Below are 57,671 nucleotides of genomic sequence, written 5' to 3'. Positions count from 1 at the left end.
CATGAAGGATGAAAATTCTATCCATTGCGCGTTCAAGTACTGGGTTAACGACATACTCTTCACATGGTGTTGCAAACATCATATGCAAGAAGTTACCTGCATAGGAGAGGTCATTTCTTGGGTAAACGAAAGGTTGACCAATCGAGTATTTGTAACACATCGCTGCCACTGTTGGCATTTTTGATAGTAGGCGATATGCCGTGATATCGCGGTGAACAGGATTACTAACATCCAATGCATCGTGATAGAACGCAGCTAAAGCCCCTGTAACACCACACAGTACTGCCATTGGGTGTGAGTCACGACGGAAGCCATTGAACAGTCGGGTAATTTGTTCATGGATCATGGTGTGACGAGTTACTGTGGTTTTAAAATTGTCGTATTGTTCTTGGGTCGGTGCTTCACCGTACAGCAGGATATAACAGACTTCCAAGTATGTTGATTCAGTCGCTAATTGCCCGATAGGGAAACCACGGTGAAGTAAGATACCGTTATCACCATCAATAAAAGTGATTTTTGACTCACAAGAGGCGGTTGAGGTAAAGCCGGGATCATAGGTGTAATAACCTTTGGAGCCGAGAGTACGAATATCAATAACTTTGGAACCGAGTGTAGGGGATAGAACGTCCAAGTCTACAGATGTTTCAGCAATCGTTAGCTTAGCTTTGTTATCAGCCATTTATAATCTCCTTAGCGCTTATATGTCTCCTAACAAAGTCGAGGGTATCTTCATAAAGATGCACTTCGATAGTGAAACTATAGTTGATGTAAGGTACCCAGCCGAGTTTTATTTAATGCCCGTAATGTCTAGGTCTATAGTGTGTCACTTATGTTAAGGAGCTTTTGATGTTATGTTTTTTTAGGTGCTTTTTTATGCAATGCACTTAGAATTAGTACTGCTATCACTTTTACATAAGTTTGAGGTTTCTGGAAGCGTGTTTGCGCACAAAAAAAACATAAACATTAAAATAATGCAGTAAATGTAATAAAAATGTTGTGTATGTGTCAAAAATGATAATCATTTTTGCATCAGATGTATTAAATAGTGATCCCTCTCACTGTTCGAGGCAAATGTCGGGCACACAAGTTGTGTGGTAATTGTAATAAGTTTGTGAAGCACTTATACTGCGCGCAGGTCTCCGGAACCGTTGTTGTATGGAGAACCAGCGTAACGAATCCACACTTTTTGTAAAATAGACGGATTTAACATTTTACTTAAAATGTGCCTTTGTACCCCATTCGCTGTTTGATTTCCATCCAGGTCCGGAGGAAGGAAAAATTATAAAAGCTGTGTGGGCATAAATTGTGAAAAAACAAAGACCTGTCAATCTGGATTTACAGACGATACAGTTTCCACTCCCTGCTATCGCATCGATCTTGCATCGTGTCTCTGGGGTTATCATGTTAGTCGCAGTTGGCATCTTACTGTGGTTACTTGGCACCTCTCTCTCCTCTCCTGAAGGATTTCAGCAAGCTGCTGAAATTATGACTGGCTTCTTCGCAAAATTTATTTTGTGGGGCATCCTAACGGCATTGGCGTATCACATTTGTGGTGGTATTCGTCATATGTTAATGGACTTCGGCTTTATTGATGAAACCTTGATTGTAGGTCGCAATTCAGCGGCAGCATCAATGGTTATTACAGTGATTTTATCAATATTGGCGGGGGTATTAGTATGGTAAGTAATTCTTCTACTTTAGGTCGTACTGGCATACAGGATTGGTTATTCCTTCGTGCCTCAGCCATTATTATCGTTTTATATGTTCTTTATCTTGTGGGATTTATTGCTACAACAGAAATAACCTATGAGGTATGGCGCGGATTCTTTAGCTCATCCTTAACCAAAGTGTTCACCATCTTGACCTTGCTTTCGATTCTTATTCACGCGTGGATCGGAATGTGGCAAGTGTTAACGGATTATATTAAACCGCTGGCATTACGCCTGACTTTACAACTGATTATTGTTGTTGCGCTGTTGGTTTATCTTATTTATGGAACAATTGTGGTGTGGGGTGTGTAATGAATCTGCCAGTAAGAGAGTTTGATGCTGTTGTTATTGGTGCGGGTGGTGCAGGTATGCGTGCCGCTTTACAGATTTCTCAAATGGGTCTGTCTTGTGCACTGATTTCTAAAGTTTTTCCTACTCGTTCTCATACTGTTTCCGCTCAAGGTGGTATTACTGTTGCACTAGGTAATACCCATGAGGATAACTGGGAATGGCACATGTACGATACGGTAAAAGGTTCCGACTATATTGGTGACCAAGACGCTATCGAATATATGTGTAAAACCGGCCCTGAAGCAATTTTAGAGCTGGAACATATGGGACTTCCATTTTCTCGTCTAGATGATGGCCGTATTTATCAACGTCCATTTGGTGGTCAGTCAAAAAACTTTGGTGGTGAACAAGCTGCACGTACAGCTGCCGCCGCTGACCGTACTGGGCATGCATTATTACATACCCTCTACCAGCAAAATTTAAAAAATCACACAACCATCTTTTCAGAGTGGTATTCACTGGATCTAGTGAAAAATCAAGATGGCGATATTGTCGGTTGTACTGCAATTTGCATCGAAACGGGTGAAGTCGTTTATTTCAAAGCAAACGCGACAATTTTAGCGACTGGTGGTGCAGGTCGTATTTACCAGTCAACCACAAATGCGCATATCAACACCGGTGATGGTGTAGGTATGGCGGTTCGCGCAGGTGTTCCTCTGCAAGATATGGAAATGTGGCAATTCCACCCAACTGGTATTGCAGGTGCGGGTGTGTTGGTGACAGAAGGTTGTCGTGGTGAAGGCGGATATCTGTTGAATAAAGACGGTGAGCGCTTTATGGAACGTTATGCACCAAACGCCAAAGACCTTGCTGGTCGTGATGTGGTTGCACGTTCAATCATGATTGAAATTCGTGAAGGTCGTGGTTGTGATGGCCCTTGGGGTCCTCATGCGAAATTGAAACTAGACCATCTGGGTAAAGAGGTTCTTGAGTCTCGTTTACCGGGTATTCTTGATCTTTCCCGTACTTTCGCACACGTTGACCCAGTTAAAGAACCAATTCCTGTTATACCTACTTGTCACTATATGATGGGGGGTATTCCAACAAAAGTAACGGGTCAAGCTATTCGTGTGAACGAGAAAGGCGAAGATGTTGTTATTCCTGGATTGTTCGCAGTCGGTGAAATTGCTTGTGTATCTGTTCATGGTGCAAACCGCTTAGGTGGTAACTCATTGTTAGACCTCGTTGTATTTGGTCGTTCAGCAGGGGTTCACTTAAAAGAGTCACTGATGGAACAAGGCACTATGCGTGATGCGAGCGGTTCTGATGTTGAAGCAGCATTGACACGCTTAAATCGCTGGGAAAACAACCGTTCTGGTGAAGATCCAGTTGAAATCCGTAAAGCTCTGCAATCTTGTATGCAACATAACTTCTCGGTATTCCGTGAAGGCGATGCAATGGCAAAAGGCTTAGAAGAACTGAAAGTTATTCGTGAGCGCTTACAAAATGCACGACTAGATGATAATTCAAGTGAGTTTAATACACAGCGTATTGAATGCTTAGAATTAGACAACCTGATGGAAACTGCTTATGCCACTGCGGTGTCTGCTAACTTCCGTACAGAAAGTCGTGGAGCTCATAGCCGTTTCGATTTCCCAGAGCGTGATGATGCGAACTGGTTATGCCATACATTATATCAACCGCAAACCGAAACAATGACACGACGTGAAGTCAATATGCAGCCGAAACTGCGTGAAGCCTTCCCACCAAAAGTGCGTACATATTAATTAGCGGTGTTATTGAAGTTGCGGAGACTTAAATATGAAACTTGAATTTTCGATTTATCGTTACAATCCCGACGTTGATAATGCGCCGCATATGCAAGATTACACCCTCGAAGTTCCTGAAGGGCGTGACATGATGCTATTGGATGCATTAATTCAATTAAAGGAAAAAGATCCTACCTTATCGTTCCGTCGTTCTTGTCGTGAAGGTGTTTGCGGCTCTGATGGCGTGAACATGAATGGTAAAAATGGTTTGGCTTGTATCACACCTATTTCATCTTTACAGAAAGGAAGTAAGAAAATTGTGATCAGACCGTTACCCGGTTTACCAGTAATTCGTGATTTAATAGTGGATATGACTCAGTTCTATACACAGTATGAGAAAATTCGTCCGTATTTAATTAATAATGGCAAAAATCCTCCTGCTCGTGAGAACTTACAGTCACCAGAACAGCGTGAAAAGCTTGATGGACTTTACGATTGTATCCTTTGTGCTTGTTGTTCAACCTCTTGCCCGTCATTCTGGTGGAATCCAGATAAGTTTATCGGGCCAGCTGGATTGTTAGCGGCTTATCGTTTCTTGATTGATAGTCGTGATACAGAGACTGAATCTCGTCTTGATGATCTTAACGATGCGTTCAGTGTGTTCCGTTGTCATGGCATCATGAACTGTGTCAGCGTATGTCCTAAAGGACTCAATCCGACAAAAGCGATTGGTCATATTAAGTCAATGTTGTTAAAACGTAGTGCATAAAATAATAACCGCCCTAAAATAGTTAGGGCGGTTAATGGAAAAACTAAGTTAGACGTTTGCGGTAAAAATAGTAAGGCACCTTTAAACACTGTAAGACAGTGCTTAAAGGTTCCTTGAGAGCTAAAGCTCCATATTTAAAGAACCTGCGAGATAGCGGGTCATAAGAGAACCTTGCAATCGACACCGTTTAATCACGGTATTAGTTATCCACGGCGAACTAAAGCTGTATAGCTTAAGGGATCATAATGCAGAACGGCGCAATGAAGGACTGGCTAGAATCAACTTTTCTAGCAGGAGAGAATCAGTCTTACATAGAAGATATCTATGAAGATTACCTAACTGACCCAAACTCTGTTGACGAAAGTTGGAGAGAGATTTTTCAACAACTGCCCGCAAGTCAAGGCATAGAACAGTCGCATTCTCAAACCCGCGACTACTTCAGACGCCTCGCAAAAGAATCCACTCGATATCATACCTCGGTAAGCGATCCGGCAATGGACTCAAAACAAGTTAAAGTTTTGCAGCTCATCAATGCCTTCCGTTTTCGTGGTCATCAAAATGCTAATCTCGACCCGCTTGGTTTATGGAAACAAGAATCTGTTCCAGATTTAGATCCTGCTTTCCATAATCTAACTAAAGAAGACTTTGAAGAAACCTTCAACGTCGGTTCTTTTGCTATCGGCAAAGAAACGATGAAATTAGGTGAGTTATATGAAGCACTGAAACGCATTTACTGTGGTTCAATCGGTGCTGAATATATGCATATCACTAATACTGAAGAAAAACGCTGGCTACAACAACGTTTAGAATCAGTAAATGTTGCAGATCAATTTACTAAAGAAGAAAAGTTACGCTTCCTGACAGAGCTAACAGCAGCTGAAGGTTTAGAGCGCTATTTAGGTGCGAAATTCCCGGGTGCAAAACGCTTCTCTTTAGAAGGTGGTGATGCATTAGTTCCGATGTTAAAAGATTTAATTCGCCATGCAGGTAAACAAGACACTCGTGAAGTGGTTCTTGGTATGGCGCACCGCGGACGTTTAAACGTTCTAGTTAATATCCTAGGTAAAAAACCGGCTGATTTATTTGATGAATTTGCGGGTATTCACAAAGAACATTTGGGAACCGGTGACGTTAAATATCACCAAGGCTTCTCATCTGATTTTGCGACTGAAGGGGCTCAAGTCCATCTCGCATTAGCCTTTAACCCATCTCACCTAGAGATTGTTAGCCCAGTTGTAATTGGTTCTGTTCGTGCTCGTCGTGATCGCTTAGATGAAGCGCGTAGCAATATGGTTCTTCCTATCACTATTCATGGTGATGCGGCAGTGACAGGTCAAGGTGTAGTACAAGAAACCTTGAACATGTCTCAAGCGCGTGGTTATGAAGTAGGTGGTACAGTTCGTATTGTTATCAATAACCAAGTTGGTTTTACGACTTCAAATCCAAAAGATGCCCGTTCAACACAATATTGTACTGATATTGTGAAAATGGTTCAGGCACCAATTTTCCACGTTAATGCAGATGATCCTGAAGCGGTAGCTTTTGTGACTCGCTTAGCATTGGATTTCCGTAATACCTTTAAACGCGATGTTATGATTGATCTCGTTTGTTACCGTCGTCATGGTCACAACGAAGCGGATGAGCCAAATGCGACTCAGCCTCTGATGTATCAAAAAATCAAAAAACATCCAACACCACGTAAAATTTATGCGGATAAACTGGTTGCTCAATCACTACTTGATGCCAATGATGTGACTGAACTGGTTAATCTTTATCGTGATGCGCTGGATCGTGGTGATTGTGTTGTTGAAGAATACCGCCCTATGGGTCTGAATTCTTACACATGGGAACCGTATTTGAATCATGAATGGAATGAAGAGTACCCACATAAAGTAGAAAAAGCGCGTTTACAAGATTTAGCGCGTCGTGTGAGTACCGTTCCTTCAGAAATCGTGATGCAATCTCGTGTTGAGAAAATTTATGCTGACCGTGCTGTTATGGCTGAAGGTGAGAAACTACTCGATTGGGGGGCGGCAGAAACATTAGCGTATGCGACTTTAGTTGACCAAGGTATCACCATTCGTCTTTCTGGTGAAGATGCGGGACGTGGTACATTCTTCCATCGTCATGCTGTTATTCATAACCAAACAAATGGTTCTGTTTATGTACCATTAGCCAATATTCATAATGCTCAAGGACAATTTAATGTCTGGGATTCTGTATTAACAGAAGAAGCCGTACTTGCATTTGAATATGGTTATGCCACAACGGAACCTCGTGGGTTAACAATTTGGGAAGCACAATTTGGTGACTTCGCAAACGTAGCTCAAGTCGTTATCGACCAATTTATTAGCTCTGGTGAGCAAAAATGGGGTCGTATGTGTGGTTTAGTTATGCTGTTACCACACGGTTATGAAGGTCAAGGCCCAGAGCACTCCTCTGCACGTTTAGAACGTTATCTGCAACTGTGTGCAGAACAAAATATGCAGGTTTGTGTGCCATCAACTCCGGCTCAGGTTTACCATATGTTACGCCGTCAAGCGTTACGTGGTATGCGTCGCCCACTTATCGTAATGTCACCGAAGTCACTGTTACGTCATCCATTAGCGGTTTCTGAATTGGATGAATTAGCAAATGGTAAATTCTTACCTGTCATTGGTGAAATGGATGATTTAAAACCTGCTGATGTGAAACGTGTTGTGATGTGTTCCGGTAAGGTTTACTACGATTTATTAGAACAGCGTCGTGCTAATGAGCAAAACAACGTTGCCATTATTCGTATTGAACAACTGTATCCATTCCCACACGAAGATATTGCGCAAATTCTCGCACCTTATGCTCATGTAAAAGAGTTTATTTGGTGTCAAGAAGAGCCTCTGAATCAAGGTGCTTGGTATTGTAGTCAGCATAACTTCCGTGATGCTATTCCAGCTGGCGCAACATTACGTTATGCAGGACGCCCTGCATCAGCCTCTCCAGCAGTTGGTTATACCTCTGTTCATCAGGAGCAACAAAAAGCTCTGGTTGAAGACGCACTGAAAGTTGAATAAATAAGGATAGAAAATGAGTAGTGTAGATATTCTAGTACCGGATCTCCCTGAATCAGTTGCTGACGCATCGGTCGCAACTTGGCATAAAAAACCTGGTGATAGCATTCAACGCGATGAAGTGCTGGTTGAAATCGAAACAGATAAAGTTGTTTTAGAAGTACCTGCAAGTGAAGCAGGTGTTTTAGAAAGTATTCTTGAAGAAGAAGGCGCTACTGTTGGTTCACGCCAATTACTAGGTCGTATTCGTTTAGGTGATAGCACAGGCATTCCTGCCGATGTGAAACCTGCTCAAGATAGCACTCCAGCACAGCGTCAAAGTGCTGATATTGCTGAAAAAGGCAATAACGATGCATTAAGTCCAACTGCGCGTCGCTTAGTGGCTGAACACGATATTAACCCTGCGGATGTGAAAGGCAGTGGTGTAGGCGGACGTTTAACTCGCCAAGATATCGAAGGCCATGTTGCGAATAAATCAACTACACAACCGGTAGCAGAAGTTCCTCAAGCTCTGTTATCGCACCGTAGCGAAAAACGTGTACCAATGACACGTTTACGTAAACGTGTAGCAGAGCGCTTACTAGAAGCGAAAAACACCACTGCAATGTTGACAACGTTTAACGAAATTAACATGCAGCCAATCAAAGATTTACGTGCTCAGTATGGCGAAGCATTCGAAAAACGCCACGGTGTACGTTTAGGCTTTATGTCTTTCTACATTAAAGCGGTTGTTGAAGCACTGAAACGCTATCCAGAAGTGAATGCTTCTATTGATGGCACTGATGTGGTTTATCACAACTACTTCGATATCAGTATTGCAGTATCAACACCTCGTGGTCTGGTAACGCCAGTATTACGTGATGCAGATGCAATGAGCATGGCGGATATTGAGAAAAACATCAAAGCGTTAGCTGTAAAAGGTCGTGATGGTAAGTTAACTGTTGAAGACTTAACTGGCGGTAACTTCACTATCACAAACGGCGGTGTTTTCGGTTCATTAATGTCAACTCCGATTATCAACCCACCACAAAGTGCCATTTTAGGGATGCATGCAATTAAAGATCGCCCAATGGCAGTAGACGGTCAGGTTGTTATTCTACCAATGATGTATCTGGCTCTGTCTTATGACCACCGTTTAATTGATGGTCGTGAGTCTGTCGGTTTCTTAGTAACCGTTAAAGAGATGCTAGAAGATCCAGCTCGTTTATTACTGGATGTATAGGTAATAAATATCGCTTTTAGGCAGGAGATGCTCCTCCTGCCTACTTAGCAACAGACACAAGCATCAAAGAAGTACAGTGTGTTCGTGAAGCCAGATTTCTCTGGCTTATAGTCAAAAAAATAAGAAAGCCCGACTTTCAACAAGATTATGGATAGAACATCATGAATTTACACGAGTATCAGGCAAAACAGCTTTTCACACGGTATGGATTACCAGCACCTGCTGGTTTCGCCTGCTCCACACCGCGCGAGGCAGAAGAAGCTGCATCAAAAATCGGTCAAGGCCCTTGGGTCGTGAAATGTCAGGTTCACGCGGGTGGACGTGGTAAAGCGGGCGGCGTAAAAGTCGTTAAATCTAAAGAAGAGATCCGCGCATTTGCTGAACAATGGTTAGGCAAACGTTTAGTCACTTATCAAACAGACGCTAACGGTCAGCCTGTTACACAGATTTTGGTTGAAGCAGCAACCGATATCGCTAAAGAGCTTTATCTTGGTGCGGTTGTTGACCGTGGTACCCGTCGTGTTGTCTTTATGGCATCAACAGAAGGCGGCGTTGAAATTGAGAAAGTAGCTGAAGAAACGCCAGAACTTATTCATCGCGCAATTATTGATCCACTGACAGGCCCAATGCCTTATCAGGGAAGAGAATTAGCATTTAAACTGGGTTTAAAAGGCAAGCAAGTTAGTCAATTCGCTAAAATCTTTATGGGATTAGCCACTATTTTCTTAGAGCGTGATCTCGCTTTAATCGAAATTAACCCACTGGTTATTACTAAAGAAGACGATCTAATTTGTCTTGATGGCAAATTAGGCGTAGATAGCAACGCGTTGTATCGTCAGCCAGAAATGCGTGAAATGCACGATCCATCACAAGAAGATCCTCGTGAAGCACAAGCGGCACAATGGGAACTGAACTACGTTGCATTAGATGGCAACATTGGCTGTATGGTTAATGGTGCAGGTTTAGCGATGGGTACAATGGATATCGTTAAACTTCACGGTGGCGAGCCTGCAAACTTCCTCGATGTAGGTGGTGGTGCAACAAAAGAGCGCGTAACTGAAGCATTTAAGATTATTTTGTCAGATGAAAATGTCAGTGCTGTATTAGTCAACATTTTCGGCGGTATTGTTCGTTGTGACTTAATCGCAGACGGTATTATTGGCGCAGTTGAAGAAGTTGGCGTTAATGTTCCTGTGGTTGTTCGTCTTGAAGGAAACAATGCAGAGTTAGGCACCAAAAAATTAGCAGATAGTGGATTAAATATTATTGCTGCTAAAAGCTTAACGGATGCCGCGAAACAAGTTGTTGCAGCAGCGGAGGCAAAATAATGTCTATTTTAATCGATAAAAACACCAAAGTAATTTGCCAAGGCTTTACTGGTAGCCAAGGAACATTCCACTCTGAGCAAGCTATTGCTTACGGTACGCAAATGGTTGGTGGTGTTACGCCGGGTAAAGGCGGTACTACGCACTTAGGTTTACCTGTATTCAATACAGTACGTGAAGCCGTTGAAGCAACAGGTGCAACGGCGACAGTTATCTATGTACCTGCACCATTTTGTAAAGATTCAATCTTAGAAGCGATTGATGCAGGCATTAAACTAATTATTACTATTACAGAAGGTATTCCTACACTGGATATGCTGACTGTTAAAGTTAAATTAGATGAAGCTGGCGTACGTATGATTGGTCCTAACTGTCCAGGTGTTATCACTCCGGGTGAATGTAAGATTGGTATTATGCCTGGTCATATTCACTTACCGGGTAAAGTAGGCATTGTATCTCGTTCAGGTACATTAACTTATGAAGCTGTTAAGCAAACAACAGATGTTGGTTTAGGTCAATCAACCTGTGTTGGTATTGGTGGTGACCCAATTCCGGGTTCTAACTTTATTGATATTCTGAAGTTATTCCAAGAAGATCCACAAACAGAAGCGATTGTGATGATCGGTGAAATTGGTGGCACAGCAGAAGAAGAAGCGGCCGCTTATATCAAAGATCATGTCACTAAGCCTGTAGTCGGCTATATCGCTGGTGTAACAGCGCCTAAAGGCAAACGTATGGGACATGCGGGTGCAATTATTGCTGGTGGTAAAGGTACAGCGGATGAGAAATTCGCTGCCCTTGAAGCTGCAGGTGTTAAAACAGTCCGTAGCTTAGCAGATATCGGTGAAGCGATTAAATCGCTGATCAAGTAAGTAACAATTCTGTTAATAATTTCAGATTGATACTATCTAGAATGCCAGTTTCTAAAAAAGAGCTGGCATTTTTTATTTCTAGTTTCATTTAAAAGGCTATATCAATAGCTATTATTGTCATTAACGCATTAATATCCCACCTGAATTTATTCTAATAAGCTGTTTTATATTGTCTTTTTTGAAAATTGATCTGTATGCGAAACATCATTTCTCTATTTATTAACTTTCTTGTGGCGTCTAAAAGTAATGATATAAGCTATGAATAGATACCCTGAATTGTTAAAAATAATATTTTAAATGCATGTTTTTAGTAAAAAAGAGTGTTAACAAGAAAAAATGAACACTTATTTTGTGCTGTTCTCAATATAGGTACTTCTATAAATATCGTAATAATTAGCTTTAAATTTATACAAGGATCACGCTGTAACACTGATTTTTACTAAGGAGATAGACTTTTAAACATGTTAATGGATGCGTTAAAAAGAGGGGAGGGAAGCGCTTTGATAGTAAAATATATCTTTTTATTATGTTAGAACATCAAAATGACGATTAAAGGGGAATAATGATCTCCTTATCACTGTAAGAATTGATAATAAGAAGTTGGGTAGTATCTTGAAAAACACTTTGTTTAAATGCAAAAATTCAATAAAAAATTTTGTTACTTTTTCTTGCTGTGTTCAATAAATGACTTATTCATTTTTTGCTATCTCATTGAATTTAATGGTAATATATTTTTTATATTAATAATGGGTTTACGTTTTATTTGTTAAATACAGATTTATTGCACTTCATTTATCTAGAATAAAAAAGAAATAAAAAAATAAATAATATTAGAAGTTGATAATCAAGATTAGACTTTTAATGTATCTTTATTGGATAAAATAATTAAGAGTGTTTTTTTATATTTACATTTTTGTAAATTTCAACTTATTAATTAATAGATTATTTTTTTAAAATATTTATTATTTACCTGCAAAAGAATGGAATTAATATTAAAATTAATAAAACACAATTAAAAGTGTTTATTTTTAAGTCTTTTATGAAAATAAAAAGTTAATTTTATTATGGAAAATATAAGGAGGTAAATTACACTTAAAAATAAAAACAACATTGCATTAACACAATGGTAACTATTGGGTAATTTATTCGCAACTAGTTAACATTAAAGTGTTTTTTTGATGTGGGTCAAGTTATTAATTGTGGCAAAAATTTCTGAATATGCTTAAATTGGCACACGATCAAATATGCTGTTACAAACCTAAAAGTCGTATTGTTGACCTAAGCTCAGAATTCAAATCTGGGTCACGCAAAATATATTTATTATATGTAAATATAAGCGTACTATTTGTAAGGTATTGTGTTTTTGGTCTTTAATATTCGTTGTTGTTTTTAGAGGCATTTATTGCTGGTAGTTATGAGGCTTTATAATTTAATAAAGTCGGGTTGCCGCAAGTCGGTGTCTTCCTGCTAGGAGCAAGGAGTCAAGATGTTTGATATTGTCGAACTGTCACGGTTACAGTTTGCCTTAACAGCGATGTATCACTTCCTGTTTGTCCCGTTAACGTTAGGTATGGCGTTTATGCTGGCAATCATGGAAACGATATATGTTCTGTCGGGTAAACAAGTTTACAAAGATATGACAAAGTTCTGGGGTAAGTTATTCGGTATTAACTTTGCTCTGGGTGTCGCAACTGGGTTGACCATGGAGTTCCAATTTGGTACTAACTGGTCATATTTCTCTCATTACGTCGGTGATATCTTCGGTGCGCCTTTAGCAATCGAAGGTCTGATGGCGTTCTTCTTAGAATCAACTTTCGTCGGATTGTTCTTCTTTGGCTGGGATCGCTTAGGTAAGAAGCAGCACTTGATGGTAACTTGGTTAGTTGCTTTCGGTTCTAACTTCTCTGCACTGTGGATACTTGTTGCGAATGGTTGGATGCAAAACCCTGTCGCTGCAGACTTCAACTTTGAAACCATGCGAATGGAAATGTTGAGTTTTGCTGATCTGGTTTTAAACCCTGTCGCTCAAGTTAAATTTGTTCACACCGTCGCTGCTGGTTACTGTACTGGTGCATTCTTTGTTCTGGGTATCAGCTCTTACTACCTGCTCAAAGGTCGTGACATCGGTTTTGCAAAACGTTCTTTCGCAGTTGCCGCTACTTTTGGTATCGCAGCTGTATTATCTGTTATCGTGCTGGGTGATGAATCTGGTTACGAAATGGGTGACGTACAAAAAACCAAACTGGCTGCAATTGAAGGTGAATGGCATACAGAAGCGGCTCCAGCTGCATTTAATCTGATTGCATTCCCTAATCAAGAAAAAATGGAAAACTCGTTTGCATTACAAATTCCTTATGTGATGGGGATTATTGCAACGCGTTCTTTCGATACGCCTGTATTAGGTCTTAATGATCTGATGAGTCAGCATGAAGTTCGTATTCGTAACGGTATGAAAGCTTACGAATTATTAAGCGAACTGCGTTCAGGTAATACTGATCCTGCTATTCGTGCTGCATTTAATGACGCTAAACAAGATTTAGGCTATGGCTTATTACTGAAGCGTTATACTGATAAGGTTGTTGATGCAACAGAAGAGCAAATCAAATCTGCTGCAAAAGATACTATTCCTAATGTCGCGCCACTGTTCTGGTCATTCCGTATCATGGTTGCCGCTGGCTTCTTGATGTTACTGGTTGTTGCGATTTCCTTCTGGACTGTTCTGTCTAACCGTATTGGTAACTACAAATGGTTACTGCGTGCTGCACTGTTTAGTATTCCATTACCATGGATCGCAGTTGAAGCAGGTTGGTTTGTTGCAGAATATGGACGTCAACCATGGGCGATTGGTGAAATCCTGCCTACGGCTGTAGCAACTTCTTCACTGACACAGGCTGATATCCTAGTATCTATGGGTCTTATCTGTGGTCTGTATACTCTGTTCTTAGTTGCCGAAATGTTCCTGATGTTCAAATTTGGTCGCCTTGGGCCTAGTAGCCTGAAGACGGGTCGCTATCACTTTGAACAGAAGAACGCTTCTTCTGCACAAAGTAAGTAACACAGGAGTCCACTATGTTTGATTATGAAGTATTGCGATTTGTTTGGTGGCTACTGATTGGTATCTTACTGATTGGCTTTGCAGTCACTGACGGTTTTGATATGGGTGTCGGTGTGTTATTGCGCGTTATCGCGAAAGATGACACTGAACGCCGTATTTTGATTAACTCTGTTGCACCTCACTGGGATGGTAACCAAGTCTGGTTAATCACAGCAGGTGGTGCATTATTCGCTGCATGGCCAATGGTTTATGCTGCGGCATTCTCTGGTTTCTATTTTGGTATGATCTTCGTATTGGCGGCATTATTCTTCCGTCCAGTCGGTTTTGACTACCGTTCTAAACTAGAATCTCCAAAATGGCGTGGTATGTGGGATTGGGGTATCTTTATTGGTAGCTTCGTTCCACCATTAGTTATCGGTGTTGCTTTTGGTAACCTGTTACAAGGTGTTCCATTAGAAGTCGATAGCATGCAACGTGTATCTTATAACGGCACGACTAATGCGCTGATTAACCTGTTAAGTCTGTTAAACCCATATGGTTTACTAGCAGGTGTGGTTAGCTTAATGATGATTGTTGCACATGGTGCAAGTTATCTTCAAATGCGTACTACTGGTGAATTACATGAGCGTACTCGTAAAACAACTTACATTACCTCATTAATTACTTTCATCGCATTCGCATTAGCAGGTGTGTGGTTAATCTATGGTATCGATGGCTTTATTATTACAAGCGCTATTGATACAGCAGGTCCATCATCTCCACTACTGAAAACCGTTTCTCATGAAGCGGGTGCTTGGATGACTAATTACAACAACTATCCAGTATTATGGGCATTGCCGGCCTTAGGCCTGTTATCTCCATTACTAGCGATTGTTGCTACTAAAGCAAATAAAGGTGGTTGGGCATTCCTGTTCACTTCACTGACAATTGCTTGTGTCATCTTAACTTGTGGTGTGACTATGTTCCCATTTGTGATGCCTTCAAGCACTTTCCCAGATGTGAGCTTAACAATGTGGGATGCAACTTCTAGCCTGTTTACTCTTCAGGTAATGACAGTTGTTGCGATTATCTTCGTACCTATCGTTCTCCTTTACACTATCTGGTGTTACTGGAAAATGCATGGTCGCCTCGATAAGAAATTTATCGAAGGCAATAATCATACTCTGTACTAAGGAGCATAGAGAATGTGGTATTTTGCATGGCTTCTCGGAACGCTCTTCGCTTGTAGTATTGCGGTGATCGCAGGACTGGCTTTCGAGCACGCTGAAGCGAAAAAAACTTCAGCAAGTGAAGAATAATGTTGGATAAAAGCTACCAACTACTAGACAAGGGCCCTATTAGGGCTCTTGTTTTAATCATGGCGTTGGTAATGGCATTTTGTGTCATGTGGGACCCTAGCCGATTTGCAGCGAACACTAGTTCACTTGCAATTTGGCAAGGCATCCTTCTTATTTGGTCTGTGTGTGCTGGCGCAACTTTTGGTCTAGCATTTCGCCCTAAACATGTTGTAGCAAAATGTTTATTACATCCAATCCCTGCAATTATTATTTTAGTTGTTGGGCTAAGTTACTTTTTCTTCTAAGAAAATACCTTATTTCTGCTCAGTGCATGAGAAAGAAATAAGGTATTTTATCTTCTAACTATTTCTTCTAAATTTTTCTTCTAAATTCCCTCACACATCTAGCGTTATAGCTGGATATTTTCTTTTAAGTAATCAATAAAAAGACGTGTTTTTCTTGGGATATATTCGCTATAAGGGAAAATAATATTAACGGATTGCGTTAACAGGGAAACTTCAGGGAATAGCACAACTAATTTTTTTTCTAATAACTCTTGCTGAATGTACCAATGAGGCAAAATAGTCATCCCAGAGTGCGCGAGTACCATTTTTTTTAATGCCGCAATGGTATTGGTTTCAAAATAAGCATCTTGAGCTAACTGAGAGAGTAGGGTATTAAATTCTGAAGATGATGAAAGTTTACTTTGACGTAAATTACTATTTGCTAAATAAGGAATAGCACTCAAGTCATCGATAGCTTTTATTGAGAACTTCTGCAATAAATCAGGAGAGATAACTAAACTTATCTCATAATCAGCCAGCTTTGTAGATCGGTAATTACTGTCTTTCAATGTGCCGAGGCGGATCGCGAGATCAAGTTTATGATTTATTAAATCTTCAATAGAAGAATTAAACGCATACTGTACTTTTAGCTTTGGGTGTAATTGCATAAATTGATTAAGTAACGGCAAAATATAGTGTTCACCAAATTCCGCAGTCGAACTTAATCGCAACGATCCCTGTAATTCTTGTTGTCCTAATCGTGCCTTATCTAATGTTTGTTCTAACTGACTTAACACGAGGCGGAAATCTTGATAAAGCATTTCACCTGTTTCAGTGAGTGAGAATCGTCTAGTATTACGATTGAGTAATGACACATCCAATTCTGTTTCTAACGCTTTGATATGAATACTTACCATCGATTTACTAAGGCGTAAATATTTTGCGGCTTGAGTAAATGATCCAGTATCAACAACAGCAATAAAAGAGCGAATTCGATCAATTTGGTTTTGCATGATTGTTTACTCTGATTAAACAATAAATTCTATTTTGTCAGATAGACGAAATTCGTCAATCTTCCGTACTCTATGCGCGGAGGATTTTTATGACTTACCGCTATCGAATTGCATCTATATTTTTGCTGGGTTTCTTTATAGATTGTATTAATATTTTTATGTCAGCCATTGCATTACCTGCAATTGCCGATGATATGCAGATCTCTATCGTTTCTGTTACATGGGTTTCAAATAGTTATATTTTGGGATTAACGTTAATTATTCCATTGAGCCACTGGTTATCTCAACGTTTTGGAATTAAAGCATTGATGGTAACGTCAATGTTGATGTTTAGCTTATCCGTTGCATTAGTTGGATACTCTCACTCTTTTAGTGAGCTTATTTTTTGGCGCTTTATTCAAGGCGTGAGTGGTGGATTGTTAATCCCAATTGGGCAAGCATTAACTTTTCAATATTTTCAAGGACATGAGAGAAGCAAAATCTCTACGCTAATTATGGCAATAGCCTTAATTGCACCTGCAATATCGCCGACATTAGGTGGATTTATTGTTGATGTTGTTTCGTGGCGTTGGGTTTTTTATAGCAATATTCCATTCTCATTATTAACCGCATTTCTAGCTTTTATCTGGGTAAAAGAGCCTTTACCTAAAGAAAACGCTATGCCTGATATTAAAGGTATCATTCTTATTAGTCTGATCATTGTATCTGGGTTATTCGCGTTATCTGCTTATGGCGAATACCACTCAACATTACTCGCTTTAGCGATTGCCGTATTCTCAATAATTTTTGCTGTACTTTACTATTACCATTATCGACACCATTCATCACCAGTTATTAATTTAGCATTATTAAAAAATAGAAATCTATCACTCTCTATTTTTATTTATTACTGTATTCCCGGTGTTTTTACTGGAATAAATATTCTCGCTATTTTCTATTTACAACAATATTTAAAATTTACAGGTCAAGGTACAGGTATTTTTATGTTGTTGTATGCACTAGGTGCTTTTATTTCAATGACAATAAGTGGTGCGCTTTATAATAAATTAGGGATGAAACGTTTATTTATTATTGCATTGCTATTACACAGTATTGGTATTTCTTTATTAACATTTGTAAATAGCAGTAGCGATATTCCATTACTTATTATTGCTTATCTAATTATCGGCGTAGGTGGCGGGATTGGCGCTAACACCGCACAAACCACGGCGTTGTATGATTTCGGTGCACAAAAATTAGTTCAAGCAAGTGTTATTTGGAATATTAATAGACAAGTTGTTTTTAGTGTCGGGGCAACTATGGTTGCTATGTTATTTAATATTCTTTCTCTTTTTTGTTTACCACAAACAGCTTATAGCATGACTTTTTTAATATGTGCGTTGATAGGCATATTACCTCTTACTTTATTATTTACACTAAAGAAAAAAGTTATTACACAGGAAATACAAGATGAATTTTAATACTGACTCAATTATAGAAAGCATTAAATCTTTGCATGATGAGATTGAAACGGTTTTTACGCAATATCCCTTATCAGTCGATGCCATTACAAAAATAGAAAATCTTTTATCTCAAGAGTTTTCAATGGTAGGGATCAGTGGAAAAGCAGTGAGTTATGATGACGTTATCGCGATGTTCAGACAAAATGCAGGAAAAAGAAGTAGTCTGAAAATAAAAACGGACGATTATAAAATAATTTATCAGTCTGATTGTTTGGCGCTTGTCAGATATCAAGAAACACACAGTGAAAATAAGAAAATTCTTATGCGTGAATCTGTGGTGTTATTGAGACGCAATTCTCATGATGAGTGTTGGCAGTGGCACTATCTTCATGAAACCCCAATCTCAAATAATTGATTGATTTATATGAAAAACCAGTTTTTTAACTGGTTTTTTTCTGTCATTAAAAATAATACTACTAAATAAGACAATCTATGAATTTCTAATTAGCAAGCATTTTTATGCTGTCTTAATAAAAATATTTTTTCTATTCAGAGCACAAAGCATATTGCGTGTTGCAAAGAAGAGTTTATGATTGGCGGCTGAAAACTGCGTTTTCTATTCTTTACGTTACTACGATTCCCTTAGAGCGACCTCTTAAGTATAGTTAGGTAACTTATAACTACATTATTTATGGACTTAACTCGGGAAATGTAAGGGAGGTAATATGCAGTTTCTTTGGCCTGTTCGTGTTTATTATGAAGATACTGATGCCGGTGGTGTTGTTTATCACGCCAGTTATCTGAAATATTTTGAACGCGCTAGAACTGAACTACTCAGAGAAAAAGGTTTTCATCAGCATGATTTACGGGAGTATGATCATGTTGTATTTGTTGTACGTAAATTATCAATAGAATATATTGCGCCAGCTCGACTTGATAATCTTTTGCAAGTAGAAAGTGAAATTACCACATTGCGTGGTGCTTCAATGACATTTTCTCAAAAGATTATTAATGAAGATGGTTGTGTATTGTGTAGCGCAGAAGTGCTCGTTGTCTGCGTAGATTCATCAAAAATGAAGCCAGTAGCGCTTCCTAAGTCCATTATCGCGGAGTTTAAGTAGTGGCTGACATGAATGTTATCGATCTCTTCCTAAAAGCGGGGCTTTTAGTCAAGTTGATCATGTTGCTTTTAATCGGATTTTCTATTGCATCTTGGGCGATTATTATTCAGCGAACTAAAGTTCTGAATGCCGCCGATCGTGAAGCTGCAGATTTTGAAGATAAATTCTGGTCAGGTACTGATTTGGCACGTTTATATAAAGATAGCCAAGCTCGTCGTGATGAGTTATCTGGCTCAGAGCAGATTTTTCATTCTGGCTTTAAAGAGTTTGCACGTTTGCATCAAGCAAGCGTTCATGCGCCTGATGCAGTTGTTAATGGTGCATCAAGGGCAATGCGTGTCTCTTTCAATCGTGAATTAGAATCTCTAGAAAATCATATTCCTTTCCTTGGTACTGTCGGTTCTATCAGCCCATATATTGGTCTGTTCGGTACAGTCTGGGGGATCATGCACGCATTTATTGCATTAGGTAGTGTTAAACAAGCAACATTACAAATGGTCGCACCCGGCATTGCTGAAGCTCTGATTGCAACAGCTATCGGTTTATTTGCGGCAATCCCCGCAGTTATGGCTTATAACCGGTTTACGCAGCGTGTAAATAAACTGGAACAAAGTTACGATAACTTTATGGAAGAGTTCCTGACGATTTTACATCGCCAAGCTTTTGCCTCCGCAGAAAAGAAATAGTTAACGCAGAAGGAGAGAGCTGATGGCACGGGGTCGCAGTAGCCGCCGAGGCGTAAAATCAGAGATTAACATTGTTCCTTTGCTAGACGTATTATTAGTGTTGTTACTTATTTTTATGGCAACGGCACCTATTATCTCGCAAAGTGTTGAGGTTGATCTTCCTGAAGCAACAGAGACACAAACTGTTTCAAGTAGCGATAACCCTCCTGTGATTGTCGAAGTTGCAGGTGTTGGGCAATACAACATTCGTGTTGATCAGGAAGTATTAGAATTATTACCACAAGAACAGATTATGGCTGAAGCCAAACGACAATTGGAAAAAAATCCGAAAGTTGTATTTCTTATTGGCGGTGCTAAAGATGTTCCTTATGATGAGATAATTAAAGCGCTCAACATGTTACGTCAAGCAGGTGTTAAATCTGTAGGTTTAATGACTCAACCTATGTAATTAGGTTGAAATAAGTTTGGATGATAGCGTGGGAAAGAAGACGAAACCAATCCGAAGTAAATTGAGCGGTTCAGTTATCTTGTCTACCGCCTTGCATTTACTCGTTATCGCATTGCTTATCTGGGGGTCATTAACTCAGAAATGGGATTTAGGTGGTGGCGGTGGAGAAGACGGGCAAGTTATTGATGCTATTATGGTCGATCCTAATGCTGTGGTGCAACAGTATAACCAGCAGAAAGCGCAACAAGCTAATGTCCAAAAAGCCGAGCAAGTGCGTAAAGAGCGTGCAGAGCAACAAGAAGAAGAGTTGCGTCAGCAACAAATGAAAGAACAAGAACGTTTGAAAACGTTAGAAGTTGAACGTTTACAAGCGAAAGAGGCGGCAGAAGCTCAAAAACGTGAAGCTGCATTAGCTGCTGCGAAAGCAAAAGAAGAACAAAAAGTTGCAGAAGAAGCGGCCGCGCAAGCGAAAGCAGAGCGTGATCGCATCTTAAAAGAACAAGCTGACGCTAAACAACAAGCTGAAGCCGAAGCAAAAAAACAAGCCGATTTAGCAGCGAAACAAAAAGCGGAAGAGGCGAAAGCTAAAGCTGAAGCAGATGCTAAAGCCAAAGCAGAGGCCGATGCAAAAGCGAAAGCTGAAGCGGATGCTAAAGCAAAAGCAGCTGCAGAGGCAAAAGCCAAAGCCGCAGCAGAGGCTAAAGCAAAAGCCGCAGCACAACAGCAAAGTAAAGCAGTAGATAGTTTACTTGATGGTTTAATGGCTGATGGTAACAAACAAAGCGGTGCAGCTGCAGCTGGTCAAGGCGGTGGAAATCGCACTGGTGCCAATAATGCAGGTGTTGCTACTTATATTGGACAAGTGAAAACGGCTATTGAACAGAAGTTTATTGACCCTGAGTTGTATAAAGGGCGAACTTGTGAACTAAAAGTCAGTATTGCACCTGATGGCTTGTTAATCAGTGCGAAGGTTGTAGGAGGCGATCCTTCTTTATGTCAAGTGGCATTAAGAGCAGCGAATACCGCTAAATTACCTAAGCCACCGAAAGATGTTTACGAGCAAGTAAAATCATCAGTAATTGAGTTTAAACCATAAAACTGTCTGATTGTAGGAAAACATACACTAATTTATAGCTATTTTAGAATGTTATTGATGCGTTGTATGGTGTTGTTGAAAAGCGTTTGTTACTATTCTGTGCGTTATTGCGTAATAACCGCAATAATAAAAGGGAGACATGATGAAGCAGGCATTAAATGTTATTTTCGGACTTTTAATTTTATGCGTAACCACTCTGGCTAACGCTGAAGTTCGAATTGAAATTACTCAAGGGGTGAATACTGCACGCCCTATCGGTGTCGTTCCTTTTAAATGGGAAGGTACTGGTCAAATGCCAGAAGATGTTGCTGGTATCATTGCAGCTGATTTACGAAATAGCGGAAAATTCAATCCGATTGATGTATCTCGTATACCTCAACAACCGGTTACTGCTTCTGAAGTCCAACCTGCACTTTGGACTGCATTAGGGATTGACTCTGTTGTTGTGGGACGTGTGCAACCATCAGCGGATGGTCAATATTTAGTTAGCTATCAGTTAGTGGATGTTGCTGGCTCACCGGGGGCAGTTTTATCTCAAAGTGAGTTTAAAGTGCCATCTAAATGGTTACGTTACTCTGCTCATACCGCTAGTGATGAAGTTTTTGAAAAACTGACGGGTATTCGTGGTGCATTCCGTACACGTATTGCTTATGTTGTTGTGACAAATGGTGGCGCATATCCTTATGAATTGCGCGTTTCAGATTATGATGGATTTAACCAAGATCGTGTTTATCGTTCATCACAGCCATTAATGTCACCAGCATGGTCGCCAGATGGTGCTAAACTAGCATATGTAACTTTTGAAAGTGGTCAATCTGCTTTAGTAGTACAAACATTAGCAACAGGTGAAATTCGTCAAATTGCATCATTCCCAAGACATAATGGTGCACCTTCGTTTTCACCTGATGGTTCTAAACTTGCATTTGCTCTTTCTAAGAGCGGTAGCTTAAATCTGTATGTTATGGATTTAGCGAGTGGGAATATGACACAGGTAACCAATGGCAGAAGTAATAATACCGAGCCAACTTGGATGCCAGATGGACAAACTTTGGTCTATACTTCAGATCAAGGTGGACGTCCACAAATTTACAAGGTTAATATTAACGGTGGAACACCAGAGCGTATTACTTGGGAAGGTAAACAAAACCAAAACCCAGCAGTAAGCCCAGATGGTAGTTTCTTAGTCATGGTGAGTTCTGAAAGCGGTAGGCAACATATCGCTAAGCAGGATCTGGAAACGAATTCCGTACAATATCTAACAGATACGTTTCTGGATGAAACGCCAAGCATCGCGCCTAACGGCACAATGGTTATTTACAGCTCTACACAAGGCTTAGGCACCATTTTGCAGCTAGTATCGACTGATGGACGTTTCAAAGCGCGTCTTCCGGCGACTGATGGTCAGGTTAAATCACCTGCCTGGTCACCGTTTATGTGATGCATAAAAATTATGTATGGCAAACAAATAAAGGAACAAATAGAGATGCAATTAAACAAAGTGTTTAAAGGGTTGATGTTAGCATTACCACTCGTTGCTGTTGCAGCATGTAGCTCAAACAAAAACGACGATCAAGCTGATACAAACAATGTACCAGTTGTTGAACAAGGTCCTACTGCTGAAGAATTAGCACGTCAGCAATTAGAACAACTGAAACAACAAAACATCGTTTACTTCGGTTTTGACAAATATGACATTAGCTCAGACTACGCTAACCTGTTAGACGCACACGCTGCATTCCTGCGTGCAAATCCATCAGTACGTATCACTGTAGAAGGTCATGCTGACGAACGCGGTACTCCAGAATACAACATCGCTCTGGGCGAACGTCGTGCTAACGCTGTGAAAATGTACCTGCAAGGTAAAGGCGTATCAGCTGATCAACTGTCAATCGTTTCTTACGGTAAAGAAAAACCAGCTGTACTGGGTCATGACGAAGCCGCTTACGCGAAAAACCGTCGTGCAGTACTGGATTACTAAGAGAACGGCATGAACAACAGTAACTTCAGACCTTTCTTGATGAGTCTGTTGTTACTGGTTGGCGTAGCGGCTCCAGTAGCCGCTATTGCCCAAGCGCCAATCAGTAATATCGGTTCAGGTTCGACCGATGAACGACTCGCCCAACTTGAGCGTTTTTCAAATGCTCACAGCCAGCTTTTGACCCAATTACAGCAACAACTCGCTGATTCTCAGCGTGATATTGATATGTTACGTGGTCAAATTCAGGAAAATCAATATCAGTTAAATCAAGTTGTTGAACGCCAACGTAATATCTATCAACAGTTAGATAGCCTTGGTGGCGGAGCTTCAACATCAACAGAAGCCACTCAACCTGATAATACTGCTTCTTCAACACCACCTGCTGCAACTAGCTCAGGACAAGGTGATGAGAAGGCCGATTATAATGCAGCAATTGATATCGTATTGAATTCTAAAGATTACGATAAGGCAATTGTTGAATTAAACAACTTTATCAATAACTATCCAAAGTCTAGCTATCAATCAAATGCACAATTTTGGTTGGGTCAGATGTATTATCTAAAAGGTAATAAGGATCAGGCTGCAAGCACATTTGCTATCGTTGTTAAAAACTATCCAAAATCTCAAAAAGCAAGTGAAGCCTTTTATAAAATTGGTTTGATCATGCAAGAGAAAGGGCAAAAAGATAATGCTAAAGCTGTTTACCAACAAGTGATTAAGCAATATCCAAATAGCGCTGGCGCTAAATTAGCGCAAAAGCAGCTAGGAACACTCTAATTATTGACCCCGTAATGTAAAATGTTGCATTTTCGGGGTTAAATGATTGTTTTTTCAACGGTTGAACTTTTTTTTGAAAAAAAACGTTGCACAAAAACATTAAATCAGTATTATTACCCGCCGTTGCCACAGAGAATGTGGCGAGTTCGAAAAAGGGTCGTTAGCTCAGTCGGTAGAGCAGTTGACTTTTAATCAATTGGTCGGGCGTTCGAATCGCCCACGACCCACCATTTTCGAATACCAATCCGTTTTTATTGAAATGGGTCGTTAGCTCAGTCGGTAGAGCAGTTGACTTTTAATCAATTGGTCGGGCGTTCGAATCGCCCACGACCCACCATTTCAAACCTCTCCCTGCATATCTACCATCCTTTAAACAATAAATAAATTCTTAGTAACCTTTCTCCTCTTTTGATAGTGAAATTCATTGCTTTATTAAACAATGAAGATAGTTTTCTCAAAATTGAAAAAACTACCTAGCCCTAATCTAAAATGACATTCAGATCAGTAATGACAAATAATTGATGACGTGATTTGGGTGTATTCATTTTCAGTCAAAAATTCATTATCGATTAACCAATCACTGACTAATTCTTGCGTTTTTATTGCTACATCAATAGGGTGATTGAGGCGTTTCGATGCATCAAGAAAAAATGCCATCATAATTGAAAGTGTTGCTGCCGCTTCATAGGGAGTACTCATTGCAAGAGTACTTTCCAATAAACGCAATGAATAAAATTTAGGTAGCCATTCTTTTAAGTTTTTCCCTTGATACCAAACATCTTGTGTTGGGGTATCGAGCAGCGCAACTTGTTCAAGTAATGCTATCAGCCATTCACGCATATCATTCATACGATAATTAGCAGACCAAAATTCATGACGTAGAATGGCTATAGCGACTTGTGTCGCCTCAAACCAGAATTCTTGAGCATTGTTACATGCCTGCTCTTTTGAAAGCGTAGGAGGCGTTATAGTGCTAATTTCAGGAAGCCCGTCACATAAACTCGTTTTATCAAGTAAGATTTGATATCCACGCTGGTAAACTGGGCTAAGTCCTTCTGTTTTCATATTAAAAATACGCTCAGGCTCTGCCATCATAATATCCATTTTGCGACCTTGAGCTAAAACATGTAAATAAATAGGCCAAAACTTACTTTTGGGATCTTCACACTCCAACTGTAAGCTGACAAGAGCATCACCGAATTGTGATAACCAATGTTGGTTTTTTGCGAGCTCTGTCGCACCATAACCGATAAGCTCTATATCAATATCAGAATAACTGTCTATCTTTCTATTGCGTCCTAACGATCCTGTTAGTACTACAGCCTCAATTCTAGGATCGAGGAGAGCAAAAGATAGCATGCGATCGATTAAACGTGTTGTTGGCTCCATATTTCTCTCTAATAAGTAAAATGTAATAAAGTTATTTGTCGTTTTTATTGTTTAAAAAGTAAAATTAGAATAATTTGTTTAGTAAATAAAACATTTGTTTGTTATTTTTCTAGATCAGAAACATAATGTTTAATATTAAAAACTAAGTACCATTATAAATATGAATTTATAATATATCTTTACTACTTTGCAAAGATGTCGCAATAACCCATATTTTCTTTGTTTTTTCTATGATTAAGTCGGGGTTGTAAAAATGGATGTGATGAGTTGGTTTAGTATCAATAATATTTTAGTCAATATCCCACTCGGAGACGGTGGATATCCACTCTCATGGATTGAAGCTGTTGGCACCATCGCTGGTCTATTGTGTATTTGGCTTGCAAGCCAGGAAAAAATTATCAACTATTTATTTGGACTTATTAATGTCACCTTGTTTGCCATTATTTTTTTCCAAATTCAGCTATACGCAAGCTTACTCCTTCAAATATTTTTCTTTGCCGCTAATATTTATGGATGGTATGCATGGAGCAGAGTGAATGACTTTGAACAAGCTACGCTGAGAATACGTTGGTTGAAATCGAGTCATCGTCTCTTCTTAATCGTTGTTTCGATAGCGGCTATTGCTGCTCTTACTTTTAATATTGATACTGTATTTGGTTATTTAGCCGTTGTTGCTGTTGATATATTAAATGTCTTTGGCGCAAGTTTGGCCACACCAGTTCTTGAACCTGATGCTTACCCATTCTGGGACTCTACAATGACGGTTCTTTCTATTGTAGCGATGATCTTAATGACGCGAAAATTAGTTGAAAACTGGCTAGTTTGGTCAGTCATTAATGTGATTAGTATTGTTATATTCTACAAACAAGGCGTTTATGCAATGTCTGTTGAATATATTATCTTACTGGCTATCGCTATTAATGGTTCTCGTTTGTGGATCAAAACAGCAAAACGCTCTAGCAGAAATAATTATCTCTCCTAATAAAAAAGGCTGGCAGAGTTATCTTTCTCTCCAGCCTTACTATTCATTATTTTTATTCTTATCCTTAACGCAATTTTGAATCATTATTTTGCTTAAGTGCGCTATTTCCCTTTATGTTGAAATTTTTAGAAAGATGACTATAGGTGCTTTAGGTTGAAAGGGTGTTTACAGATAGAAAATGAATGGTTAGATTGGAAAAGCAATAATAACATTGACTAGATAACATAGAGTGGATACACGGGAATGAATTATCAAAATGATGACCTTAAAATAACACAAATTAATGAACTCTTACCGCCAGTTGCTTTATTGGAAAAGTTTCCAGCAACTGATAATGCGGCTTTTACAGTTCGTCATGCCCGTGAAGCTATTCATCAAATCCTAGCAGGAAAAGATGATCGTCTATTAGTGGTAATTGGACCTTGTTCTATTCATGATCCAAAAGCTGCGTTGGAGTATGCGCAACGTTTAAGTCTTATTAGAGAAGAGCTTAAAGATAAACTTGAAATTGTTATGCGTGTTTATTTTGAAAAACCACGTACAACAGTAGGCTGGAAAGGTTTAATTAATGATCCTCATATGGATCATACCTTTGATATTAATGAAGGTTTACGTATTGCTCGTAATCTTTTATTAACTATCAACGATAGTGGCTTGCCAACAGCTGGCGAGTTTTTAGATATGATAACGCCTCAATATGTTGCTGATTTAATGAGTTGGGGTGCAATTGGTGCTCGTACTACAGAATCTCAAGTACACCGTGAGCTTTCGTCTGGTTTGTCTTGTCCTGTTGGTTTTAAAAATGGCACAGATGGAACCATTAAAGTTGCTATTGATGCAATCAATGCTGCGGGATCGCCACACTGTTTTCTTTCTGTCACTAAATGGGGCCATTCAGCCATTGTGCGCACAGCAGGTAATGGTGATTGCCACATTATTTTACGTGGTGGTAAAGAACCAAATTACAGCGCTGAACATGTAGCAGCGGTAAAAGAAGGGCTTAAAAAAGCAGGTTTACCACAAAACGTGATGGTTGACTTCAGTCACGCCAATAGTTGCAAGAAATTTGAGAAACAAATGGAAGTTGGTGCTGATATTTGCCAACAAATTAGCTCAGGTGAAAAAGCATTAATCGGCGTTATGATTGAGAGTCATTTAGTGGAAGGTAGCCAATCATTAGAAAGCAGTGAACCTTTGGTTTACGGTAAAAGTATCACCGATGCTTGTATTGGTTGGGATGATACTGAAATACTGCTACGCCAACTAGCAGATGCGGTTGTTACTCGTCGCGGTTAACTGATATTATCTTAATACATAAACTGTAATACCGTTGATAATTAATCAACGGTATTTTTTTATGAAAAAGAAAATAAGTTAGTCATGTATCTTTAATAGATCAAGTCTGAATTTAGCGGGTTTAAACCCAAGCTCATATGACTTTTGATACCATTCACATGCTTTTTCTTTGTCAGCAATGACACCCAATCCTTTTTCATATAAATAACCGATATTATAAATAGCTGAGGGATCATTATCTTCAGCCGCCTTTAAATAGAAGGTCATTGCCTTCTGATAATCCTGATCAACTCCTAAGCCATGTTGATATGAATAAGCAATATTATTGTTTGCTTTAATGTATCCATTACTAGTTGCTTTTAAATACCATTCCATTGCTTGTTGATAATCTTGAATAACATCATTTCCTTCAAAATATAGAACACCAAGATTATTTTGAGCCATCCCAAATCCTTGAGCTGCAGATTTTAAATACCAGCTCATAGATATTTTAATGTTTTTTTCTACACCAAGACCTTTACTATACAGATAAGCAATATATGTTTGTGCTCGAGGGTTATTTTTATCTGCTGATTTTAATAACCATTCTATTGCTATTTCATAATCTTTTGGAAAAAAAAGATCTCCTTTCATGTAGAAAAAACCTATTTTTGCTTGAGCCTCCGCATTCTCGTTATAAGCAGATAATAAATAAAATTTGCGGGCTTTGTTTTTATCATTCTTATCAAAATAAATATCGCCTAAGTAAAGCTGATAATGTGAAAGGCTTTGTTTAAATAGAGATGGAGAAGGATCATTTATTTTATCCTCCTTAAACGGAAATAAAACAAACATTATTATAAACATAATAATAATAAATAGAATGGTAACTATTTTTAATTTCATATTAATATCCCTATTTTAATATGCGTTTGTTATAAGCGTTTTATATTTATAAATAATTAAATGACTTAAAATCCAATGGTGACAATATATTTAATAACTGTAAGTGATAATTTAATATTTTTTAATTAATACTATCGAGTTAAATATTATATTTTTTATATAAAATAAAAAGTAATATGAAAAAATTGAAATTTAGAAATTTAATATAAAAAATACCGCTATTTCTAGCGGTATTTATCATATAAACCTAAATTAATAGATTTAAAGCAAAATTACTTCGCTTTACCTTGGTTAGCAACAGCGGCTGCTTTTGCTGCGATTTCGTCAGCATTACCTAAGTAGTAACGTTTGATTGGTTTCATGTTTTCATCAAATTCGTAAACTAAAGGTACAGCTGTTGGGATATTCAGCTCAAGAATTTCGTCTTCGCTCATGTTGTCTAGGTATTTAACCAGAGCACGCAGTGAGTTACCGTGAGCTGCAATAATAACTTTCTCACCAGAAGCAACACGTGGTTTGATAACTTCTTCCCAGTATGGTGTTACACGGTCGATAGTTAATGCTAGGCTTTCTGTTAATGGCAGTTCTGCCGCAGTTAAAGATGCATAACGAGGATCTTTACCTGGGAAACGTTCATCGTCTTTAGTTAATTCTGGTGGAGTGATAGCAAAACCACGACGCCATTGTTTAACTTGCTCGTCACCGTATTTTTCAGCAGTTTCAGCTTTGTTTAAGCCTTGCAGAGCACCGTAATGACGTTCGTTTAATTTCCAGCATTTTTCAACTGGCAGCCATTGTTGATCAACTTGATCAAGAATGTTCCACAGGGTGTGAATTGCGCGTTTCAGAACAGAAGTATATGCATAGTCAAAAACGAAACCTTCAGCTTTCAGCAGTTTACCTGCTTCTTGCGCTTCATTACGGCCTTTTTCGGACAGCTCAACGTCAGTCCAGCCTGTAAAACGGTTTTCTTTGTTCCATACACTTTCACCGTGTCGAACTAGCACAAGCTTAGTTACTGCCATAGTTTAGACTCCTATAATTACTTTCTTAATATAAGTTTAAAATTAGCACTTCAATCATTATATGGATCATCGACAAGAACGCCAAACATAAGTGACAAAACAAGGGGGATTAAGTCAAAAATGTCGTTTGTTCGATGAATTATTGCACAGTTGTCACACCTTTTGCTTAATCGTTCAAGCTATTAATCTAGCGGGATCGGCGTAAAAAAACAAAATATCCGTTTTGTATAAAAAATAGACGAAAATAGCGCCTGTAAAAACGACACATTCTTTATTTATTATTGTTCAAATAATAAGCAAGAAAATGTCGATTTAAATAAAAATTCAGACCTAAGTTTAGCGTTAATTTCTAAAATCATTGCCCTGATTATGACAGTAAAAATAAACATTTAACAAATTTCTTGCTGGTAACGATAAATTTCGCCTTCTTTAATAAAAGTCAATCGATGAGTAATACATGATGGCGCATCTTCTTGATGGTGGCTCACAAACAAAAGTTGCGTATTGCTGTGGCTTATCATGATATCAATAAAACGCTGTACTAAGAGCCGGTTCGTTGTGTCTAATCCTTGCAACGGCTCATCAAGAATAAGTAAGGTAGGGTGTTTAACTAATGCTCTAACAATTAACACTAAGCGTTGCTGACCCCAAGATAAGGCATGAAATGGATGATTAGCATGTGCAGTTAAACCAATTAACGCTAACCATTCATCAGCAAGTTTTAGCTGTTTATCTGTAATCGCTTGATAAATGCCAATAGAGTCATGAAAACCTGAAATAATGACATTTTTTACCGTTGAAGAAACACGGTAACTCTGATGTAAGGCATTACTGACATAACCAATATGGCGTTTAATTTCCCATACTGTTTCACCACTTCCTCTTTTACGACCAAATAGCGTTAAGTCATTGCTGTAGCCCTGAGGGTGATCGCCCGTAATTAAACTTAATAATGTCGATTTTCCTGCACCATTAGGGCCTAAAATCTGCCAATGTTGCTGAGGTTTTACCTCCCAGCTTAAATGGTGAAGAACAGGTTTATCGTTATAGCTCACTACTCCATCTTTTAGCACGATAGGGGAAAGTGTCGGTGATAATTGAGGAATGGCATCAGGCGAATCTTGTTCAGGTAATGTGAGATTTTCAAGAGTTTCACTGTGAGATAATTGCCCAATAACAGAGTCAGATAAAACCTGTTCTTTCTCACCGTTGGCGACTAATTCGCAATTAATGAGTAGACCTGCATACTGAATAAAATCAGGAATATCATTAAAACGATTTAGAATGAGTACGATAGTCAGATTTTGTTGATGTAATAGTGTTAACAATTCATTTAAAGCACGGCGAGAATCAACATCTAACCCATCAAAAGGCTCATCTAAAATGATTAAATCAGGTTTATTCATTAAAAGTTGAATAAGCAATATTTTTCGAGATTCACCTGTAGATAGATATTTAAAACGTCTTGATAAAAGGTATTCAACACCAAATTGCTTTGCTAGTAAAAAGCATCTGTCATCATCTTTAACCTGCATTTGAATAACTTGAGCAACGGTTAGGCCAGTATCTTCTTCACCTTCACTTAATAAATCTGTGTTATTCCGACGCCATTCTTCTTCAATCATTTTTTGCAGTTTTTCAAAAGAGAGACTAATTGGACGAGAAAATGTGCTGATAAACTCACCAGAGAGCAAAATACCTTCTTGGCATAATGCGTTTGCTAAGGCGGTTTTGCCACTTCCATTGCTGCCTACAAATGCCCAACTTTCGCCTTCATTTATGGCTAAATTGTCAATTTGTAAACAGAGTTTATCGCTTAAGCGAAATTGTGTTTTGTTGAGTTGTAAGTGTTTCATTATTATTAGCCTTATTTTTTAATGTAAGCTAAGTGCAAGTTAAGTATCTAGCAATATAGGGTTAATAGAAACTTGTCAATATTTGCTGAAAGAACTTTTTCCAAAAGTCTTATACACCTACTATTTAATGATAACCTTTAAAATGCGTTTCCTATGTAAATATATAAACATCTCTTTAAGGATGACTTATATATGCATAAATTTAAAAAAACAAACCTATTATTATTTATATTTTTACTCATTAGTAAAAATAGTTTTTCTTCGAATGATGGAAATGTAAACAATAAATGCTTTCTTATTGATAAAGTTGATCTTACAGGAAATACCCTATTAGATTATAGACAGAAATCTAAAGTAATTTCGCCGTATCTACAACAATGTCTAACATTAAATGATATGCAAGAGATCGCTAAATCAATTACTAATAATTATATTAAAAAAGGTTATGTTACCTCTCAAGCTATTATTCCAGAGCAAGATCTTTCTAATCATAAGTTAGTAATAAAGATTATTGAAGGTAGAATAAAAGATATTTCTATCAATGGTGTTTCATCTAGATTAATTGATATTATTTTTCCTTCCTTCAAAGAGAAAATTTTAAATCTACGAGATTTAGAACATGGATTAGAACAGCTTAATCGATTAACAACAACGCAATATACCTTGGATATTCAACCAAGCGATAGTGTGGGATATTCATCTGTAACCATTAATCGAAAAGCTAAAAAACTTCCTTTAAAGAATCGATTAACAATTGATAATTCGGGAACAGAAACAACAGGAAAGATCTTACTTACTAATACAACAACAATAGATTCTTTGTTTGGCTTGGGTGAGCAGTGGATTTTTTCACTAAAAACAAATACAGATTTCCCTTATACTCATTATTCTCGTGCTTATACTGCAAGTGTGAATATCCCTTATGGTTACTGGTTTTATCAATACCAGTTATCTCATAGTAGTTCATCTTATTCTTTCCAAGATAATCAAAAGTATATTTATAAAAACAAAAATAAAGATCAGCAATTTGATATTAGTCGTTTAGTCTATCGAGATAATAAACAACGAGTAACACTAAAGGGAGCGTTAAAGCATAAGAAAGCAAAAACGCAGTTAGCACAACAAAAATTATTAATAAATAGTCCCACATTGACTTCTTTATCATTTAGCCCTGAATATACTTTAAGTTTACATAATGGATATTTAATTATTAATCCAACTGCTGAGTTTGGGATCTCTCTTTTGGGTGCGACACCTGATTATATTGCTGATAATTCACCTCGAAGTCATTATCGAAAATTGAGTTTAAATTTAAGCTATCAATATTTATTGACTGAGCAGTTTTCTTATCTCACTTCATTTCATAGTCAATATACGCCTGATAATCTTTATGGCTCGGAAAAAATAGCAATAGATGGAATAAAGGCTGTTCGTGGGTATAAAGAAACAAATTTTAATGCTAATAATGGGTTTTATTGGCGCAATGAAATAAATATATCACCAATAACTTCGTTTTTAAGTAAATGGAATTTTATTTTTGCACTTGATTATGGTGTCGCCCATTCAGATCAATATGAAACAGAAAAGAATAAAATAATTGGAAGTGCTATAGGTGCTTCTTTCTATCATTCCACTTTTTCTTCCCAGATATTAATTAATAAACCTATGTTTTATCCAAAATCATTAAAGCCAGATTGCTGGTCTTTTTATTGGTCTATTTCTCTTTCTATTTAAATGTTAGGAGTTTTTATGTGTGAAAAGGATATTTCTTGGAAACAACGTTTAATAAGTTATAGCATCGCTTATGTAATTGCTATTTATCCATTACATCCAGCTTGGAGCTCAGCAATTACACCCTCCGATAAAACGATTAAAGTTAATCAGCAAAATACTGTTCCAATTATTAATATTTCAACACCGAATAATCTTGGTATTTCTCATAATAAGTTTCATTCGTTCAATGTTAGCAAGCAAGGTGTTGTAATTAATAATGCGACAACTTCTGTTAATACACAATTAGCCAAACAAGTGAATGCCAATACTAATTTAAAAGGAAGTGCTGCTCATTTAATTATTAATGAAGTGGTGGGAAATGGGCGCTCACAATTACAAGGAAAATTGGAAGTTGCAGGAGAACAAGCGAAAGTTGTTATTGCTAATCCAAATGGTATTACGTGTGATGGTTGTTCGTTTATAAATACCCCAGCAATTACACTCACAACAGGAAAACCTCTTTTTAATCCTCAAGGCGCCTATTCGGCAATAGAAGTGAAAAAAGGCGGTGTTGTTATTGGCACGCAAGGTATAGATCTCCAAGCTCAGGATTATGCTGACATTATCAGCCGTAGTATTGAGTTAAATGGAAAAATTAACGCTAAAAACCTTTCTTTAATGCAAGGAAATAACCGTATCGATTTTGATAAAGGTACAGTAAATAGCATTAATGGTGAAGGTGTTAAACCCATACTTTCTATTGATACGAAAGCGCTAGGTGGAATGTATGCCAATCAAATCCGTCTAGTCAGTACAGAAAAAGGTATTGGTGTTAATTTAAGTAATATTCAGACAAATCAAAACAGTGTGAATATAACTGTTGATGGAAAAATTACCTTTAATGGCAATATTCAATCTGAACAAGATATTAATGTTAGTAGTAAAGAACTACAAATTAATAGTAATACAAAGTTAAAAGCAAAAAGAGATATTACTTTAGCAACTAATACGCTGATTAATCATAGTGAAGTTATCTCAGAGAAAGATATGCGTTTATTTGCAGATAAACTCACTAACAAAGGTGAAAAGGCACTTATTCAAGCGAAAGATAATTTATGGATACAGAGAAATGCGCAGGGTGATCCAAGCACTTTAATTGAAAATCAATCAGCCACGATAAAAACAGAAAAGGGTGATTTGATTATTAGAACTAAGAAATTGGTTAATACATCTTTAAATGAATTACCAACTTTTTTAAATGTCGAAGCAAACTCTACTGCTAGAAAAAGTTTTGTTGCATCATATTGGGGAAATAGCCAAGGCGTTGTTTCTATAAATACATATTATCCTGTGTTGGAAAATTTTCCATATGAAAAATGGTTTGGTTACCTAGATTTAACAAGTACAGATATTATTAATACAGAAAGATATAAATATAATTATAGTGATTTTATAGGACATATTGATTCAGGAAAAAACATTTACATTAATGCTAATGAATTGATTAATAACCTAGGTGTGATACATAGTAATGAAAATACTATTTTGACAGGAAGTAATGCTGTTATTTCAAATTTAATGCCTGGAGAGTTAAATTTATGGTATAGGTATAAGACTTCATATAAAGATCTCGGTGTATATGTAGATGAAGAGGATGACGATGGTAATTATGATATTCTTTATGTAAGGGAGCCGTTGAAATTTGAACTACTTAATAAGTTTTATTCTTGGTCACCTGATAGAAAAAGTTTTTCTACGATATTATCGAAAGGTAATTTGGTTTTAGATTTTAAAAATAGTATCAATATAGAAGCAAATCCCCCATCTAAGTATTTACCAATAAAAAAATCAATAAACAAGTTACACTCAGGTTATAATTTTTTAGCTAATAACATATTGATTAATTCTAATTCTATTAATATATCGTCAAATATAAATTCAAATAATGAACTATCTGTTATCTCTAGTGGAGATATTATTGTAAAAGATTCACACCTCTCATCTAAAAAATCATTAAGCTTAATTTCAAATAAAAATATAGAGCTTAACCAAGTAGATCTAACAGCAAAAGACGGTGTTGTTCTTGCTAAGAATGGAAACATTGATTATACATTAAATCCCATTTCTGCATTTAATGAAAATAATGTTCTAACTCCACCGGCTATTAATGTCTCTGATTCTATTTTATTTCAATCTGGAAAAGATATAACTTTTAATAATATTGAAATTAATAATGCTAACTTCTTAAGCTTAATTTCACAAGGTGATATAAAAATTCAGAGAAATGAATCGGAACTTTTTAAGATATTACCATATTTTCATTTGTATAATAAAGAGTCTGCATTATCAAAAACGGAAAGCTGGAAAACGCGAGGTGATATTACATTTACGGCTGGTAAAGATATTATTAGTCAAGGAATAAAATATCACAGCGATAAAGCTATAACCTTTAATGCAGGGCAGGATATTTTCCTTGCCTCAAAATCAATAAAAGAAGCCGATCCTTTCTTTAGTGATATTTATTATCCTCAATTACAATCTAAATTATTTTCAGACAATAACCTTATCTTAAATGCAGCGCGTGATATTGATTTAAGTTCAACAGTATTAAATTCAAAAGATAAAGTCATTGTATTAGCTGGTAGGAATATAAAACTGGGTGCAAATGCTTATTCTGCCATCAAAGATCCCCACGAAGATGCTCAAGATATTCAGTATAGTACAGCGGCTATTACAGGAAATAAAGGCATTTCTATTGCGTCATCAGGTGCGTTAATAACAGAAGGAAGCTCACTCAAATCAGATGGTGACATTACGATATCCAGTGGTGGTAATATTCAATTGGGATCAGTAAAAACACATTTTCGTAAAGAGTCGGGCTCTAAGTTAGAAGAAAATCACAAACAAGTCAGTACTGAAATTAATAGTGGCAATAATTTAACTCTATTATCTGAAGGCAGTATTTTATTTCAGGCATCAAATTTGACTGCCAATAAAAAGATAGATATTGCAGCTAAAGGTGGATTTCTTTACGCACAAGCGATGGAGGAATCGAGTTATTACGAAGAAGAGAATAAAAAATGTAATCGATGGACTTTATGTATTACCAAAAAGAAATACACGAAAAAACGTCATAATACAAATAATAAAGTTACCGAGTTTATCGCTAATGGCGATATTAATTTATTTGCTAAAGATGATATTACCTTAGAAGCGAGCAAACTAGAAACAGCGAAGAATGCAAAATTAACCAATAAAACAGGAAAAATTAATTTTAAAGCAGTTAAAAATACAGCATTTAAGCAAGTTATTACTAATTCAAAAGATATTTATATTACTCAGCGCAATCAGGGATATATCAAAGAGAGTTGGGCATTACCGACACTTTATATTGGTGGAAAACTGACTATTGATGCGCCTAAAGGAATATCTGCTGATATTAAAGCTCAAAAAGGACAATCACTAGAACAAGCATTAACAGTTTTAGGTAACACTCCAGAATATGCATGGCTTAAAGATCTTCAACATCATCAAAACGTCAATTGGAATTTAGTTAAGGATACCTATTCTGATTGGGATGATAAAACAAAACAATTAAATCCTGTTGTTGGTGCGGTTATCGCTATTGCAGTGGGAGTTGCCACTTACGGTACAGCAACCGCAGCAACTATTGGTGGAATGGCAAGTAAAGCAACCATTGCGGCGGGTGCTTCAGCAAGCGTGGCTTCAACGGCATCGGTTGCAGCACAAGCAGGTTTTGCCTCTTTAGTTTCGCAAGCGGCGGTCTCTTTAGCTGAAAACCAAGGCAACATCTCTAAAACACTTGAATCACTGGGGCGTAGCGACACGGTCAAGTCTGTGGTGACGAGTATGGTGGTTGCGGGGGCACTTCAGGGTCTTGACCAATTTATGGGTTGGGATCAGGCAATCCAAGGTGGAACATTACCTTCAACAGGCAAGTTACTTGCGACCGATAGCGCAACATGGAATCAAGTTGCACAACGCGTTGCCTCTCATTCAGTTGTCAGTTCAACATTGGGCACTGCCATTCAAGGTGGCAGTTTTATTGATAATTTTAAAACCGCGCTATTAAGCAATATCGGTAGTCAGCTTCATGCCGAAGGTGCCAATTTAATTGGTGATAATGGCGCGGTATTAGGTCATGCAGGAAAGGTTTTAAGCCATTCGGTAGTAGCAGGTGTTAGTGCAGAAATTGCAGGAGGTAGTGTTACAGGTGCAGTTGCTGGTGCATTGGCGGCAGAGATAGCGGCGATATCGCTCAACGATAATTTAGTTAAGACAGAGCAGTGGAGAGAACAGCAAGCTCAAAGAAGTCGTCTAGTTGGTGCTTTTGCTGGCTTACTAGCAACAGGTAAAGCGGAGGGGGTTATTAGTGCGGCTAATTCAGCAGAGTTAGTAGAACGTTATAATCGACAACTTCATTTAGAAGAAACAAAAGCAATTAATAAATTAGCAAATGGAGATAAAAATAAATTAGAGCGCTTATTAGCTTCTTCTTGCCGAAAAGTTTATTGCATTGCTCAGGAATCATTAGATTCATCTGAAAGGAATTATTATGAATCATTAATGAAAAAATACCCATATACACATGTAGAAGATTCATTACTTTCAGATTATTGGATTACAAAAGAGAGAACAAGAATAGGTGGGAACTACCCACTATTTAGTGGTTATGAAAAAATTAAATTATTTACTTACACTGAAGCCGATAAATTAACAGATAGTGAAACATTTTCAAGAAATCAATGGATTGAAAATGCGAGTAAGTTTACTGGATGGGATAAAAAAACACTTGAAAACTTAACTTCAGTAATTGCAATAGGTGCGTCAATAACTAGGCGTAATGGTAATAGAATTTATGGTCCTATAAGTTTTAATGCCAATAAAACGCAGTTTATACCAATAAATGATATTTATTTTATTGACAAATCAGGAAATAAAATAACAATGAAATGGATGTATCAAGGTACAATAGTAGAGCAAGGAATGACATTTGAGAATTACATTGGTCTATCAAATAAACGGCTTACACGATTACATCTTAATGCTAAAACTTTCGACTATTATGATGATAGGACAGATGAATATATTAGTGTAAAGACATTAAATACCCAAACAGCCTCAAGGATTAAAAATCCAAAATCAATAGAAAACACATTAAATACATATATTTCAACTATAGATAAATATTCGGGAGAAAGAAAGGGAAGAGCTGAGATTTTACCAAGTGATGTTAAATCAAAAACTCTAGAACTAGGTGTTCCTGCAAGAACAACCAAAGAACAATGGGATGCAATAAATAATTCTATCAAAAATGCATCTTCAAAAAATATTAAGATTAATATTACAATAGTTGAGGAGTAAATAGTGTCTATATCAAAAAGAAATAATTCAAGAGCAAATGTCTATTTTAACAATGATTATTATATTATAATAACCCTTTCAAAAAGTGGTATTTATTTGATGGATTTTAAAAAAGGTTATAAGGTTTTATCCAAAGATCCACTTGATGCTGATTTGGGTTTTTTTACAAGAAACGCATTAATCCAAAGCGAAATATTAGATGCTAATTCATCTGAATATCATGAAATGCGTAATGATGAAAAATCATATTCTGAATGGATAAAGAAAATAATTAAAGAGTATGATTATAAAAATAAAACGACACTATTCAAAAATATGAACTTATGTAGTGTAAATGTGACTGATGGTATCATATCTATTATTCCTTATGATCACTTACGATTGGATAATTGGATTGGTAAAAGCATACCTAACAACGCAATTATTACGTTAAAAAGCAATTGTAGTGATGAGGTTTTAGGTGCCTCAATAAAAGAAGCTTTTACGCGTTGTATTAGTCGTAAAATTTAAATGGATACTAAATAAAATTACCTTATGCTAATTATGGGTAAGGTGATTTTTTTATTATATGAATTTTTCTATGAAAAATAATCAATTAATAAATGATTTACACGCTATATATCCAGAGTTCCCTATAAATAAAATAAAGGGATATTCTGATAATGAGATAAAAAAAATTGAACGTCTTTATGATATTAAAGTAACTGATCAACTTTATGATTTTTTGAATTGTATTGGGCGTTGTAGTGGTGGCTTTTTTGGGGATGATCCTCTCATTTTTTACAAAGAATGGTTTATACGAGGGCATGTTCTATTCCAATACGGCTTAAGAGAGGAGTTATATAATCTGGAGTTGTGGGATATGTTAGAGCAAAAACCATTTTTTATTTCAATAGAATCAGAAACTCAATATTATTTTCTATTAACGTACTCAGAACAGCCTAACTTAGTTTATCATTATGATGAAAATGAAGATAAGGTAAGAGCATTAGATAAAAATTTTAATGAATATCTAGGACATATAATTAGCTCTTATAACGAGAGCTTTATAACTCCTACACCAGTTTATTTTTCAGGTGATTTGTTGAGACTATAAAAAATTAGCTTTGATATTGAGTGTAAACCACAAATAACATCTTACGTATGGATCATTGGGTCGGCGAAGGAATACCTGATAGTGCAATTATTATATTAAAAAGCAATTGTAGTGATGAGGTTTTAGGTACCTCAATAAAAGAAGCATTTACACGTTGTATTAGTCGAAAAGTTTAAATGGATGCTAAATAAAATTACCTTATGCTAATTATGTGTAAGGTGATTTTTCATTATATGAATTTATCTATGAAAAAAATCAATTAATAAATTATTTACATACTGTCTATCCAGAGCTTCCTATCAATATTCATAAAATAAAGGGGTATTCTGATGATGAGATAAAAAAAATTGAACGTTTATATCGTATTAACGTAACAGAACAACTATATGATTTTCTAAGTTGTATGGGGCGTTGCAGTGGCGGTTTCTTTGGTGATTCTTCTTTGTTATTTTACCGTAATAGTTTTTCTGTCAGAGATCATGTGCAGTTTCAAATAGGTAGTTGTTCTGAACTTTGTGGCATACAAAAACACGATTTATTAAATAAGAAACCTTTCTTTTTTTCGATAGAGTCAGAAACGCAACATCTATTTTTATTAACTTATTCAGATAATCCAAATAAAGTCTATCAGTATGATGAAAATGAAGAAGTGATAAAAAATACTCATTGGGATTTTAATGGTTATCTAAAATATTTAATTGATAAATCAACAAAAAAGAATATAAATAACATTTTAAAATATGATTTTATTGGTGAATTGATTGAAATTTAATGATATGAAATTATATGGTTTAAATGGGTGCTAAATAAAATCACCTTATTCTAATTGTGGGTAAGGTGATTTTTTATCATATGTCTAAATAAAAATATAATTATATTATCTGGTTTTATTTTTAATAAAACTAATTATGTTAATAATTAATAAAGGATAGTAGTAATTACCTGAACTTTATATTGGCGGAAAATTAAAAATTAATCCTCCTAAAAGGAATATTTGCTGATATTAAAGCTCAAAAAGGACAATCACTAGAACAAGCATTAACAGTTTTAAGTAACACTCCAGAATATGCATGGCTTAAAGATCTTCAACATCATCAAAACGTCAATTGGAATTTAGTCAAGGATACCTATTCTGATTGGGATGATAAAACAAAACAATTAAATCCTGTTGTTGGTGCGGTTATCGCTATTGCTGTGGGAGTTGCCACTTATGGTACAGCAACCGCGGCGACTATTGGTGGAATGGCAAGTAAAGCAACCATTGCGGCGGGCGCTTCAGCAAGCGTGGCTTCAACAGCATCGGTTGCAGCACAAGCAGATTTTGCCTCTTTAGTTTCGCAAGCGGCGGTCTCTTTAGCTGAAAACCAAGGCAATATCTCTAAAACACTTGAATCACTGGGGCGTAGCGACACGGTCAAGTCTGTGGTGACGAGTATGGTGGTTGCAGGGGCACTTCAGGGTCTTGACCAATTTATGGGTTGGGATCAGGCAATCCAAGGTGGAACATTACCTTCAACAGGCAAGTTACTTGCGACCGATAGCGCAACATGGAATCAAGTTGCACAACGCGTAGCCTCTCATTCAGTCGTTAGTTCAACATTGGGCACTGCCATTCAAGGTGGCAGTTTTATTGATAATTTTAAAACCGCACTATTAAGCAATATCGGTAGTCAGCTTCATGCCGAAGGCGCCAATTTAATTGGTGATAATGGCGCGGTATTAGGGCATGCAGGAAAGGTTTTAAGTCATGCAACATTATCTGGTTTATCTGCCCAAATTAGTGGAGGAAATATTAATGGTGCAGTTATAGGTAGCTTAGCTGCTGAAATTGCGGCTATTTCATTGGGTGATAACACTATTAAGGCTGAGGAATGGCAGAGAAAATCAGAATCACAAGCGCAATTTGTTAGATTATTTGGTGGTATTGCCGGTGGTGTTTTTACTGGTGAGCCAGGTGGTGTATATAGTGGTGCTAGTTCAGCTGAGAATATATTCCGTTTCAACCATTTATTTCATGATATTTCGATGGATTTCGATCGAGAAATACATAAATGTGGGTCTAATGCTGAATGCCTATCAAAGATAATCGACAAATATACAGTTTTTAGCAATGAAAATAGTTTAAAACTAGATGTTGAATTAAATACTAATCCGTTAGCAGTTATAGAGATCAAGAAAAAAAGAATTGAAAATGCACTTGAATTAACTAAAAGACCATATTGGGCTAGCTATCTTGGTGCTGATACAATGCAAACTGAGATAGCTAAACAATATGTTCAATATTGGAATTCGCAAGATTTAGATAAAATAGATGTAAACACTCCTTCTTGGTTAAAGTTTTCATCGTGGATCTCAGAGCCAGATAACCAGTTTTTTCTTGTTAGTGCTGGTTTTTTAGTTAAAGAATTAAGCGATTTTGCTATTAGATATTTTGGTAGAAATTCAGCAAGTAAAACAATTTCTGCTTCTGAAATTGGTATGAAATGGTCTTCTGGGGGAGGAAATATAAATACACAAGGAATGTCATGGGAAAACTCTATTGCGAAAAGCTTACCTGTTCACACTAGATTGCCAAAAAATTTTAAAACATTTGATTTTTATATTGCTAAAGATAAAGTAGCAATAAGTGCAAAAAGCCTAGATACTCAAACGATGAGTAAACTTAATCGACCAAAACAAATTTATAATACAATTAAAAGTAATATAGATGATGCTGCAAAATTTGAAGGTTATAGATTGTCAGGAGTTAATTTACATTCAGAAATGATAGCAAAACGAGAAATTTGGCTTGCTGTACCACAATCGACAACAAAGGCCCAATGGATTGAAATTAATCGTGCGGTAGCTTATGGAGAAAGTATGAATATTGAAGTAAAAATAACGCAGGTAAAATGATGACGTTTATTAACGATAATGAGTATTGTGCTTTGATAGTAATGACAGATAAATTTTTTTGCTTAAATACGGAATCTGGCTATGGGCTAATGACACTCGATCCTAATTTTTCATCAATTATACTTTCTTTAACATGTTCAAATAAGGAGCTTGGCGAAAGTTTAATTAAAGTTTTAGAGAATAGTCGAACTCAGCTCAAAGATGAGGAATATGACAAACTCTTTAAAAAGGAAAATATTAAAAAAAACTGGGATTCATGGCTAGAATTATTACAGTATAAATATAACTATCGCTCAAAACGTCAACTTTTAGCTAATATGCTAAATTGTTCTGTTTATCTTTCTAATAACAAAATATTAATTTCACCTTCTCACCATTCAAGTCTTGAAGGATGGGAAGGAATAGGGGCATCCCATAAGGTTATTTTATCGCTAGATAGCTCATCTGATGAGATAGGTTTGGGTATTCGGCTTGCATTTAGTCGGTGTACTACGAAGAGATTTTAACTTAATGAAAGTGAGTATTTTTGTATAATTGAAATATAATATATATGTGAATTATTAGGCAATAAATAATTAAATGTTTTTAATTTGATTTTTAATTGAATTGATAGGGATTTTTCTTTTTTGAGTTTTTAATGAATTATATGAGTACCGCCCAGTAGGGTATGAAGGAGAAAATAAAATTGGTGATTATTTTCGTTTTATTGTCCCTAGTATTTATGCTTCGATTGAAGATATTCCTGAAGATTTAAGAAAATATGTTGTAGTCTCTGATAATATTGATTTTACTAAAGATAGATTACTCGATAATAATAAGATTAATGATTATTTTACTCGTATGTACTCAAAATAATTTTAGTTACTAAATTTTAATGAGAAAATTATTTAATCCAAAAACTATTGCTTAATATGACAATTAGGTGATGGTTTTTTATTTAACGATAATTATCTAAGTTGTTTATAAAAAGGGAAGTAAAGATGATTATAAACTACTGAATGACAGGAATTAATCAATGGAAAATAATTAGCTATTCAATTAAAAATGCATCTTCAAAAAATATAAAAGTTAATATTACGATTATTGAGGAATAATTAATGTTTAAATTAAAAAATAATAAATTAAGAGCAAGTGTTTATTATAATGACGCTCATTATATTTTATTAACTTTTTCTGGTCATTCTATCTATATAATGGATCTAAAAAAAGGCTATAAAGTTTTACCTAATGATATTCTTGATGAAGAATTAGGTTGTTATGCAAAACTCGCTCTGATTAAAAGTGAACAAATTAAAGGAAGTTCAGATAAGTTTAATCAAATGTATAATGATAAAAAACCTTATCAAGACTGGATAAAAAAAATAATTAAAGAGTATGATTATAAAAATAAAACAGCACTTTTTAATAATATGAATCGATGTAGCTTAGAGCTTACAGATGATGAAATTACTATTAGTCCTCTAAACCATTTACGTATGGATCATTGGGTCGGCGAGGGAATACCTGATAGCGCAATTATTACGTTAAAAAGCAATTGTAGTGACGAGGTTTTAGGTGCCTCAATAAAAGAAGCATTTACGCGTTGTATTAATCGGAAAGTTTAATTATTCGGGATTAAATTCGTAATTATTTAAATACTAATGGATTGATTGTTAATGAATAAAAATGAAATATATATAGATATGATGTATTGGATTTTACCTCAATTAAGAAATATTCAATCTAGAGGAATGATAGCAAAAGCAAAAGATAAATCTTGTTATTATGAATTACAGTTAATTCATAATTTACCTAAAAAAATACTTAATCAAGACTTTGATGAAAGTGATATTTCATTTTTAAATTTTCAAGCTAAAACATATACTGAGAAATGTAGTTCAAAAATAAGTATATTGTATGATGGCAATGTAAAGTATATCAAAATGTTATTTGATTTGGTTCCTAATGAATTACGTAACCAATTACGATGGGATGGGCCTATCAATTAAGTTGAGGATATATGGTTTTACCTCTAAATCCAGAATGGGTACCAGGTTCATCTTATACGTATGCGTGGGTTGCCATGGATAATCAAGGGCATCTAGCTAAAATGTATAATAATAATAGTGGATGGCTACCTGAAGTATTATTATCGTTGAAAGATATTAAATTATATTTGGATCAACTATCTGAATATATTGATGGTGAATCAGAAGAATATCATAATTATATAAATAAGCATGGTAATTATACTATTGATTTATATTCAAGTTATATTTATAGAAATTACTATAAATCAAAAATAATAAAAGAGTTTGATTTGGAATTGAAAAAATGGAATGGAAATCATTGTGATGCTGGAGTTGGAGCTAAAATGGGGATGTTTCTTTTTGAAGCCCTAAATGAATTATATGAAGATTATCCCATTGGTTATGACGGTGAAACGAAAATGGGTGATTATTTTCGTTTTATTGTCCCTAGTATTTATGCTTCGATTGAAGATATTCCTGAAGATTTAAGAAAATATGTTGTAGTCTCTGATAATATTGATTTTACTAAAGATAGATTACTCGATAATAATAAGATTAATGATTATTTTACTCGTATGTACTCAAAATAATTTTAGTTACTAAATTTTAATGAGAAAATTATTTAATCCAAAAACTATTGCTTAATATGACAATTAGGTGATGGTTTTTTATTTAACGATAATTATCTAAGTTGTTTATAAAAAGGGAAGTAAAGATGATTATAAACTACTGAATGACAGGAATTAATCAATGGAAAATAATTAGCTATTCAATTAAAAATGCATCTTCAAAGAATATTAGGTTTAATATTACTGTAATTGAGGAATGGTTAATGATTATATCGAAGGGCTATAATTTATATGCAGATATTTACTTTAATTATGATTACTATATTATAGTAACTATCTCGGGGTGCTATATCCATTTTATGGATTTGAAAAATGGATATAACGTTTTATCTAAGAATATCACTGATGATAAGTTAGGCCATTATTCAAAAATTTCTTTAAGTAATAGTAGAAAAATAGAAAGTAACTCACAAGAATTTAATGAGATATATAATAATAAAAAATCTTATTCAGAGTGGGTGAAAAAAATAATTAAAGAATATAGTTATAAAAATAAAACAGCTCTATTTGAAAATATGAACTTATGTGGTTTAAGCTTTATAGGTAATGAAATTATTATTAAGCCTCAAAACCATTTACGTATGGATCATTGGGTTGGTGAAGGAATACCTGATAGTGCAATTATTACGTTAAAAAGCAATTGTAGTGATGAGGTTTTAGGTGCCTCAATAAAAGAGGCATTTACGCGTTGTGTTAGTCGAAAAGTTTAAATGGATATTAAAATCATCTCATATCAACCAAGTGTAAGGTAACTTTTTATAATTTTATCAATTAAAAACCATCACTTAATATTATTGTTAAAATAATAACTAAGTGATGGTTTTATTTTTTATTTAAAAGTAATCATATTAATGATTAACACAGTGTTGCGACAATCACCTGATCAGCATTAAATAAAGCGGTTACGCTGTCATTAATATGCAGTTTTTGCTCTTTAACATGCTGATTAGAACATGTGGCACAAACTTCTTGTCCACCTTCTAATGTCACCACTAATTCGCTGTTTTCACTACCCGTCTCAATCTGAGTGAGTGTGCCTGAAAGCGCATTGTCATATTGCTGTGTTAAAGAAGTTCCTTTTTCAATATTGACCCAAGGTGCCTTAATTAAAATCAGTACTTCTTTACCTTTTTTAAGCCCTAGGCGATCAGCGCTTTTCTCTGTTAAAGCAGCACGAATGATCGTTTTTCTATCTGCAAGTTGCACATTAACATGTTGTTGAACTTGCAGGTTGTCACGCTCAATAATCGTACCAAAAAATTGGTTTCTAGCACTGGTCTGTAATGAAAAACGAGAGATAGCGGCTAAAAGACTATCCAGAGGGAGTGAATCATCTTTCAATACATCAAAGGCTTTTTGCTGAATTTGACCGAGCAGATCGTAAAGTTGAAGTAAGCGCTCACAATAATGTGTGAGAGTTGCTCCACCGCCACCTTTACCACCTGTTGCTCTATCAACAAGAAGTTCGTCCGCGAGTTGATTCATTTCATTAATGGCATCCCAAGCACTTTTATAACTAATGCCCGCCATTTTTGCCCCTTGACTAATTGAACCCGTCGCTTTGATTTGTTTTAACAGCGCAACGCGGCGAGGATCGGCAAAGAGCTTATCTTGAAGTTTAAGAGTTAATAATATTTCTGCTTGCATAATGATAGGCTTCTTCTTTTTTTGTGTGTTTATCGCATTTTTTGTGCCGACACAAAGCGATAATTCTCTAGAATATATACATCTATAGCGTTATTATTCGTCATTCGTGAAGAAATGCCAACTCTGGCTTTCCGAATATACCATGATAAAGAGGTTATCATGCTTGAATTATTGAAAAGTTTAGGGTTTGCTCTCTTGATGGTACCTGTTGTAATGGTACTGATTATGGGCATCATTTATGGTTTAGGTGAAGTGTTTAACTTGATTTCACCAAGTCAGCCAAAAGCAGACAAAAAATCATAATTTCTCCCTCCCTGATTTAGAACAGCCCTTTATTTTGTAGAGGGCTGTTTTTTTATACTCATCATACTCGTCATACTTCAAGCCACAGCGTTGTTGACTGTGTTCTCATTCGCACTAGCCACATACTCATGATACTCGTCATACTTCAAGCCACAGCGTTGCTGACTGCGTTCATTCGCACTAGTCACATACTTGTGTATGCTCCTAGCGACTCATTCACTTGTCGCCTAGCTGTGACTTGAATTATTTAGAGTATATAAGTTTATCTATCTTCATTTTCTGTTTCTTTTTAATGGTTATATTTATTGATATATAACCTGTTTCTAACATCTAATCCTTTCATTTTACGCTGTATCTTGGTATATACAGCGTGTCATCCTTTAATTTAAGTGGAATTAGAACATGAAAAAATTATCAGGCAAGTTACTTGCTGGCGCAGTTATCTCTTTTGCTTTAGTAAGCCAAAGTTTTGCATCGGAAAAAGTAACGGTATTTGCTGCCGCTTCTCTTACCAATGCTCTTAATGAAATTTCGGCACAATATAAGCAAGAAAAGCAAACTGAAGTTGTTGCATCTTATGCATCTTCTTCAACGCTGGCTCGCCAAATTGAACAAGGCGCACCTGCAAATCTGTTTATTTCAGCAGATCAGCAGTGGATGGACTACGCAATCGATAAAAATTTAATGGTTGCAGATTCACGTCATACACTATTAGGGAATGATTTAGTACTCATTGCCCCTAAAGATAGTAAATTAAATGACGTTGTTATTAATAAGGAAACTAAATGGAAATCCTTACTTAATGGCGGAAAACTAGCTGTTGGCGATCCTGACCATGTGCCTGTTGGTATCTATGCAAAAGAATCATTAGAATATTTAGGTGCATGGGATACAGTAAGCCCAGATATGGCGCGTACTAATAACGTGCGTAGCGGTATGGCGCTGGTTGAACGTGATGAAGCACCATTAGGTATCGTATACGGTTCTGACGCGGTTGCGAGTGATAAAGTGAAAGTGGTCGGCGTATTCCCAGCTGATAGCCACAAACCTGTTGAGTATCCAATGGCAGTTGTAAAAGGTCAGGACAATAAAGCAGTTCGTGATTTTTATGACTATCTGAAAACACCTCAAGCCGCAGAAATCTTTAAGAAATACGGCTTTAGCCCACTGTAGGAATTATACTTTTGGAGATGTTAAGTGAATACGAATGGCAAGCTATCATACTAAGCCTTAAGGTATCGACTGTTGCAGTTATTATCAGTCTACCTTTTGGTATTTTTATGGCTTGGCTTTTAGTTAGGGTACGTTTTCCCGGTAAATCATTGCTTGATAGCATTATTCATTTACCTTTAGTTCTACCTCCTGTTGTGGTCGGTTATCTTTTACTGATCAGTATGGGAAGACGTGGATTTATTGGTGAATGGTTATATGACTGGTTTGGTTTTAGCTTTACCTTTAGTTGGCGAGGCGCAGCACTTGCATCCGCAGTCGTTGCATTTCCACTGATGGTAAGAGCGATCAGATTAGCATTAGAAGCTGTCGATCAACGTATGGAACAAGCGGCGAGAACCTTAGGGGCTTCACCGATACGCGTCTTTTTTACCATAACGTTACCTTTGTCTATGCCAGGGATCATCGCAGGGATTGTGTTGGCATTTGCGCGCTCATTGGGAGAATTTGGCGCAACAATCACTTTCGTCTCCAATATTCCGGGGGAAACAAGAACTATTCCTCTGGCAATGTATACCTTGATTGAAACACCGGGAGCGGAAATGGATGCCGCCCGTTTATGTGTTATTGCAATTATTTTGGCGCTCGTCTCTTTAATGGCTTCAGAGTGGCTAACTCGTTGGGGTCGTAAAAGATTGGGGGGCGTATGCTAGAGATGAATTTTAAACAGACGCTAGGATCACTGCGTCTGGAAGTCAATACTGAGCTACCAACAGAAAGTATTACCGCCGTCTTTGGTTTATCCGGAGCGGGCAAAACCTCATTGATTAATGTGATTGGCGGTTTAACCAAGCCAGATTCAGGACGGATTGTATTAAATAATCACACACTGGTTGATACTGAAAAGAAAATTTATCTACCACCTGAAAAACGTAAAGTGGGTTATGTATTCCAAGATGCGCGACTGTTTCCTCATTACACCGTAAAAGGAAACTTGCTTTACGGTATGTCGCCGACAATGAAAGTACAGTTTGATCGCATTATTCATTTGTTAGGGATTGGTCATTTACTCTCTCGTTTTCCGATCACCTTATCGGGTGGTGAAAAACAGCGTGTTGCCATAGGGCGAGCGTTGTTAACAGCACCTGATATTATGCTAATGGATGAGCCTTTAGCATCGCTTGATTTACCGCGCAAACGTGAGTTACTGCCGTATTTAGAAAAGCTCTCACAAGATGTACAAATTCCTATTTTGTATGTGAGCCATAGTCTTGATGAAATTATTCGACTTGCAGATAACGTCATTGTGATGGATGCAGGAAAAATTAAGGCGACAGGCAAGCTGGAAGATGTATGGGCAAGTAGTGCACTACGTCCGTGGTTACAAAAAGAGACACTCAGCAGTATCGCGAATGTGATGGTGGTAGAACATCATAGCCATTACGATATGACAGCAACAGCTTTTGGTAACCAAGTACTGTGGTTGCCTCAAATCGAGACTAAAATTGGTCGTGATGTGCGTGTCCGTATTGATGCTTCTGATGTGTCATTAACAACGACTCGTCCATCAAATAGCAGTATTCGTAATATTTTGCATATGAAAGTGGTTGAAACCATTAAAAATGATGGCCAAGTTGATGTGAAACTTGTCAATGATGGTAATTATTTATGGGCGAGGATCACGCCTTGGGCAAAAGATGAATTGAATATTCAAGAAGGGCAGTGGCTTTATGCGCAAATAAAGAGTATTTCGCTAAGTCGTCATCTTTGATTTATTAGTTGTCTTTGTTGATAAAAAACCTCATCTTTGATGAGGTTTTGTCTTTTGGGAAAGGTGAAAATAGGACTAAGACAGAATATATTTATGAATAGTCTCAGCAATACCCGGCTGTGAATTCACCTTTGTGACCATTTTAGCGCGAGCTTTCACTTCATCTGAAGCATTACCCATTGCAACACCTAAGCCCACATGTTCTAACATGCTAAGGTCATTAAAGTTATCACCAAAAGCAATAACATCACTCATATTCATGCCATTTGCTTCAACCCAGCGTTGTAAACGGCGGCCTTTACTGTTGCCTTTTTTAGCGATATCGACTTGATCAACCCAAGACCATTCGCATTCTAAACCGACTTGCTGCTCAATTTTTTCAACTAAAGCGCGTAATTCATCATGATCAGGCGTTGTTGTCGCAATTTTCCAAATAGCATTAACATCATGCATAGCTTTATAAAAATCATCGACTTTGATTAAATTTGGACGCTGTGCGGTAGGCAATGTTTCTGACCATTTTAAAGTACGTTGTACTGGGGCTGATAGTTGGTCATACATCATTGCATCATCAGCATAAACTAAGTGATGTACATCTGTTTGTTTAACGAGATCTAATACTGCGCTGGTTTCTTGGGTAGTTAATGGATCGGATTCCAGTACCTTTTTACCAATATAGTCATAAAGATAAGTTCCATTACAGCAGATCGCAGGGGTATCAAGATCGAGTGCTTGATAGAATGGATGAATAGCAACATGATGACGACCTGTTACAATTAAGACTTTAACACCTGCTTTTCTTGCAAGATTGAGTGCTTCTAAAGATTCTGGCAGGATACGTTTTTGGTCATCAAGCAGTGTGCCATCAAGATCCAAAGCAATAACGCGATATGACATAAATAAGCCCCTTGATAGTATTAAGATGCAATGTCGTTGATGGTACACGTTAACCAATAAAAGATAAACTAGCTTAATCGTGACAGGTTATCGTTAGTTGTTCTATTATTCTTTATAAATCAATGGGTAATCTGTTTTAAGGAGAAGGGATGAAACAGGTAGTCTACGTAGCAAGTCCAGAGAGTCAGCAAATCCATGTTTATGCATTAAACACCGAAGGTGAAATGGATTTATTGCAGGTTGTTGAGGTTGCAGGGCAAGTACAACCGATGATTGCAAGTGCAGATGGAAAATACCTTTATGTAGGTATTCGTCCTCATTTTAGTGTGGTGACATTTGCGATTGCTGTCGATGGTCAATTAGAACAAAAGGCTATCACTTCCATTCCAAGTACTCCTGTTCATTTATGTTTAGATAAAACAGGGCGTTTCTTATTTGTTCCTTCTTATCATCAAGGCAATTTGGCTGTTTTACCTATTAATGAGATGGGGGTCCCTCAATCGCCTATTCAAATTATTGAAGGATTAAATAAGCCTCATTCATCTAATATCGATTGGAATAATAAGCAACTGATTGTTCCTTGCTTAGGTGAAGATCATATTCGTTTATTTAATTTATCAGAAGACGGCCGTTTAACAGAGGCGGGAACTGAAGAGCTGACAACCGTACAAAACGCAGGCCCTCGTCATATGGCATTTCATCCTAATGGGGATGTGTTTTATTGCCTTAATGAATTAGATGCGACAATCAATGTATATCGTCGTATGGGGGATTTATATCGTTTAATGCAAACTGTTGATATTGTCCCTGAAACATTTAACAGTACCCGTTGGGCGTCAGATATTCATATCACACCAGATGGCCGTTTTCTTTATGCGAGCGAGCGCTCAGAAAGCTTTATTTGTGCAATGGCAATTTCAGAGGCGGGCGATTATCTGCAACCTGTGGGTTATTACCCAACGCAAACACAGCCTCGTGGTTTTAATCTTGATAACACAGGTAATTACCTGATTTCTTGTGGTCAAAAATCAGATTTTGCTTCTGTTTCTCGTATTGATAAACACACTGGCGCATTAACTGAATTAGCCTGTTACCCAGTAGGTAAAGGCGCAATGTGGGTTACCGTTGTGACGAAATAACCGTCACAGTATAAAAATTACTGTAAACCTCTAGCAGAATATTGCCTTGCTAGAGGTTTATTTTTTATGAAAGGTTTATGAGAGATTAACCACTTTTTCAATAGCTTGAGTGAGTTTAGTGAGGCTTGCCAGTGGCATAATAAATGGTGGCATAATATAAATCAGTTTGCCAAAAGGTCTGATCCAAACCCCTTCATCCACAAAGATTTTTTGTAATTTTGCCATATTGACGGGCTCGTTCATTTCGACCACACCAATCGCACCTAAAACGCGTACATCTTTGACACTTTTAGCCTGTTTTAACGGCAATAGCTCACGTTTTAGTTGTTTTTCAATTTCTGCAACTTGGTTTATCCAATCGCCTTTTGCTAATAGAGATAAACTGGCATCAGCAACAGCGCAAGCTAAAGGATTTCCCATATAAGTAGGGCCATGCATAAAGCATCCCGCATCACCTTGGCTGATAGTTTCTGCAATATGGCGTGTAGTTAAAGTGGCTGATAAAGTCATATATCCACCTGTTAATGCTTTACCTACACACATTATATCTGGCGATATTTCAGCATGTTCACAGGCAAACAGCTTACCTGTTCGACCAAAACCAGTGGCTATTTCATCTGCAATTAATAACACATCAAATTCATTACACAGGGCTCTTGCGTGTTTTAAATATTCAGGATGATAAATTCGCATTCCGCCCGCACCTTGAACAATAGGTTCAAGCATAACGGCAGCAATTTCTTGATGATGTTGCTCTAACGTTGAGCGTAATGAGTTGATGTCAGCCGGCTCCCATTCTTCATAAAAACCTGTTTTTGGTGCATCCACAAAGAGATGATTAGGTAAGTAACCTTTGTACAGACTGTGCATGGAGTTATCAGGATCACACACTGACATAGCACCAAAGGTATCGCCATGATAACCCTGTTTTAACGCCACAATACGTTGACGTTTTTCGCCTTTAGCCTGCCAATATTGCAATGCCATTTTCAGCGCGACTTCAACGGCAACTGAACCAGAATCCGCCAGAAATATGCATTCGAGAGGTTCTGGTGTTATCGCTAATAATTTTCGACAAAGTGATACTGCTGGTGGATGAGTAATGCCGCCAAACATCACATGAGACATATTGCTTAGCTGTGTGGTGACGGCATTATTGAGTTCTGGGTGATTATATCCATGAATTGCAGCCCACCATGAAGACATTCCATCAATCAATTTTCTACCATCAGCCAAGACTAATTCAACGCCTTTTGCACTGACGATAGGGTAAGCAGGCAACGGATTACTCATCGAAGTGTATGGATGCCAAATGTGGCGTAAATCGAAAGCGATATCTTCAGGTGTCATTATATTTTTCACTTAATCATGTAAACCAATGGTGATCAATTTTAGTTGACATGATAACCCTATTATTTAAACTGGCAATCACTTTTAAAAAGGAGATTGTATTGTGAGCGCACTAAAACGTTGGACACTAAAAGAAGCCAGAGCACTGTTTGATATGCCATTTTTAGATTTGGTTTTTCAGGCACAACAAGTTCATCGTCAACATTTTGACCCTTCCCAAATCCAAGTGAGTACGTTGCTTTCTATTAAAACAGGGGCTTGTCCTGAAGATTGTAAATATTGTGCTCAAAGCGCGCGGTATAAAACGGGATTAGAAAAAGAGCGCTTAATGGAAGTGCAGCAAGTGATTGAATCTGCGAAAAAAGCTAAAGCAGCAGGTTCAACGCGTTTTTGTATGGGAGCCGCATGGAAAAATCCTCATGAACGCGATATGCCTTACCTTGAGCAAATGGTAAAAGAAGTTAAAGCGCTGGGTATGGAAACCTGCATGACACTTGGCAAATTAGATGATTCACAAGCTAACCGCTTAGCAGATGCTGGGTTGGATTTTTATAATCACAACCTTGATACCTCACCTGAATTTTACGGCAGTATCGTGACAACACGTACCTATCAAGATCGCTTAGATACGCTTGATAAAGTACGTAATGCCGGTATTAAAGTGTGTTCTGGCGGAATTTTAGGGCTAGGCGAGGAAGTTAAAGATAGAGCTGCAATGTTGGTGCAATTAGCTAATTTGCCACAGCCTCCTGAAAGTGTGCCGATCAATATGCTTGCCAAGATAAAAGGAACACCACTTGCAGATAACGAAGATGTCGATCCTTTTGATTTTATTCGCACTATCGCCGTTGCCCGTATCATGATGCCACGCTCTTACGTGCGTCTTTCGGCAGGGCGTGAGCAAATGAGCGAACAAACGCAAGCATTTTGCTTTATGGCTGGGGCTAATTCTATTTTTTATGGTTGTAAATTATTAACGACAACGAATCCAACCGAAGATAAAGATCACCAGTTATTCCGTAAATTAGGCTTAAACCCTGAACGATTAGCAGTATCTATGGGTGATAATCAGCAAGAAGAAGCTTTGATGCAAGCTGTTGCCAATAAAGACACAGAACAATTTTATAACGCGGCACTGTAATGAGCTGGCAAACCTATTTAGATGAACAACTTAATGCGCGTAGAAATACGCCATTATGGCGAAAACGCAAAGTGATCAAACAAGCGGATGGGCGTTTTTTGATCACCATTTCAGATGAAAAATACCTTAATTTTTCAGGCAATGATTATTTAGGCATCAGCCAGCATGCAGACGTTATTAAAGCATGGCAACAAGGTGCTGATGAATATGGTGTAGGTAGCGGTGGATCAGGGCATATCACAGGATTTACACAAGCTCATAAGCAATTAGAACAGCATCTTGCAGATTGGTTAGGTTACGATAATGCACTGTTATTTTCATCCGGTTACAGTGCTAATCAAGGTGTCATTTCGGCATTACTTGAAAAAGACGATGTAATTATTGCAGATAAACTTTGTCATGCTTCGCTAATGGAAGCCGCAGTATTATCACCTGCTACATTATGGCGATTTTTACATAACTCTCCTGATTCTTTATCTCAACGACTTAATAAAACATCAGCTAATAAAACCTTTGTGGTAACAGAAGGGGTATTTAGTATGGATGGAGATAAAGCACCATTAAGAGAAATAGCAACAATAAGCAAAAAACATCATGCATGGTTAATGGTCGATGATGCGCATGGTATTGGTGTTTTAGGTAAAGAAGGGCGAGGCAGTTGCGATGATGCAGAAATTAAACCTGAAATATTGGTAGTCACTTTTGGTAAAGCGTTTGGTGTTAGTGGGGCTGCCGTGCTTTGTAATAAGCCAACCGCAGAGTTTTTTGAACAATATGCTCGTCATCTTATTTACAGTACATCAATGCCACCGGCACAAGCCATAGCCTTAAACTCTGCTCTGAATGTTATTAAGCAAGCGGATAATGAGCGAGAATATCTTCAACAATTAATTGATACCTTCCGCCAAGGTGTAATTTCACTTCCGGTTAAATTATTACCTTCAAAAACCGCTATTCAGCCATTAGTTATTGGTGATGAACAATTGTGCCAAACACTTTCAGATTATCTGCAATCTAAAGGACTTTGGGTAAAAGCAATTTTCCCACCTACCGTACCTCCTCAAAGTGCACGTTTACGAATAACGTTAACTACTCGCCATCATCTTTCAGATATTAAGCTGTTAATCGAGACGCTTCATGCTTTCTTCAGTCAAAACAGATAAACAACGTATAGCTCAAACCTTTGGTAAAGCCGCTGTTCATTACGATAATCACGCTAATATTCAGCGCTACAGTGGTAATAAATTAATGGATTTAGCACGTCATGATAGTGGCAATATTGTGTTAGATGCAGGATGTGGAACAGGATATTTCAGCCAAAAATGGAAACAGCAAGGCAAGTTTGTTATTGCACTTGATTTGTCATACTCCATGCTACAGGTGGCAAAACAACAACAGCGAGCTGATGGTTACTTACAAAGTGATATCGAACATTGCGCGATTGCACCACAAAGTGTGGACATTGTATTTAGTAATTTAGCGATGCAATGGTGTGAGGATTTATCTGGTGCTATTAAAACATTAATGAATACAGTCAATGTAAAAGGTGCACTTTATTTCTCAACACTCACTACATTGACACTACAAGAAGTCAGAGATGCTTGGCAATCTCTTGATAAACACCCTCATGTAAATCCTTTTTTATCGCTTCACGATATTGAGAAAGCGTGTCGTGGTTTTCATTGTCAATTTTCTACTGAAACTGTCACAGAACAATACGACTCATTACATGCGCTCTTTGCTTCTTTGAAGGGAGTTGGTGCCAATTTTGTGCAGGGTGATCGACAAAAAGGGTTAATGACACGACAGAAATTTCGTGCACTAGAAAATGTGTGGAAAACAGAATCAGGTAAATATTTGCTTACCTATCAAATTGTTATAGGAAAAATATCACATGGCTAAGACATGGTTTTTAACAGGTACAGATACAGAAGTAGGGAAAACCGTGGTAAGTAGCGCTCTATTACAATGTGCGGCGCATCAAGGATATCAAACTGCGGGCTATAAACCTGTTGCTTCGGGAAGTGAGTGGCTAAATGAAGGTTTACGTAATTCAGATGCACTGACACTGCAAAAATTCAGTTCGGTAAAATTAGATTATCAGCGTGTTAATCCTTACTGTTTTGAAACGCCTACATCGCCCCATATTGTTAGCCAAGAAATGAATCAGCCTATTGATTTTGATGTGATGTCAGAAGGGTTGTCTTACTTAAAGCAGCAAGCTGATTGGGTTTTAGTCGAAGGGGCTGGTGGCTGGTTTACACCATTATCAGAAAACCAATTTTTCTCTGACTGGGTTATCAATGAAAAGCTACCTGTTATTTTGACTGTAGGTGTTAAATTGGGTTGCATTAATCATGCGTTATTAACGCAACAAGCAATTATTCAGTCTGGTTTAACATTGGCGGGTTGGGTTGCGAATGAGGTTGAGCCAGCAGGGCGATATCAGAAAGAGTATCTGGCAACATTAAAACAGCATATTAAAGCGCCATTCTTAGGCAAAATACCCTATTTAAATGAAGTAAAAGAGCATGATTTTACTCCTTACCTCGATCTTTCCTGTTTAAAACTAAGTTGATAGGTCGTTATTGAGTAAATTATAAAAGTCTATTTTTTATACCAATAAAAAAATAAAAAAAATAAATTTCGCCAATTTTGAGGGATATTTTAAGGTAGAAAAAAAGACGTAACCTACCGAGAGATAACAACTTTGTGTAGTTATCCACTATTCCTGTGGATAACCTTGTGAATTACCATTATAAAAATACTCTGAATAGAGAGAATACAAGGCATTGCTAAAGATTGGCGTTATTCTCAACTTTTATTTTTAATTCTTATATATCAATTAATTAAATAAAATCAATAGAGCGAATGATGTCAGTGTGTCTCTTTGAATGATTCACAAAAAAGGG

General features: G+C 37.0%; 52 protein-coding genes and 2 tRNA genes (1 of these 54 only partly in view). 45 read left to right on the top strand and 9 right to left on the bottom strand.

Annotated features, from left to right (window positions below; genetic code table 11):
- A protein-coding gene (locus AB4J89_RS07935) for a citrate synthase (protein ID WP_088493417.1) crosses the window boundary here: on the bottom strand, positions 1 to 679 show its 5' portion. Its footprint begins 605 nt before the window's first position; only the first 679 of its 1,284 coding nucleotides appear in the window; the start codon lies at positions 677 to 679; its stop codon lies beyond the left edge, outside the window.
- Between the two features lie 623 nt (positions 680 to 1,302).
- Between AB4J89_RS07935 and sdhC the strand changes: the two genes are divergently transcribed.
- The 12 genes from sdhC to ybgE all read left to right on the top strand — a co-directional run bounded on the left by sdhC (position 1,303) and on the right by ybgE (position 15,641).
- Positions 1,303 to 1,683, top strand: coding sequence for a succinate dehydrogenase cytochrome b556 subunit (gene sdhC / locus AB4J89_RS07930; RefSeq protein WP_129586864.1), 381 nt, complete (start codon positions 1,303 to 1,305; stop codon positions 1,681 to 1,683).
- Entirely contained in the window at positions 1,677 to 2,021 is a 345-nt protein-coding gene (gene sdhD / locus AB4J89_RS07925; protein ID WP_006537664.1) for a succinate dehydrogenase membrane anchor subunit, read from the top strand. Before sdhC ends, sdhD begins: the two co-directional genes overlap by 7 nt.
- On the top strand, positions 2,021 to 3,787 hold the full coding sequence (gene sdhA, locus AB4J89_RS07920; RefSeq protein WP_088493415.1) for a succinate dehydrogenase flavoprotein subunit: 1,767 nt from the start codon (positions 2,021 to 2,023) through the stop codon (positions 3,785 to 3,787). Before sdhD ends, sdhA begins: the two co-directional genes overlap by 1 nt.
- A gap of 34 nt (positions 3,788 to 3,821) precedes the next feature.
- Positions 3,822 to 4,538, top strand: coding sequence for a succinate dehydrogenase iron-sulfur subunit (locus AB4J89_RS07915; RefSeq protein ID WP_006537662.1), 717 nt, complete (start codon positions 3,822 to 3,824; stop codon positions 4,536 to 4,538).
- 245 nt (positions 4,539 to 4,783) lie between these two features.
- Entirely contained in the window at positions 4,784 to 7,588 is a 2,805-nt protein-coding gene (gene sucA / locus AB4J89_RS07910) for a 2-oxoglutarate dehydrogenase E1 component (protein ID WP_088493414.1), read from the top strand.
- Between the two features lie 13 nt (positions 7,589 to 7,601).
- Positions 7,602 to 8,807, top strand: a complete 1,206-nt coding sequence (gene odhB, locus AB4J89_RS07905; protein WP_088493413.1) for a 2-oxoglutarate dehydrogenase complex dihydrolipoyllysine-residue succinyltransferase — start codon at positions 7,602 to 7,604, stop codon at positions 8,805 to 8,807.
- Between the two features lie 161 nt (positions 8,808 to 8,968).
- On the top strand, positions 8,969 to 10,135 hold the full coding sequence (gene sucC / locus AB4J89_RS07900) for an ADP-forming succinate--CoA ligase subunit beta (protein WP_023581186.1): 1,167 nt from the start codon (positions 8,969 to 8,971) through the stop codon (positions 10,133 to 10,135).
- Positions 10,135 to 11,004, top strand: a complete 870-nt coding sequence (gene sucD / locus AB4J89_RS07895; RefSeq protein ID WP_006537657.1) for a succinate--CoA ligase subunit alpha — start codon at positions 10,135 to 10,137, stop codon at positions 11,002 to 11,004. Before sucC ends, sucD begins: the two co-directional genes overlap by 1 nt.
- Before the next feature lie 1,486 nt (positions 11,005 to 12,490).
- Complete coding sequence (cydA, locus tag AB4J89_RS07890; protein WP_088493411.1) at positions 12,491 to 14,059, top strand: cytochrome ubiquinol oxidase subunit I; 1,569 nt, start codon at positions 12,491 to 12,493, stop codon at positions 14,057 to 14,059.
- 14 nt (positions 14,060 to 14,073) lie between these two features.
- A complete protein-coding gene (cydB, locus tag AB4J89_RS07885; protein WP_088493410.1) occupies positions 14,074 to 15,231 on the top strand; it encodes a cytochrome d ubiquinol oxidase subunit II in 1,158 nt (385 codons plus the stop codon).
- Between the two features lie 12 nt (positions 15,232 to 15,243).
- On the top strand, positions 15,244 to 15,357 hold the full coding sequence (gene cydX, locus AB4J89_RS07880; RefSeq protein ID WP_088493409.1) for a cytochrome bd-I oxidase subunit CydX: 114 nt from the start codon (positions 15,244 to 15,246) through the stop codon (positions 15,355 to 15,357).
- Entirely contained in the window at positions 15,357 to 15,641 is a 285-nt protein-coding gene (gene ybgE, locus AB4J89_RS07875; protein WP_075672722.1) for a cyd operon protein YbgE, read from the top strand. Before cydX ends, ybgE begins: the two co-directional genes overlap by 1 nt.
- A 104-nt stretch (positions 15,642 to 15,745) precedes the next feature.
- On the opposite strand, the gene AB4J89_RS07870 is transcribed toward ybgE, so the two are convergent.
- The gene (locus tag AB4J89_RS07870; RefSeq protein ID WP_088493408.1) at positions 15,746 to 16,633 is read right to left on the bottom strand and encodes a LysR family transcriptional regulator; all 888 of its coding nucleotides are present in this window, start codon (positions 16,631 to 16,633) and stop codon (positions 15,746 to 15,748) included.
- Positions 16,634 to 16,722: 89 nt separating this feature from the next.
- Here AB4J89_RS07870 and AB4J89_RS07865 point away from each other — a divergent pair, with 89 nt between their 5' ends.
- From AB4J89_RS07865 to AB4J89_RS07815, 11 genes are all read left to right on the top strand, one after another.
- Positions 16,723 to 18,093: an MFS transporter gene (locus AB4J89_RS07865; protein ID WP_368468834.1), complete on the top strand. Its 1,371-nt coding sequence runs from the start codon at positions 16,723 to 16,725 to the stop codon at positions 18,091 to 18,093.
- Entirely contained in the window at positions 18,083 to 18,490 is a 408-nt protein-coding gene (locus tag AB4J89_RS07860) for a DUF4440 domain-containing protein (protein ID WP_088493406.1), read from the top strand. Before AB4J89_RS07865 ends, AB4J89_RS07860 begins: the two co-directional genes overlap by 11 nt.
- A gap of 310 nt (positions 18,491 to 18,800) precedes the next feature.
- Positions 18,801 to 19,196, top strand: a complete 396-nt coding sequence (gene ybgC / locus AB4J89_RS07855) for a tol-pal system-associated acyl-CoA thioesterase (protein WP_006537646.1) — start codon at positions 18,801 to 18,803, stop codon at positions 19,194 to 19,196.
- On the top strand, positions 19,196 to 19,882 hold the full coding sequence (gene tolQ / locus AB4J89_RS07850; RefSeq protein WP_075672726.1) for a Tol-Pal system protein TolQ: 687 nt from the start codon (positions 19,196 to 19,198) through the stop codon (positions 19,880 to 19,882). The genes ybgC and tolQ overlap by 1 nt, the downstream gene beginning before the upstream one ends.
- Before the next feature lie 22 nt (positions 19,883 to 19,904).
- Positions 19,905 to 20,330, top strand: coding sequence for a colicin uptake protein TolR (tolR, locus tag AB4J89_RS07845; protein ID WP_023581195.1), 426 nt, complete (start codon positions 19,905 to 19,907; stop codon positions 20,328 to 20,330).
- 28 nt (positions 20,331 to 20,358) lie between these two features.
- Positions 20,359 to 21,426, top strand: a complete 1,068-nt coding sequence (gene tolA, locus AB4J89_RS07840; protein ID WP_088493404.1) for a cell envelope integrity protein TolA — start codon at positions 20,359 to 20,361, stop codon at positions 21,424 to 21,426.
- Between the two features lie 142 nt (positions 21,427 to 21,568).
- Entirely contained in the window at positions 21,569 to 22,864 is a 1,296-nt protein-coding gene (gene tolB / locus AB4J89_RS07835; protein WP_368468831.1) for a Tol-Pal system beta propeller repeat protein TolB, read from the top strand.
- Between the two features lie 45 nt (positions 22,865 to 22,909).
- Complete coding sequence (gene pal, locus AB4J89_RS07830; protein WP_075672729.1) at positions 22,910 to 23,404, top strand: peptidoglycan-associated lipoprotein Pal; 495 nt, start codon at positions 22,910 to 22,912, stop codon at positions 23,402 to 23,404.
- Between the two features lie 9 nt (positions 23,405 to 23,413).
- Positions 23,414 to 24,181 (top strand): cell division protein CpoB, encoded by a 768-nt coding sequence (gene cpoB, locus AB4J89_RS07825; protein WP_088493403.1) that lies wholly within the window; start codon positions 23,414 to 23,416, stop codon positions 24,179 to 24,181.
- A 154-nt stretch (positions 24,182 to 24,335) separates the two neighbouring features.
- Positions 24,336 to 24,411 (top strand) — tRNA-Lys (locus tag AB4J89_RS07820).
- A 31-nt stretch (positions 24,412 to 24,442) separates the two neighbouring features.
- Positions 24,443 to 24,518, top strand: a tRNA-Lys gene (locus tag AB4J89_RS07815).
- A 164-nt stretch (positions 24,519 to 24,682) separates the two neighbouring features.
- On the opposite strand, the gene AB4J89_RS07810 is transcribed toward AB4J89_RS07815, so the two are convergent.
- On the bottom strand, positions 24,683 to 25,570 hold the full coding sequence (locus AB4J89_RS07810; protein WP_368468828.1) for an aminoglycoside 6-adenylyltransferase: 888 nt from the start codon (positions 25,568 to 25,570) through the stop codon (positions 24,683 to 24,685).
- A gap of 253 nt (positions 25,571 to 25,823) precedes the next feature.
- On the opposite strand from AB4J89_RS07810, the gene pnuC reads away from it, so the two are divergent.
- Positions 25,824 to 26,552 carry a nicotinamide riboside transporter PnuC gene (gene pnuC / locus AB4J89_RS07805; RefSeq protein WP_088493401.1) on the top strand — a complete coding sequence of 243 codons (729 nt, stop codon included), beginning with the start codon at positions 25,824 to 25,826 and terminating at the stop codon, positions 26,550 to 26,552.
- A gap of 243 nt (positions 26,553 to 26,795) precedes the next feature.
- Positions 26,796 to 27,848: a 3-deoxy-7-phosphoheptulonate synthase AroG gene (gene aroG, locus AB4J89_RS07800; protein ID WP_368468826.1), complete on the top strand. Its 1,053-nt coding sequence runs from the start codon at positions 26,796 to 26,798 to the stop codon at positions 27,846 to 27,848.
- A 78-nt stretch (positions 27,849 to 27,926) separates the two neighbouring features.
- Here the strand turns inward: aroG and AB4J89_RS07795 are convergent, their stop codons facing one another.
- From AB4J89_RS07795 to modF, 3 genes are all read right to left on the bottom strand, one after another.
- Positions 27,927 to 28,733: a tetratricopeptide repeat protein gene (locus AB4J89_RS07795; protein WP_368468824.1), complete on the bottom strand. Its 807-nt coding sequence runs from the start codon at positions 28,731 to 28,733 to the stop codon at positions 27,927 to 27,929.
- 272 nt (positions 28,734 to 29,005) lie between these two features.
- Positions 29,006 to 29,758, bottom strand: a complete 753-nt coding sequence (gpmA, locus tag AB4J89_RS07790) for a 2,3-diphosphoglycerate-dependent phosphoglycerate mutase (RefSeq protein WP_036938379.1) — start codon at positions 29,756 to 29,758, stop codon at positions 29,006 to 29,008.
- A 389-nt stretch (positions 29,759 to 30,147) separates the two neighbouring features.
- The gene (gene modF / locus AB4J89_RS07785) at positions 30,148 to 31,614 is read right to left on the bottom strand and encodes a molybdate ABC transporter ATP-binding protein ModF (RefSeq protein WP_088493398.1); all 1,467 of its coding nucleotides are present in this window, start codon (positions 31,612 to 31,614) and stop codon (positions 30,148 to 30,150) included.
- 192 nt (positions 31,615 to 31,806) lie between these two features.
- Between modF and AB4J89_RS07780 the strand changes: the two genes are divergently transcribed.
- From AB4J89_RS07780 to AB4J89_RS07730, 11 genes are all read left to right on the top strand, one after another.
- Positions 31,807 to 33,348, top strand: coding sequence for a ShlB/FhaC/HecB family hemolysin secretion/activation protein (locus tag AB4J89_RS07780; protein ID WP_368468821.1), 1,542 nt, complete (start codon positions 31,807 to 31,809; stop codon positions 33,346 to 33,348).
- A gap of 15 nt (positions 33,349 to 33,363) precedes the next feature.
- Positions 33,364 to 38,712 carry a DUF637 domain-containing protein gene (locus tag AB4J89_RS07775; RefSeq protein ID WP_368468819.1) on the top strand — a complete coding sequence of 1,783 codons (5,349 nt, stop codon included), beginning with the start codon at positions 33,364 to 33,366 and terminating at the stop codon, positions 38,710 to 38,712.
- A 3-nt stretch (positions 38,713 to 38,715) separates the two neighbouring features.
- Positions 38,716 to 39,222: a contact-dependent growth inhibition system immunity protein gene (locus tag AB4J89_RS07770; protein ID WP_368468817.1), complete on the top strand. Its 507-nt coding sequence runs from the start codon at positions 38,716 to 38,718 to the stop codon at positions 39,220 to 39,222.
- Positions 39,223 to 39,292: 70 nt separating this feature from the next.
- Positions 39,293 to 39,808: an SMI1/KNR4 family protein gene (locus AB4J89_RS07765; RefSeq protein ID WP_088495953.1), complete on the top strand. Its 516-nt coding sequence runs from the start codon at positions 39,293 to 39,295 to the stop codon at positions 39,806 to 39,808.
- A 403-nt stretch (positions 39,809 to 40,211) separates the two neighbouring features.
- Complete coding sequence (locus AB4J89_RS07760) at positions 40,212 to 40,580, top strand: hypothetical protein (protein WP_368468815.1); 369 nt, start codon at positions 40,212 to 40,214, stop codon at positions 40,578 to 40,580.
- Positions 40,581 to 41,002: 422 nt separating this feature from the next.
- The gene (locus AB4J89_RS07755) at positions 41,003 to 42,703 is read left to right on the top strand and encodes a DUF637 domain-containing protein (RefSeq protein WP_368468813.1); all 1,701 of its coding nucleotides are present in this window, start codon (positions 41,003 to 41,005) and stop codon (positions 42,701 to 42,703) included.
- The gene (locus AB4J89_RS07750; RefSeq protein WP_036938372.1) at positions 42,703 to 43,209 is read left to right on the top strand and encodes a contact-dependent growth inhibition system immunity protein; all 507 of its coding nucleotides are present in this window, start codon (positions 42,703 to 42,705) and stop codon (positions 43,207 to 43,209) included. Before AB4J89_RS07755 ends, AB4J89_RS07750 begins: the two co-directional genes overlap by 1 nt.
- A gap of 591 nt (positions 43,210 to 43,800) precedes the next feature.
- Positions 43,801 to 44,307 carry a contact-dependent growth inhibition system immunity protein gene (locus AB4J89_RS07745; RefSeq protein ID WP_368468811.1) on the top strand — a complete coding sequence of 169 codons (507 nt, stop codon included), beginning with the start codon at positions 43,801 to 43,803 and terminating at the stop codon, positions 44,305 to 44,307.
- 51 nt (positions 44,308 to 44,358) lie between these two features.
- Positions 44,359 to 44,691: a zinc ABC transporter substrate-binding protein gene (locus AB4J89_RS07740; protein ID WP_368468809.1), complete on the top strand. Its 333-nt coding sequence runs from the start codon at positions 44,359 to 44,361 to the stop codon at positions 44,689 to 44,691.
- 11 nt (positions 44,692 to 44,702) lie between these two features.
- A complete protein-coding gene (locus AB4J89_RS07735) occupies positions 44,703 to 45,302 on the top strand; it encodes a hypothetical protein (protein ID WP_318619598.1) in 600 nt (199 codons plus the stop codon).
- A 242-nt stretch (positions 45,303 to 45,544) separates the two neighbouring features.
- Positions 45,545 to 46,051: a contact-dependent growth inhibition system immunity protein gene (locus tag AB4J89_RS07730; RefSeq protein ID WP_349473410.1), complete on the top strand. Its 507-nt coding sequence runs from the start codon at positions 45,545 to 45,547 to the stop codon at positions 46,049 to 46,051.
- A 145-nt stretch (positions 46,052 to 46,196) separates the two neighbouring features.
- Here AB4J89_RS07730 and modE read toward each other — a convergent pair whose 3' ends face one another.
- On the bottom strand, positions 46,197 to 46,988 hold the full coding sequence (gene modE, locus AB4J89_RS07725) for a molybdenum-dependent transcriptional regulator (protein WP_087803643.1): 792 nt from the start codon (positions 46,986 to 46,988) through the stop codon (positions 46,197 to 46,199).
- A gap of 159 nt (positions 46,989 to 47,147) precedes the next feature.
- On the opposite strand from modE, the gene AB4J89_RS07720 reads away from it, so the two are divergent.
- From AB4J89_RS07720 to modC, 4 genes are all read left to right on the top strand, one after another.
- Entirely contained in the window at positions 47,148 to 47,291 is a 144-nt protein-coding gene (locus AB4J89_RS07720; protein WP_071788544.1) for an AcrZ family multidrug efflux pump-associated protein, read from the top strand.
- A 402-nt stretch (positions 47,292 to 47,693) separates the two neighbouring features.
- Positions 47,694 to 48,464: a molybdate ABC transporter substrate-binding protein gene (modA, locus tag AB4J89_RS07715; protein ID WP_075672737.1), complete on the top strand. Its 771-nt coding sequence runs from the start codon at positions 47,694 to 47,696 to the stop codon at positions 48,462 to 48,464.
- A 17-nt stretch (positions 48,465 to 48,481) separates the two neighbouring features.
- Complete coding sequence (gene modB / locus AB4J89_RS07710) at positions 48,482 to 49,174, top strand: molybdate ABC transporter permease subunit (RefSeq protein WP_036938363.1); 693 nt, start codon at positions 48,482 to 48,484, stop codon at positions 49,172 to 49,174.
- Positions 49,168 to 50,232, top strand: a complete 1,065-nt coding sequence (modC, locus tag AB4J89_RS07705) for a molybdenum ABC transporter ATP-binding protein ModC (RefSeq protein ID WP_088493389.1) — start codon at positions 49,168 to 49,170, stop codon at positions 50,230 to 50,232. Before modB ends, modC begins: the two co-directional genes overlap by 7 nt.
- Positions 50,233 to 50,307: 75 nt before the next feature.
- Here modC and AB4J89_RS07700 read toward each other — a convergent pair whose 3' ends face one another.
- Positions 50,308 to 51,129: a pyridoxal phosphatase gene (locus AB4J89_RS07700; RefSeq protein WP_088493388.1), complete on the bottom strand. Its 822-nt coding sequence runs from the start codon at positions 51,127 to 51,129 to the stop codon at positions 50,308 to 50,310.
- Between the two features lie 149 nt (positions 51,130 to 51,278).
- On the opposite strand from AB4J89_RS07700, the gene pgl reads away from it, so the two are divergent.
- Positions 51,279 to 52,268, top strand: a complete 990-nt coding sequence (gene pgl / locus AB4J89_RS07695; protein ID WP_368468804.1) for a 6-phosphogluconolactonase — start codon at positions 51,279 to 51,281, stop codon at positions 52,266 to 52,268.
- Between the two features lie 75 nt (positions 52,269 to 52,343).
- On the opposite strand, the gene bioA is transcribed toward pgl, so the two are convergent.
- A complete protein-coding gene (gene bioA, locus AB4J89_RS07690) occupies positions 52,344 to 53,618 on the bottom strand; it encodes an adenosylmethionine--8-amino-7-oxononanoate transaminase (protein WP_088493386.1) in 1,275 nt (424 codons plus the stop codon).
- Between the two features lie 103 nt (positions 53,619 to 53,721).
- Between bioA and bioB the strand changes: the two genes are divergently transcribed.
- The 4 genes from bioB to bioD are packed head-to-tail and all read left to right on the top strand — an operon-like array spanning position 53,722 to position 57,337.
- On the top strand, positions 53,722 to 54,759 hold the full coding sequence (bioB, locus tag AB4J89_RS07685; protein WP_036912109.1) for a biotin synthase BioB: 1,038 nt from the start codon (positions 53,722 to 53,724) through the stop codon (positions 54,757 to 54,759).
- Entirely contained in the window at positions 54,759 to 55,922 is a 1,164-nt protein-coding gene (gene bioF / locus AB4J89_RS07680) for an 8-amino-7-oxononanoate synthase (RefSeq protein ID WP_088493385.1), read from the top strand. Before bioB ends, bioF begins: the two co-directional genes overlap by 1 nt.
- A complete protein-coding gene (gene bioC, locus AB4J89_RS07675; protein ID WP_088493384.1) occupies positions 55,897 to 56,661 on the top strand; it encodes a malonyl-ACP O-methyltransferase BioC in 765 nt (254 codons plus the stop codon). Before bioF ends, bioC begins: the two co-directional genes overlap by 26 nt.
- Entirely contained in the window at positions 56,654 to 57,337 is a 684-nt protein-coding gene (bioD, locus tag AB4J89_RS07670) for a dethiobiotin synthase (RefSeq protein ID WP_088493383.1), read from the top strand. The genes bioC and bioD overlap by 8 nt, the downstream gene beginning before the upstream one ends.
- Positions 57,338 to 57,671 lie beyond the last annotated feature (334 nt).

The sequence above is a fragment of the Proteus sp. STS61-E genome (genome assembly GCF_040932335.1).
Lineage (GTDB): Bacteria > Pseudomonadota > Gammaproteobacteria > Enterobacterales > Enterobacteriaceae > Proteus > Proteus mirabilis_B.
The sequence above is the reverse complement of the archived record's forward strand: the minus strand, read 5'-3'. Positions and strand labels throughout refer to the sequence as shown.

Bases quoted from the DNA above. Each gene is read 5' to 3' on its own strand.
- sdhD (WP_006537664.1), top strand. From the start codon at position 1,677: ATGGTAAGTAATTCTTCTACTTTAGGTCGTACTGGCATACAGGATTGG.
- sdhA (WP_088493415.1), top strand. From the start codon at position 2,021: ATGAATCTGCCAGTAAGAGAGTTTGATGCTGTTGTTATTGGTGCGGGT.
- AB4J89_RS07915 (WP_006537662.1), top strand. From the start codon at position 3,822: ATGAAACTTGAATTTTCGATTTATCGTTACAATCCCGACGTTGATAAT.
- sucA (WP_088493414.1), top strand. From the start codon at position 4,784: ATGCAGAACGGCGCAATGAAGGACTGGCTAGAATCAACTTTTCTAGCA.
- odhB (WP_088493413.1), top strand. From the start codon at position 7,602: ATGAGTAGTGTAGATATTCTAGTACCGGATCTCCCTGAATCAGTTGCT.
- sucC (WP_023581186.1), top strand. From the start codon at position 8,969: ATGAATTTACACGAGTATCAGGCAAAACAGCTTTTCACACGGTATGGA.
- sucD (WP_006537657.1), top strand. From the start codon at position 10,135: ATGTCTATTTTAATCGATAAAAACACCAAAGTAATTTGCCAAGGCTTT.
- cydA (WP_088493411.1), top strand. From the start codon at position 12,491: ATGTTTGATATTGTCGAACTGTCACGGTTACAGTTTGCCTTAACAGCG.
- cydB (WP_088493410.1), top strand. From the start codon at position 14,074: ATGTTTGATTATGAAGTATTGCGATTTGTTTGGTGGCTACTGATTGGT.
- cydX (WP_088493409.1), top strand. From the start codon at position 15,244: ATGTGGTATTTTGCATGGCTTCTCGGAACGCTCTTCGCTTGTAGTATT.
- ybgE (WP_075672722.1), top strand. From the start codon at position 15,357: ATGTTGGATAAAAGCTACCAACTACTAGACAAGGGCCCTATTAGGGCT.
- AB4J89_RS07870 (WP_088493408.1), bottom strand. From the start codon at position 16,633: ATGCAAAACCAAATTGATCGAATTCGCTCTTTTATTGCTGTTGTTGAT.
- AB4J89_RS07865 (WP_368468834.1), top strand. From the start codon at position 16,723: ATGACTTACCGCTATCGAATTGCATCTATATTTTTGCTGGGTTTCTTT.
- AB4J89_RS07860 (WP_088493406.1), top strand. From the start codon at position 18,083: ATGAATTTTAATACTGACTCAATTATAGAAAGCATTAAATCTTTGCAT.
- ybgC (WP_006537646.1), top strand. From the start codon at position 18,801: ATGCAGTTTCTTTGGCCTGTTCGTGTTTATTATGAAGATACTGATGCC.
- tolR (WP_023581195.1), top strand. From the start codon at position 19,905: ATGGCACGGGGTCGCAGTAGCCGCCGAGGCGTAAAATCAGAGATTAAC.
- tolB (WP_368468831.1), top strand. From the start codon at position 21,569: ATGAAGCAGGCATTAAATGTTATTTTCGGACTTTTAATTTTATGCGTA.
- pal (WP_075672729.1), top strand. From the start codon at position 22,910: ATGCAATTAAACAAAGTGTTTAAAGGGTTGATGTTAGCATTACCACTC.
- cpoB (WP_088493403.1), top strand. From the start codon at position 23,414: ATGAACAACAGTAACTTCAGACCTTTCTTGATGAGTCTGTTGTTACTG.
- AB4J89_RS07810 (WP_368468828.1), bottom strand. From the start codon at position 25,570: ATGGAGCCAACAACACGTTTAATCGATCGCATGCTATCTTTTGCTCTC.
- pnuC (WP_088493401.1), top strand. From the start codon at position 25,824: ATGGATGTGATGAGTTGGTTTAGTATCAATAATATTTTAGTCAATATC.
- aroG (WP_368468826.1), top strand. From the start codon at position 26,796: ATGAATTATCAAAATGATGACCTTAAAATAACACAAATTAATGAACTC.
- AB4J89_RS07795 (WP_368468824.1), bottom strand. From the start codon at position 28,733: ATGAAATTAAAAATAGTTACCATTCTATTTATTATTATTATGTTTATA.
- gpmA (WP_036938379.1), bottom strand. From the start codon at position 29,758: ATGGCAGTAACTAAGCTTGTGCTAGTTCGACACGGTGAAAGTGTATGG.
- modF (WP_088493398.1), bottom strand. From the start codon at position 31,614: ATGAAACACTTACAACTCAACAAAACACAATTTCGCTTAAGCGATAAA.
- AB4J89_RS07780 (WP_368468821.1), top strand. From the start codon at position 31,807: ATGCATAAATTTAAAAAAACAAACCTATTATTATTTATATTTTTACTC.
- AB4J89_RS07775 (WP_368468819.1), top strand. From the start codon at position 33,364: ATGTGTGAAAAGGATATTTCTTGGAAACAACGTTTAATAAGTTATAGC.
- AB4J89_RS07765 (WP_088495953.1), top strand. From the start codon at position 39,293: ATGAAAAATAATCAATTAATAAATGATTTACACGCTATATATCCAGAG.
- AB4J89_RS07760 (WP_368468815.1), top strand. From the start codon at position 40,212: ATGGGGCGTTGCAGTGGCGGTTTCTTTGGTGATTCTTCTTTGTTATTT.
- AB4J89_RS07750 (WP_036938372.1), top strand. From the start codon at position 42,703: ATGACGTTTATTAACGATAATGAGTATTGTGCTTTGATAGTAATGACA.
- AB4J89_RS07745 (WP_368468811.1), top strand. From the start codon at position 43,801: ATGTTTAAATTAAAAAATAATAAATTAAGAGCAAGTGTTTATTATAAT.
- AB4J89_RS07740 (WP_368468809.1), top strand. From the start codon at position 44,359: ATGAATAAAAATGAAATATATATAGATATGATGTATTGGATTTTACCT.
- AB4J89_RS07735 (WP_318619598.1), top strand. From the start codon at position 44,703: ATGGTTTTACCTCTAAATCCAGAATGGGTACCAGGTTCATCTTATACG.
- AB4J89_RS07730 (WP_349473410.1), top strand. From the start codon at position 45,545: ATGATTATATCGAAGGGCTATAATTTATATGCAGATATTTACTTTAAT.
- modE (WP_087803643.1), bottom strand. From the start codon at position 46,988: ATGCAAGCAGAAATATTATTAACTCTTAAACTTCAAGATAAGCTCTTT.
- AB4J89_RS07720 (WP_071788544.1), top strand. From the start codon at position 47,148: ATGCTTGAATTATTGAAAAGTTTAGGGTTTGCTCTCTTGATGGTACCT.
- modA (WP_075672737.1), top strand. From the start codon at position 47,694: ATGAAAAAATTATCAGGCAAGTTACTTGCTGGCGCAGTTATCTCTTTT.
- modB (WP_036938363.1), top strand. From the start codon at position 48,482: ATGTTAAGTGAATACGAATGGCAAGCTATCATACTAAGCCTTAAGGTA.
- modC (WP_088493389.1), top strand. From the start codon at position 49,168: ATGCTAGAGATGAATTTTAAACAGACGCTAGGATCACTGCGTCTGGAA.
- AB4J89_RS07700 (WP_088493388.1), bottom strand. From the start codon at position 51,129: ATGTCATATCGCGTTATTGCTTTGGATCTTGATGGCACACTGCTTGAT.
- pgl (WP_368468804.1), top strand. From the start codon at position 51,279: ATGAAACAGGTAGTCTACGTAGCAAGTCCAGAGAGTCAGCAAATCCAT.
- bioA (WP_088493386.1), bottom strand. From the start codon at position 53,618: ATGACACCTGAAGATATCGCTTTCGATTTACGCCACATTTGGCATCCA.
- bioF (WP_088493385.1), top strand. From the start codon at position 54,759: ATGAGCTGGCAAACCTATTTAGATGAACAACTTAATGCGCGTAGAAAT.
- bioC (WP_088493384.1), top strand. From the start codon at position 55,897: ATGCTTTCTTCAGTCAAAACAGATAAACAACGTATAGCTCAAACCTTT.
- bioD (WP_088493383.1), top strand. From the start codon at position 56,654: ATGGCTAAGACATGGTTTTTAACAGGTACAGATACAGAAGTAGGGAAA.